Source organism: Rhizobium beringeri (assembly GCF_004306515.1).
GTDB classification, from domain to species: Bacteria; Pseudomonadota; Alphaproteobacteria; order Rhizobiales; family Rhizobiaceae; genus Rhizobium; species Rhizobium beringeri.
Window position 1 is genome coordinate 56596 of record NZ_SILG01000003.1, and the last position, 56643, is coordinate 113238.

General features: G+C 60.3%; 54 protein-coding genes and 3 pseudogenes (2 of these 57 cut by a window edge). 24 read left to right on the top strand and 33 right to left on the bottom strand.

Annotated elements, in window-relative coordinates; translation table 11 throughout:
• Positions 1-17, bottom strand: the start of a protein-coding gene (locus tag ELH03_RS27810; protein WP_130767165.1) for a helix-turn-helix domain-containing protein. It extends 307 nt beyond the left edge of the window; 17 of the gene's 324 nt are visible here — the first part of the coding sequence; the start codon lies at positions 15-17; its stop codon lies beyond the left edge, outside the window.
• A 202-nt stretch (positions 18-219) separates the two neighbouring features.
• Between ELH03_RS27810 and ELH03_RS27815 the strand changes: the two genes are divergently transcribed.
• Positions 220-987 (top strand): SDR family oxidoreductase, encoded by a 768-nt coding sequence (locus ELH03_RS27815; protein WP_024321640.1) that lies wholly within the window; start codon positions 220-222, stop codon positions 985-987.
• Between the two features lie 7 nt (positions 988-994).
• Here ELH03_RS27815 and ELH03_RS27820 read toward each other — a convergent pair whose 3' ends face one another.
• From ELH03_RS27820 to ELH03_RS27850, 7 genes are all read right to left on the bottom strand, one after another.
• Positions 995-1825: a shikimate dehydrogenase family protein gene (locus ELH03_RS27820; protein WP_130766978.1), complete on the bottom strand. Its 831-nt coding sequence runs from the start codon at positions 1823-1825 to the stop codon at positions 995-997.
• A 4-nt stretch (positions 1826-1829) separates the two neighbouring features.
• Entirely contained in the window at positions 1830-2897 is a 1068-nt protein-coding gene (locus ELH03_RS27825) for a Gfo/Idh/MocA family protein (RefSeq protein WP_130766979.1), read from the bottom strand.
• A 44-nt stretch (positions 2898-2941) separates the two neighbouring features.
• Positions 2942-3706 (bottom strand): amino acid ABC transporter ATP-binding protein, encoded by a 765-nt coding sequence (locus ELH03_RS27830; RefSeq protein WP_018071494.1) that lies wholly within the window; start codon positions 3704-3706, stop codon positions 2942-2944.
• A gap of 52 nt (positions 3707-3758) precedes the next feature.
• Complete coding sequence (locus ELH03_RS27835) at positions 3759-4400, bottom strand: amino acid ABC transporter permease (protein ID WP_017968238.1); 642 nt, start codon at positions 4398-4400, stop codon at positions 3759-3761.
• A 10-nt stretch (positions 4401-4410) separates the two neighbouring features.
• Positions 4411-5079 carry an amino acid ABC transporter permease gene (locus tag ELH03_RS27840; RefSeq protein WP_017991876.1) on the bottom strand — a complete coding sequence of 223 codons (669 nt, stop codon included), beginning with the start codon at positions 5077-5079 and terminating at the stop codon, positions 4411-4413.
• A gap of 31 nt (positions 5080-5110) precedes the next feature.
• Positions 5111-5554: a type II 3-dehydroquinate dehydratase gene (locus ELH03_RS27845; protein ID WP_018071496.1), complete on the bottom strand. Its 444-nt coding sequence runs from the start codon at positions 5552-5554 to the stop codon at positions 5111-5113.
• 110 nt (positions 5555-5664) lie between these two features.
• Positions 5665-6495, bottom strand: a complete 831-nt coding sequence (locus ELH03_RS27850; RefSeq protein ID WP_130766980.1) for a transporter substrate-binding domain-containing protein — start codon at positions 6493-6495, stop codon at positions 5665-5667.
• 248 nt (positions 6496-6743) lie between these two features.
• On the opposite strand from ELH03_RS27850, the gene ELH03_RS27855 reads away from it, so the two are divergent.
• The gene (locus tag ELH03_RS27855; RefSeq protein ID WP_130766981.1) at positions 6744-8639 is read left to right on the top strand and encodes a bifunctional sugar phosphate isomerase/epimerase/4-hydroxyphenylpyruvate dioxygenase family protein; all 1896 of its coding nucleotides are present in this window, start codon (positions 6744-6746) and stop codon (positions 8637-8639) included.
• Position 8640: 1 nt separating this feature from the next.
• Here ELH03_RS27855 and ELH03_RS27860 read toward each other — a convergent pair whose 3' ends face one another.
• Positions 8641-9321 carry a GntR family transcriptional regulator gene (locus ELH03_RS27860; protein ID WP_130766982.1) on the bottom strand — a complete coding sequence of 227 codons (681 nt, stop codon included), beginning with the start codon at positions 9319-9321 and terminating at the stop codon, positions 8641-8643.
• Positions 9322-9395: 74 nt separating this feature from the next.
• Positions 9396-10064, bottom strand: a complete 669-nt coding sequence (locus tag ELH03_RS27865) for a GntR family transcriptional regulator (RefSeq protein ID WP_128402467.1) — start codon at positions 10062-10064, stop codon at positions 9396-9398.
• 361 nt (positions 10065-10425) lie between these two features.
• On the opposite strand from ELH03_RS27865, the gene ELH03_RS27870 reads away from it, so the two are divergent.
• Entirely contained in the window at positions 10426-12024 is a 1599-nt protein-coding gene (locus tag ELH03_RS27870) for a Fic family protein (protein WP_130766983.1), read from the top strand.
• Positions 12025-12040: 16 nt separating this feature from the next.
• Here the strand turns inward: ELH03_RS27870 and ELH03_RS37590 are convergent, their stop codons facing one another.
• Positions 12041-12445, bottom strand: a complete 405-nt coding sequence (locus tag ELH03_RS37590) for a hypothetical protein (protein ID WP_165420539.1) — start codon at positions 12443-12445, stop codon at positions 12041-12043.
• Between the two features lie 595 nt (positions 12446-13040).
• Between ELH03_RS37590 and ELH03_RS27880 the strand changes: the two genes are divergently transcribed.
• The 3 genes from ELH03_RS27880 to ELH03_RS27890 all read left to right on the top strand — a co-directional run bounded on the left by ELH03_RS27880 (position 13041) and on the right by ELH03_RS27890 (position 15294).
• A complete protein-coding gene (locus tag ELH03_RS27880; RefSeq protein ID WP_130766985.1) occupies positions 13041-13871 on the top strand; it encodes an MBL fold metallo-hydrolase in 831 nt (276 codons plus the stop codon).
• Between the two features lie 157 nt (positions 13872-14028).
• Entirely contained in the window at positions 14029-14403 is a 375-nt protein-coding gene (locus ELH03_RS27885) for a GFA family protein (RefSeq protein ID WP_130766986.1), read from the top strand.
• A gap of 24 nt (positions 14404-14427) precedes the next feature.
• Positions 14428-15294 (top strand): alpha/beta fold hydrolase, encoded by an 867-nt coding sequence (locus ELH03_RS27890; protein ID WP_130766987.1) that lies wholly within the window; start codon positions 14428-14430, stop codon positions 15292-15294.
• 21 nt (positions 15295-15315) lie between these two features.
• On the opposite strand, the gene ELH03_RS27895 is transcribed toward ELH03_RS27890, so the two are convergent.
• Together ELH03_RS27895 and ELH03_RS27900 are read right to left on the bottom strand one after the other, a co-directional pair.
• Entirely contained in the window at positions 15316-16068 is a 753-nt protein-coding gene (locus ELH03_RS27895; RefSeq protein ID WP_130766988.1) for a polysaccharide deacetylase family protein, read from the bottom strand.
• Positions 16068-17156: a glycosyltransferase family 4 protein gene (locus ELH03_RS27900; RefSeq protein ID WP_130766989.1), complete on the bottom strand. Its 1089-nt coding sequence runs from the start codon at positions 17154-17156 to the stop codon at positions 16068-16070. Before ELH03_RS27900 ends, ELH03_RS27895 begins: the two co-directional genes overlap by 1 nt.
• 183 nt (positions 17157-17339) lie before the next feature.
• Here ELH03_RS27900 and ELH03_RS27905 point away from each other — a divergent pair, with 183 nt between their 5' ends.
• The 3 genes from ELH03_RS27905 (at position 17340) to ELH03_RS27915 (ending at position 21141) form a co-directional block, all read left to right on the top strand.
• Positions 17340-19058 carry an adenylate/guanylate cyclase domain-containing protein gene (locus ELH03_RS27905; protein WP_128412102.1) on the top strand — a complete coding sequence of 573 codons (1719 nt, stop codon included), beginning with the start codon at positions 17340-17342 and terminating at the stop codon, positions 19056-19058.
• Positions 19058-19936 (top strand): FkbM family methyltransferase, encoded by an 879-nt coding sequence (locus tag ELH03_RS27910; RefSeq protein ID WP_130766990.1) that lies wholly within the window; start codon positions 19058-19060, stop codon positions 19934-19936. The genes ELH03_RS27905 and ELH03_RS27910 overlap by 1 nt, the downstream gene beginning before the upstream one ends.
• Before the next feature lie 140 nt (positions 19937-20076).
• On the top strand, positions 20077-21141 hold the full coding sequence (locus tag ELH03_RS27915) for an acyltransferase family protein (RefSeq protein WP_130699006.1): 1065 nt from the start codon (positions 20077-20079) through the stop codon (positions 21139-21141).
• Between the two features lie 358 nt (positions 21142-21499).
• On the opposite strand, the gene ELH03_RS27920 is transcribed toward ELH03_RS27915, so the two are convergent.
• The 8 genes from ELH03_RS27920 to ELH03_RS27955 form a co-directional block, all read right to left on the bottom strand.
• Positions 21500-22399, bottom strand: coding sequence for an RDD family protein (locus tag ELH03_RS27920; RefSeq protein WP_130766991.1), 900 nt, complete (start codon positions 22397-22399; stop codon positions 21500-21502).
• The gene (locus ELH03_RS27925) at positions 22396-23472 is read right to left on the bottom strand and encodes a stage II sporulation protein M (protein ID WP_018071510.1); all 1077 of its coding nucleotides are present in this window, start codon (positions 23470-23472) and stop codon (positions 22396-22398) included. Before ELH03_RS27925 ends, ELH03_RS27920 begins: the two co-directional genes overlap by 4 nt.
• Positions 23472-24791, bottom strand: a complete 1320-nt coding sequence (locus tag ELH03_RS27930) for a DUF58 domain-containing protein (RefSeq protein ID WP_130766992.1) — start codon at positions 24789-24791, stop codon at positions 23472-23474. Before ELH03_RS27930 ends, ELH03_RS27925 begins: the two co-directional genes overlap by 1 nt.
• Positions 24792-25748: an AAA family ATPase gene (locus ELH03_RS27935; protein WP_018071512.1), complete on the bottom strand. Its 957-nt coding sequence runs from the start codon at positions 25746-25748 to the stop codon at positions 24792-24794.
• Positions 25735-27009, bottom strand: coding sequence for a hypothetical protein (locus tag ELH03_RS27940; RefSeq protein ID WP_130766993.1), 1275 nt, complete (start codon positions 27007-27009; stop codon positions 25735-25737). The genes ELH03_RS27935 and ELH03_RS27940 overlap by 14 nt, the downstream gene beginning before the upstream one ends.
• The gene (locus tag ELH03_RS27945) at positions 27002-27757 is read right to left on the bottom strand and encodes a hypothetical protein (RefSeq protein ID WP_130657183.1); all 756 of its coding nucleotides are present in this window, start codon (positions 27755-27757) and stop codon (positions 27002-27004) included. The genes ELH03_RS27940 and ELH03_RS27945 overlap by 8 nt, the downstream gene beginning before the upstream one ends.
• A gap of 3 nt (positions 27758-27760) precedes the next feature.
• Positions 27761-28207 (bottom strand): DUF805 domain-containing protein, encoded by a 447-nt coding sequence (locus ELH03_RS27950; RefSeq protein ID WP_047618252.1) that lies wholly within the window; start codon positions 28205-28207, stop codon positions 27761-27763.
• Positions 28208-28412: 205 nt separating this feature from the next.
• Positions 28413-28859, bottom strand: a complete 447-nt coding sequence (locus ELH03_RS27955) for a DUF805 domain-containing protein (RefSeq protein ID WP_024321659.1) — start codon at positions 28857-28859, stop codon at positions 28413-28415.
• A gap of 291 nt (positions 28860-29150) precedes the next feature.
• Here ELH03_RS27955 and ELH03_RS27960 point away from each other — a divergent pair, with 291 nt between their 5' ends.
• Both ELH03_RS27960 and ELH03_RS27965 read left to right on the top strand, forming a co-directional pair.
• The gene (locus ELH03_RS27960) at positions 29151-29564 is read left to right on the top strand and encodes an MbcA/ParS/Xre antitoxin family protein (RefSeq protein ID WP_130663637.1); all 414 of its coding nucleotides are present in this window, start codon (positions 29151-29153) and stop codon (positions 29562-29564) included.
• Positions 29558-30256: an RES family NAD+ phosphorylase gene (locus tag ELH03_RS27965; RefSeq protein WP_130766994.1), complete on the top strand. Its 699-nt coding sequence runs from the start codon at positions 29558-29560 to the stop codon at positions 30254-30256. The genes ELH03_RS27960 and ELH03_RS27965 overlap by 7 nt, the downstream gene beginning before the upstream one ends.
• A gap of 169 nt (positions 30257-30425) precedes the next feature.
• Here the strand turns inward: ELH03_RS27965 and ELH03_RS27970 are convergent, their stop codons facing one another.
• The gene (locus ELH03_RS27970) at positions 30426-31331 is read right to left on the bottom strand and encodes an NAD(P)/FAD-dependent oxidoreductase (protein ID WP_130766995.1); all 906 of its coding nucleotides are present in this window, start codon (positions 31329-31331) and stop codon (positions 30426-30428) included.
• Positions 31332-31462: 131 nt separating this feature from the next.
• On the opposite strand from ELH03_RS27970, the gene ELH03_RS27975 reads away from it, so the two are divergent.
• Positions 31463-31918, top strand: a complete 456-nt coding sequence (locus ELH03_RS27975; protein WP_128404737.1) for an Rrf2 family transcriptional regulator — start codon at positions 31463-31465, stop codon at positions 31916-31918.
• A 7-nt stretch (positions 31919-31925) separates the two neighbouring features.
• Here the strand turns inward: ELH03_RS27975 and ELH03_RS27980 are convergent, their stop codons facing one another.
• The gene (locus ELH03_RS27980) at positions 31926-32069 is read right to left on the bottom strand and encodes a hypothetical protein (RefSeq protein ID WP_165420540.1); all 144 of its coding nucleotides are present in this window, start codon (positions 32067-32069) and stop codon (positions 31926-31928) included.
• A 325-nt stretch (positions 32070-32394) separates the two neighbouring features.
• Between ELH03_RS27980 and ELH03_RS27985 the strand changes: the two genes are divergently transcribed.
• Positions 32395-34185: an ABC transporter ATP-binding protein gene (locus ELH03_RS27985; RefSeq protein ID WP_130766997.1), complete on the top strand. Its 1791-nt coding sequence runs from the start codon at positions 32395-32397 to the stop codon at positions 34183-34185.
• Positions 34186-34282: 97 nt separating this feature from the next.
• Here the strand turns inward: ELH03_RS27985 and ELH03_RS27990 are convergent, their stop codons facing one another.
• Positions 34283-34762, bottom strand: a complete 480-nt coding sequence (locus tag ELH03_RS27990) for a class I SAM-dependent methyltransferase (protein WP_128412097.1) — start codon at positions 34760-34762, stop codon at positions 34283-34285.
• A gap of 224 nt (positions 34763-34986) precedes the next feature.
• Between ELH03_RS27990 and ELH03_RS27995 the strand changes: the two genes are divergently transcribed.
• Positions 34987-36162, top strand: coding sequence for a DUF3095 domain-containing protein (locus tag ELH03_RS27995; protein ID WP_130766998.1), 1176 nt, complete (start codon positions 34987-34989; stop codon positions 36160-36162).
• A gap of 94 nt (positions 36163-36256) precedes the next feature.
• Here the strand turns inward: ELH03_RS27995 and ELH03_RS28000 are convergent.
• The 6 genes and pseudogenes from ELH03_RS28000 to ELH03_RS28025 all read right to left on the bottom strand — a co-directional run.
• A pseudogene (locus ELH03_RS28000) lies at positions 36257-36523 on the bottom strand (Tn3 family transposase); the annotation flags it as partial.
• Positions 36524-36691: 168 nt separating this feature from the next.
• Entirely contained in the window at positions 36692-37672 is a 981-nt protein-coding gene (speB, locus tag ELH03_RS28005; RefSeq protein ID WP_128412095.1) for an agmatinase, read from the bottom strand.
• Between the two features lie 19 nt (positions 37673-37691).
• A complete protein-coding gene (locus tag ELH03_RS28010) occupies positions 37692-38474 on the bottom strand; it encodes an amino acid ABC transporter ATP-binding protein (protein WP_128412094.1) in 783 nt (260 codons plus the stop codon).
• Between the two features lies 1 nt (position 38475).
• A complete protein-coding gene (locus ELH03_RS28015; protein WP_245504897.1) occupies positions 38476-39123 on the bottom strand; it encodes an amino acid ABC transporter permease in 648 nt (215 codons plus the stop codon).
• Entirely contained in the window at positions 39123-39773 is a 651-nt protein-coding gene (locus ELH03_RS28020; RefSeq protein WP_128412093.1) for an amino acid ABC transporter permease, read from the bottom strand. Before ELH03_RS28020 ends, ELH03_RS28015 begins: the two co-directional genes overlap by 1 nt.
• Before the next feature lie 9 nt (positions 39774-39782).
• Positions 39783-40628 carry a transporter substrate-binding domain-containing protein gene (locus tag ELH03_RS28025; RefSeq protein WP_130766999.1) on the bottom strand — a complete coding sequence of 282 codons (846 nt, stop codon included), beginning with the start codon at positions 40626-40628 and terminating at the stop codon, positions 39783-39785.
• A 127-nt stretch (positions 40629-40755) separates the two neighbouring features.
• On the opposite strand from ELH03_RS28025, the gene ELH03_RS28030 reads away from it, so the two are divergent.
• Positions 40756-41697 carry a LysR family transcriptional regulator gene (locus ELH03_RS28030; protein WP_128412092.1) on the top strand — a complete coding sequence of 314 codons (942 nt, stop codon included), beginning with the start codon at positions 40756-40758 and terminating at the stop codon, positions 41695-41697.
• 72 nt (positions 41698-41769) lie between these two features.
• Here ELH03_RS28030 and ELH03_RS38120 read toward each other — a convergent pair.
• From ELH03_RS38120 to ELH03_RS28045, 3 genes and pseudogenes are all read right to left on the bottom strand, one after another.
• Positions 41770-41982: pseudogene (locus ELH03_RS38120) on the bottom strand (hypothetical protein); the annotation flags it as partial.
• A gap of 7 nt (positions 41983-41989) precedes the next feature.
• Positions 41990-42651: pseudogene (locus ELH03_RS28040) on the bottom strand (GNAT family N-acetyltransferase).
• 209 nt (positions 42652-42860) lie between these two features.
• A complete protein-coding gene (locus ELH03_RS28045; RefSeq protein ID WP_130767000.1) occupies positions 42861-44198 on the bottom strand; it encodes a nucleotide sugar dehydrogenase in 1338 nt (445 codons plus the stop codon).
• A gap of 509 nt (positions 44199-44707) precedes the next feature.
• On the opposite strand from ELH03_RS28045, the gene ELH03_RS28050 reads away from it, so the two are divergent.
• The 9 genes from ELH03_RS28050 to ELH03_RS28090 all read left to right on the top strand — a co-directional run.
• Positions 44708-46051: an adenylate/guanylate cyclase domain-containing protein gene (locus ELH03_RS28050; RefSeq protein ID WP_130767001.1), complete on the top strand. Its 1344-nt coding sequence runs from the start codon at positions 44708-44710 to the stop codon at positions 46049-46051.
• Between the two features lie 155 nt (positions 46052-46206).
• Positions 46207-48096 carry an ABC transporter ATP-binding protein gene (locus tag ELH03_RS28055; RefSeq protein ID WP_018071532.1) on the top strand — a complete coding sequence of 630 codons (1890 nt, stop codon included), beginning with the start codon at positions 46207-46209 and terminating at the stop codon, positions 48094-48096.
• Positions 48096-50003 (top strand): ABC transporter substrate-binding protein, encoded by a 1908-nt coding sequence (locus ELH03_RS28060; RefSeq protein WP_128404731.1) that lies wholly within the window; start codon positions 48096-48098, stop codon positions 50001-50003. Before ELH03_RS28055 ends, ELH03_RS28060 begins: the two co-directional genes overlap by 1 nt.
• 3 nt (positions 50004-50006) lie before the next feature.
• Positions 50007-51005: an ABC transporter permease gene (locus tag ELH03_RS28065; RefSeq protein WP_128404730.1), complete on the top strand. Its 999-nt coding sequence runs from the start codon at positions 50007-50009 to the stop codon at positions 51003-51005.
• Positions 51005-52177, top strand: a complete 1173-nt coding sequence (locus tag ELH03_RS28070; RefSeq protein WP_165420541.1) for an ABC transporter permease — start codon at positions 51005-51007, stop codon at positions 52175-52177. Before ELH03_RS28065 ends, ELH03_RS28070 begins: the two co-directional genes overlap by 1 nt.
• A 96-nt stretch (positions 52178-52273) precedes the next feature.
• Positions 52274-53482: a glycosyltransferase family protein gene (locus ELH03_RS28075; RefSeq protein WP_130767003.1), complete on the top strand. Its 1209-nt coding sequence runs from the start codon at positions 52274-52276 to the stop codon at positions 53480-53482.
• A gap of 9 nt (positions 53483-53491) precedes the next feature.
• Positions 53492-54739, top strand: a complete 1248-nt coding sequence (locus ELH03_RS28080; RefSeq protein ID WP_130767004.1) for a glycosyltransferase — start codon at positions 53492-53494, stop codon at positions 54737-54739.
• Entirely contained in the window at positions 54736-55881 is a 1146-nt protein-coding gene (locus ELH03_RS28085; RefSeq protein ID WP_128412103.1) for a glycosyltransferase family protein, read from the top strand. Before ELH03_RS28080 ends, ELH03_RS28085 begins: the two co-directional genes overlap by 4 nt.
• A 182-nt stretch (positions 55882-56063) precedes the next feature.
• Positions 56064-56643, top strand: partial view of an ABC transporter transmembrane domain-containing protein gene (locus tag ELH03_RS28090; protein WP_024321679.1) — the beginning only. Its footprint extends 2135 nt past the window's final position; only the first 580 of its 2715 coding nucleotides appear in the window; its start codon is at positions 56064-56066; its stop codon lies beyond the right edge, outside the window.

Below are 56643 nucleotides of genomic sequence, written 5' to 3' on the forward strand. Positions count from 1 at the left end.
TTAATGCTTTTTACCATGTTCGATCTCCAGACGCCGACCAGATCACCGGCCTTGCCTTCCGCGACCTGCCTGATAGTTTTCAATAATTCGGAATCCGATATCCGCACTTTGCGAGCTGCCTTGGTAAACCACCCGGTTTTGAAAGCCGTTCCGCCATGCCTCGAAGTAGCACCCGGTGCTATGTTTTTCAAGTTGACCTCCTAAGATGAGAGCAGCCCCGTGACCTTCCCCCTCTTCGATCTCTCCGGCCGCCGTGCCCTTGTCACCGGCTCCAGTCAGGGCATCGGCCGCGCGTTGGCGGTCGGGCTTGCCGAGCATGGCGCTTCGATCATCATCAACGGCCGCAACGCGCAGAAGGCGGAGGCCGCCGCCGAGGATATCCGTCGCAGCCATCGCCATGCCGTCAGCGCCGCCTTCGACGTCACCGATGCGGAGGCCAGCCGCACCGCCATCGCCTATATCGAGGCGGAGATCGGTCCGATCGACATCCTCGTTAACAATGCCGGCATGCAGTTTCGCACACCGCTGGAGAACTTCCCGGTCGACAAATGGGACGAGATCTTCAAAACCAACGTCTCGAGCCTGTTCTATGTCAGCCAGCCAGTCGCCCAGGCGATGATATCGCGTGGCCGCGGCAAGATCATCAACATCGCCTCCGTCCAGGCCGAACTCGCCCGTCCCGGCATCGCGCCCTATACCGCGACCAAGGGCGCGGTGAAGAACCTGACGCGCGGAATGGCGACCGACTGGGCGAAATACGGCCTGCAGATCAATGCGATCGCGCCCGGCTATTTCCGCACGCCGCTCAACCAGGCGCTGGTCGATGATCCGAAGTTTTCCGGCTGGCTTGAAAACCGCACGCCGGCCGGCCGCTGGGGCGAGGTTAAGGAGCTTGTCGGCGCCGCCGTTTTCCTGGCCTCGGATGCCTCCTCCTTCGTCAACGGCCACATGCTGACCGTTGATGGCGGCATCACCGCCTCGCTTTAAATTCGCATCATCCGAACTTGGCGATGGCACGCAGATTGTCGGCCGTCGTCGTCGGGAATTCGAAGAATTCGAGATAGGCTGGGATCTGTTCGAACAACATGTCCGTCCCGACCTGAAATGCACAGCCCCGCGCCCGCACGGCCTCGAGAAAAGGGGTTATCTCCTTGGTCATCACGACTTCGCCGACGAAGGTCGACGGAGAAATGCGGTCGATATCGATCGGCAGCGGGTCGCCCCGTCGCATGCCGAGAGGTGTCGCATTGACGACAATGTCGAAGCCTTCAGGATCGGCGGAGCCGACCGTCACTTCAAGCTGCGGATAATATTTCTTCAGCCTGTCCTGGAGCGCGGTCGCGGTCGTCTCATTGGCGTCGAAGATGGCGAGATGGTCGACGCCCGACTGTGCCAACGACGCCGCGATCGCCGAGCCGACGCCGCCGGCACCCGCAATGAGCGCATGGGCTCCTTCAACCTTTTTACCCTTGCGCAATACGCCGCGAACGAAGCCCTCGCCATCGAACATGTCACCGATCAGCCTGCCGTCCGAACTGAGACGCACTGCATTGCACGAGCCGGCGACTTTCGCGTTGGTCGACGTTTCGTCGAGCAGCGCCATCGTCGAAATCTTGTGCGGCATCGTGATCAGAGCACCGTGGATATTGGACAACCGGAACAGAAGCTTCAGAAATGCCGAATAGTCCTCCGGCCTGCAGCCCATCGGCACGACGACGGCATCAATTCCGTTCTTCTCGAAGTAAGGATTGTAGATCAGCGGCGCCTTGAAGGACTCCGTCGGGTAGCCGAGGTGAGCGATGAGTTTGGTCGTCCCGGTGATCATGTGGTCAGACTTTCTGGGGATCGGAAGAGGCGCTGGCGTTAGAGAGGTGGATCATCTGCCCCCAGTGCGCCGATCTCTTGATCGCTTCGACGACCGTGAGCGTGGCAAGGCCCTCCCGGCCACTCACCAGAGGCGTGGCATCGCCACGAATGACATCGCAAAAATGTCTGAGCTGAACGCAAAGGGGATCGGCTGCTGCGAAAGGCACGCGCTCCTCGGCAAGCGGCTCCAGCCAATCGGGCCTCGAAGGGCTCGTCCAAAGCGTCAGATCAGGAATTCCGAGCGAACCCTTGGTGCCGCCGATCTGGTAGCAGAATTGATCGTAACGGGGAAAAGCAGGGTTTTCGCCGGTGGTCGTCTCCCAGCTCCAGGGCGCGGCCACGGCATCACTGCCGTTGAGAGTGGCAAGCACCCCGCTTTCGAAACGCAGCGTCACGACAGCCGTATCCTCGACGGCATGGTTCCGCACGGCGTGGGATTCCATCGCATGGACAGCTTCGACCTCGCCGAAGAAATATCGGAAGAGATCGACATCGTGGATCAGGTTGACGAAGACCGGGCCGGCGCCCGCCTCACGCCGCCAGGGGATGTCGAAATAGTCGTCGGGCTTGGCGACCCAGAACGTGCCGTGCACCGTGATGATCCGGCCAAGCCTTCCGCCGTCGACGATCTGCTTGACCGCCTGGATCATCGTATTGTGGCGCCTGTGATGGCCGACGAGCAGCGGTATGCCTGCCTTCTCGCCGGCGCCAACCAGTGCCGCCGCAGCATCGACATCGTCGGCGATCGGTTTCTCGATCAGAACAGGAATGCCGGCAGCGACGATTTCCATTCCGTTCTCAACGTGGAGCTGGTTCGGCGTAGCCACGATAATGCCGTCAGGCCTGTCCTCGACGCGGATGTCTGAGAAGCTCCGGTACCATCGGGCGCCGACATTCTCGGCAAAGTCGCGACCGGCGGCAGAAGGATCGATCACCGCCGAGAGAACGGTTCCGGGCTCGGAGATAATTCGCTCGACGTGCCGCCGGCCGATGAGGCCGGCTCCCATGACTGCAATCTCTAGCGGCTTCATTGCCGGCTCCCATAATTTGCCAGAGGCATCGACCTTGAGACGTCTTACTTCCGCAGGATTTCTCCGAGGAATTTCCTGGTTCGCTCATGCTGTGGGTTGGTGAAGAACTCGGCCGGCGGGGCCTCCTCGACGATCGCGCCGCTGGCCATGAAGATCACGCGATCGGCGACCTGGCGGGCAAAGCCCATTTCGTGGGTGACGCAGATCATCGTCATGCCCTCGTCGGCGAGCGCGATCATCGTATCCAGCACCTCCTTGACCATCTCCGGATCAAGCGCCGACGTCGGCTCGTCGAACAGCATCACCTTCGGCCGCATGCAAAGCGCGCGGGCAATGGCCACGCGCTGCTGCTGGCCACCCGAAAGCTGCACCGGATATTTGTCGGCCTGCTCCAGGATCTTGACCCGCTCGAGCAGCCCGCGTGCCCGTTCCTCGGCCTCCGCCTTGCCGACGCCGATAGCCTTCATCGGCGCCAGCATGCAGTTCTGCAGCACGGTCAGATGCGGAAACAGATTAAACTGCTGGAAGACCATGCCGACCTCACGACGGATCGCATCGATGGTCTTGGCTTGATTGCCGAGAAGAATCCCGCCGACGCGGATTTCACCTTTCTCGTAGGTCTCGAGATGGTTGATGCAACGGATGAGCGTCGACTTCCCACTGCCGGAAGGCCCGCATAAGACGATCCTCTCGCCGCTGCGAACCGATATGTTAATGTCGTGCAGGGCTTGAAAAGCGCCATACCACTTCTCCACCCGCTCCATGGTGATCATCGTTTCTGCGCCTTGAGCAGGACTGGGACTGGTCATCAGTAGAACTCCACGTTGGCGGCTGGATCGCATCGAAGACGAGGGATGCGGATCAGCGCGCAGAAGCGGCAAACTTTCGTTCGAGGCGAGCGCCAAGGATCGTCAGTGGGCAGCACATCAGGAAATAGAGAGCGCCGACGATGCCGAAGACCGTCAGCGGTTGGAAGATCTGGTTGGAGATGATGTTGCCGGCCCGCGTCAGCTCGGTGAAGCCGACGATCGATGCCAGCGAGGTGCCTTTGATCAGCTGCACGAGGAAACCGACCGTGGCTGGCAGCGAGATGCGCAGCGCCTGCGGCAGGATGACATCCCTCATACGCGAGACGTATCTAAGGCTGAGAGCCTTTGCCGCTTCCGTCTGGCCGCGCGGAACCGCTTCGATCGATCCGCGCCAGATCTCGCCGAGATACGCGCTCGCATGCAGGGTCAGGCCGATGGCAACGGCCACCCAGGCATCGAGCATCAGCCCGACCAGCGCCAGGCCGTAATAGACGACGAAAAGCTGCATCAGCAGCGGTGTGCCCTGGAAGACGGCGATATAGGCGGCCGTGACGCGTTCCAGCAGCGGTATGCCCGAGGCGCGCGCAAGGGCGACGCCGAGCCCTGCAATGCCGCCGCAGACGAAGCCGACGGCGGACAGGACCACGGTCCACTTCAGGCCGATCAGGAGGAAGACGAATTCGTCGTGACCCATGGAATTCCTCCTACTTGACCGGATATTTGAAGTAGCGCGCTGAAAACAGCGCGAAGATGCGCATCATCAGCCAGGAGATCACGAAATAGAAAACCGTGACCGTGAAGTAGACCTCGAAGCTGCGGAAGCTCTCCGACTCGATGCGCTGCGATACGGAGGTCAGCTCGTAGGCCGAAATCGCCGATGCAATGCTGGTTGTGAGCGTCAGGAGGACGAACTGGCTCGTCAGCGACGGATAAATCGCCCGCAATGCCGGCTTGAGAATGATCAGCCGGAAGACCTGAGCCTTGTGCAGACCAAGGGCGAGCCCCGCTTCCATCTGTCCCTTCGGGATCGACTGAACGCCGCCGCGAATGATCTCGATGGCGTAGGCACCACCGTTGATGCCGAGCGCGATAATCGCCGTCGGCGTCGGATCCAGCCTGATGCCCGTAAGCGGAAGCGCAAAATAGATGAAGAAGATCTGGACCAGAAAAGGCGTGTTGCGGATCAATTCGACGAAGGCGATGACCAGCCATCGCGCCGGTTTGAGCGCAGAGTCGCGCAGCGCAACGCCGCCAATTCCAATGATGATCGCCAGCAGCATCCCACAAATGGCAAGCAAGAATGTCCCGAGGCAGCCAAGCAGAAGGCTCGGCAGGCCATCTATGACCGGGGTGAAATCCAACTTATAATTCATGGCGATCCTTCCGGTTCGTCTTCCTGAAAGTTCAGTCCCGCTTGACCATTCCTGCCATCGCCTGGATAGCAAGTTCGTAGCCGTCGGCTCCAAAGCCGATCATGATGGCGGTGGCAACGCGCGAGATCAGCGAATTGTGGTAGATGCTCTCGCGCGCATGAACATTCGAAATGTGCAGCTCGATCTTCGGCGGGTCGAACATTTTCAACGCATCGAGAAGAGCGATCGATGTGAACGTATAACCGGCAGGATTGATGATGATGCCACAGGCGTCGGTCCTGGCCTGATGCACGCTCTCGACCAGTTCGCCCTCGAAATTGGTCTGCCGAAACTCGACGTCGAAACCCAGGGCCTTTGCCTTGGTCACGCACCGTTTCCTGATATCGGCAAGCGTCGTGGTCCCATAGATCGCCGGCTCGCGCTGACCGAGAAGATTGAGGTTCGGTCCATTGAGCACAAAGATTGGCTTGTTCATGATCGCGCTCCCGGACGCGGGCCGAAGCCGGTCTCGAAACATGATGGTAGCGTTGGCGGGCATCACCAGGGATGCCCACCTCCTCGACTAAATTCTCGATTTATGAGCTTTCAGTTCGCCGCGAACGGAATGCCTTCCAGCTTTTCCGGGAATTCCGGAACCGGAACCTTCATCCACTTGTCGTAGACGGTCTTGAGTTCGCCGTTTGCCTTGATCTTGTCGATAAAGGTGTTGATCGCCGCATTTATTTCCTTTTCGCCGAGACGCGTGCAAGCACCGTTATAGAGCTTCTGGAATTCAAGCTTGTTTTCGAATTCGCCCGGACGGGCCTTCTCTACTCGGTCCATATAGAAAATGTTGCCACCAAGCGTCTCGACCTGGCCGGACACCAGGGCCTGGACGCTCGCGGCGTCTCCATCATAGCGCCGGATGGTCGTGCTCGGCGGTGCGTTCTTGGTGACCTGCGTGTCCTGGGCAGCCCCCTTGGCGACGCCGACCGTGAACTTGGCCATGTCGGCATTCGTCTTGATCTCAGCCTTTTTCGGACCGATCAGGACGATCGCATTGGCAACATAGGGCTTGCTGAACTGCACGGCTTTTGCGCGATCCGGCAGCATCGCCATCGTCGCGAACAGAACGTCGACGCGGCCGGCCGTCAGTGCGGGAATGCGGTTGTTGACTTCAAGCGGCACGAACTCGACGGAAACACCCAGTTCCTTGGCAAACAGCGTTGCGATGTCGGCGTCGAGGCCGTCCTGTTTGCCGCCGCTGGTCACAAAGCCCCAGGGGGGGTTGTCACCCTGAATTCCGACGATGATCTTGCCGCGAGCCTTGATTTCATCAGGCGTGATGGCGGCGGCCGGTTGCGCCAGGGCGACGGCAGCCACCAGGGCCGCGGCTCCGAGCATCGCGTTTCGACGCGTTAGCAAAGACTTGAACATGTAACTCCTCCTCCTTTGGCGGTCATTCGACCGGACAGCCACCTCACCTTTTGACTGTGAGAGGAATGATTGCCAGAGACGCGCGCTCAAATCAACAGAGTTTTTCGAAATCATATGAGAATTTATAATAAGACACGCTATTTGAATTCCTCACGACATTTGCCATAATAGTAGCGAGCGGTTTTCTGGGACGCGTCGTCGTGTTCGGCGCTCGTTTAATCTCGCACGGATATCGGAAGGGCTTTGACATGAGGACCTCGATTGCGACTGTAACGATCAGCGGCGAACTCCCGGAGAAGCTCGAGGCGATCGCCCGGGCGGGCTTCGACGGCGTCGAGATCTTCGAGAATGACTTCCTCGCCTTCGACGGAAGCCCGGCTGATGTCGGGAAACTCGTCCGCGACCATGGTCTGGAGATCACCCTGTTTCAGCCATTTCGTGATTTCGAGGGCATGCCGGAGCCGCTGCGAAGCCGCACATTTGACCGTGCCGAACGGAAGTTCGACGTCATGCAGCAGCTCGGAACGGATCTGGTGCTTGTCTGTTCAAACGTCTCGCCGGCAGCCATCGGCGGCATCGACCGGGCGGCGGCGGACTTTCATGAACTCGGCGAGCGTGCCGCCCGGCGTGGACTGAGGGTGGGCTACGAGGCGCTTGCCTGGGGTCGCCATATCAGCGACCACCGCGACGCCTGGGAGATCGTGCGTCGCGCCGATCATCCGAATGTCGGTCTTATCCTCGACAGCTTCCACACTTTGTCGCGCAAGATCGACGTCAATTCGATCCGCTCGATTCCCAAGGAGAAGATCTTCATCGTCCAGCTTGCCGATGCCCCGCTGATCGACATGGACCTGCTCTATTGGAGCCGTCACTTCCGAAACATGCCGGGTGAAGGCGATCTGCCCGTCACGGCGTTTACCGAAGCCGTCGCTGCGACAGGTTATGACGGGTATTTCTCCCTGGAGATCTTCAACGACCAGTTTCGAGGTGGTCTATCGCGGGCGATTGCGGCCGATGGCCATCGCTCCCTGATCTATCTCGGCGATCAGGTACGCCGCCATCTCGGCATCGGAAGCATGACCGGAGCGGCGATGCCGGAAAGGCCCTCCGTAAAGGGAGTCGGCTTCGTCGAGTTCGCCACGGACGAACAGGATGAAGTCGAGCTGGTTGCATTGCTGCGCACCCTCGGATTCAAAAGGACGGCAATCCACCGCACGAAGAAAGTCTCTCTTTTCGAGCAGGGCGAGATACGGATCCTCGTCAATGTCGATCAGGCAGGATTCGCCAACGCTGCCTACGCCGTTCACGGTACTTTTGCATATGCCATGGCTCTGGTCGTCGACGATGCCGTCAAGGCATATGAGCGGGCGCTCGCCTTGGATGCCGAGCCATTCACCCAGCCTGTCGCGGAGGGTGAGCTCGAGCTGCCTGCCATTCGGGGTGTGGGGGGCGGGATCATCTATCTCATCGACGACAAGAGCGCATTGGGTCGTTTCTCCGAAATCGACTTTCAGCCGGTCACGGACGACAGCGACCCGCCGTCTGCGGGCCTTTTGCGCATTGATCACATCGCCCAGACGGTCGGCTACGATGAAATGCTCACCTGGCTTTTGTTCTACACGTCCATTTTCGAGACGCGGAAGACCCCGATGGTCGACATCATCGATCCAGCCGGGGTGGTCCGCAGCCAAGTTGTCGAGAACGACACCGGGGCGCTGCGCATCACCATGAACGGCGCCGAGAACCGCCGCACCCTGGCTGGACATTTCATTGCCGAGAAATTCGGGGCCGGCATACAGCACCTGGCGTTTTTGACCGACGATATCTTTGCAACCGCCGAAAGCCTTCGTGATTGCGGTTTCAGATCGCTGCACATTTCGCCGAACTACTACGACGACGTCGAAGCGCGCTTCGGCCTCGACCCTGTAATGACCGAGCGGCTGAAAGCGGAGAACATCCTCTATGACCGAGACGAGCATGGCGAATATTTCCAGCTCTATAGCGGAACCTATGGAGAGGGTTTCTTTTTCGAGATCGTCGAGCGCCGCAGCTACCGCGGATACGGCGCGCCGAACGCTATTTTCCGGATCGCCGCCCTGAAGAAACAGATGCGTCCGGAAGGAATTCCGAAAGACGCTTATTGAGCTATGATTTAGGCAATCGGCCGCTCTTGAGCACATGCTCCACGCCGCTTTGAACGTGCCGTCTGACCACGTCGGTCGCACCAGCGACGTCGCGCTGAATGGAAAGCTCAAATAGAAGCCTGTGGTCATCGACGACTGGCTTGCCGCGAAAACTCTCGGCCAGCATATGGTAGCGGAGAAAGCGGTCGAAGACAGACGACAATGTCGCCATCAGCGTCGCTGAATTGCAGGCCGAGACGATCGCCTGATGGAACTCCCAGTCATATCGGACCCAGTCGACGGTCCGCGAGACATCACCGGCAAGGAGCTTGCGTTCAGCGGCAGCCAGCCGGTGATGCGCGGCGACGATACGCCCCTCCCATTCAAGATTTCCCGCAGCGAAGGCAAGGCCGATCGCATGTGTTTCCAGAACAATCCTGAGGTCGGCGAGCTCCAGAAGTTCGCGGCGCGAAGCAGGGCTGACTTCAAAACCGCGCTGCCCCTCGGCAACGACGAGGTTTTCCGTGGTCAGACGGCTCAGGATTTCGCGCAGCGATGAAATGCCGATGGAGTAACGCTCCTTGGCCTGTTCCAGCTTGATCTTGGCCCCCGGCGGCAATGTCCCCGATATGATATCCTCGCGGATCTGCCGGAAGACGACATCGCTTACTGTTTCAGCCGGGTCGTGGACTTGCTTGAGCATGGCTTTTCCTGGTTTCGCCGAAATGCAATTTACGTGGTGGACCTAAAGCTCGAAGAGGAACGTCCGGAGCATTTCTATCTCAGCGTCCCTCTCGCCAGCGCATGTTCGACCCCGCCTTGAATATGCAGGACAAGCACCCGCTTGGCCGTCTCCGCGTCCCGTCGCAATGCCGCATCCAAAAGCTGCTGATGTTCATTGGCTGCGACATCGCCTCGATAGGACAAGGCAACCATCTGATATCTGAGATATCTGTCGAAGATCACCGAATGCGTCTCCATCAGCAGTTTCGACCCGCAGGCCGATATCAGGGCTTGGTGGAACTCCCAGTCGTAGCGCTTCCAGTCCTCAGCCCTGCTGGTGTCGCCGGTTGCCATCACCTGTTCCATCCGCGCCAATTTGTAATGCGCCGATACCAGCGGAGCTTCCCACTCCACGTCGCCATGCACGAACGACTGCTCCAGCGCATGTGTTTCCAAGAGAAGCCTCAGCGCCGCCGTCTCCTTGAGGTCTGAAACCGACACCGGAGACACTTCGAAACCTTTCTGTCCCTCGGCGAGGACAAGCCCCTCGGAGGAGAGCCGGTTCAGCACTTCCCGAAGTGTACTGATGCTGGTCTCGTAGGTCTCCCTCAGGCTTTCCAGTTTCAGCTTTTGTCCGGGAGGCAGCCGGCCAAAAATGATGTCGGCCCGAATGCGCCTGTAGCTGCTCTCGGCGATGGTCTCGTTGATAATCGGCGGCAACATCGCGAGTCTCTTATATTTCTCGTATCGTCGGATATATCGCTTTCTGGCACCCTAAAGCAAGGAAACATTCCCACAATCGGATGCACAATTTTCTCATATGATGGTGGTTTAACCGGAGAACCAGGCGAACGCTCCAAACGTCATTTCGCCCTAAGAATAATCATTCCGCGACATAGGCCTGCCATTCTAATCGTTTGGCGACTTCAATAATAATACCGCGACATTTCACTCAATATCGTCCGAAATAATTATTTGGTGACATAGTGGGTGCATTTTAATCGTATCGCGACATCCGTAATTGAACTATGCAGGATGATGGCGCGTATAACCGTTTCGCGACGGTTACACAGGGAATGATCGAATGACTAGCAATCCGGCCAATCCAAGGGTCTTCAAGGAGTGGATTATTCCAGTCGGCTCGGAGCTGGCCGGATATTCCGCGTTGATCGCCATGTACGGGGTCGAAGCGCCTGTCCGCGCGCCTTCCGTCGTTGCGAACGCTTCGGTGAGGGGAGGAAGGAAGCATCAGGACGGCTGGACGATCTTCGACAAGCGGTTCATGCCGGAAAGTTCCCTGGCAGGCCAGCTCGCGTTTGCGTTCAGGAACGAGCAGACCGATCTCCTTGTCTTGAAGCGGCTGTTCCGGAAGGTCTCCGCTCACGATATAGCGTCCATAGTTGAGGCTGAGCCGACTGGCGCGACCGCACGCAGGATCTGGTTTTTCTACGAGTGGCTCACGAAGGAGAGGGTTCCCCTTCCTGACCTGGATCAAGGCAACTACGTGGAGGCTCTGGATTCAAGAGAGTACTTTACCTCGCAGCCTGTCAATTCGCCACGCCACCGGGTGCGCGACAACCTTCTTGGAACACCGTCGTTCTGTCCAATGCTGCGTCGGAGCAACTTCCTTTCGGAGACCGTCGACCACCGCTGGAACGAGGCTGCGAAGGAACTGATCGGCAAGACAGACAGGCAGGTGATCGCCAGAGCTGCGAGTTTCCTTCTGCTGGCCGACAGCCAAGCCACCTACCAGATCGAAGGGGAACGCCCTCCACGTAACCGACTTGAATTGTGGATGCGCGCGGTCGCTCAAGCAGGGCGTAGACCGCTGTCAATAGACGAACTGGTGCGTCTACAGCACATCGTCATCGAGGAAGACCGGTTCATAAAGCGCGGACTGCGCGACGCCGGCGGGTTCATCGGCGGCCGCGACTGGAATAACGATCCCAGCCCTGAGCACGTGAGCGCCCGGCACGAGGATGTCGCCGATCTTCTCCAAGGGGTGATCGCCTGCGGCGCGCGGATGGCAAAGAGCGACGTCGACGCAGTCTTGCAGGCGTCGGTCATGGCATTCGCCTTCGTCTTCATCCATCCGTTCGAGGATGGCAACGGGCGACTTCACCGGTATATGATCCACCACGTTCTCTCCGAGCGCGGCTACACTCCGACGGGCATGATCTTTCCTGTATCGTCAGTGCTTCTGAAGCGTCAGGCCGAATACGGCGAGGAACTTCGAGCCTTCACTGGACCACTGCTCCAGTTCGTTGAATGGGTGCCCACCGACAAGCAGAACGTCCGCGTGATCAACGACACCGCCGATCTCTACCGCTTCGGAGACTATACCGAGATCACCGAGTTCCTCTACGAATGCGTCGTGACTACGATCGAGCACGACCTGCCAAGGGAGATCGAGTATCTCGCCCGTTTTGATGAAGCAAAGGGGCGGATACAGAGCTTCATCGAGATGCCTGATGGGATGATCTCCTCGCTGATCAATTTCGTCCGGCAGAACGACGGCGTCCTGGCGAAGAAGCGCCGCCGGCGGGAGTTCGAAAAGATGACAGACCTCGAAGTAGAGGCGGCGGAAGCGGTCGTGCGCGACGTGTTCGAGATGAACGTTCCGGAAGACGGCCCCGAACTGCTGGAAGAAGTCGATCCACCGGCGGCACCGGGCCGGCGTTGAGAAGCTGTACTGCCCGTCAGGAAAAAGACGGGGCCGCGCACAGCTCCACCGGTGCATTGTCCCTGCCCTCCTGAAACGGCTGCCGGAGTTCGCTCCACACAGGATTCGGGAACGACCACTTCCCCGCATACGGCCGCCATCCAAAGAGGATTCGAGCCTCCTCAGACATATCCGCCCGTATGGATTCAATCTCTTCGACAACGGCCGCAACCTCACGGAGGAACGGCAGGTTTCGCGACATCCGGTGCAGGTCGTCCTGCGCCATCGACAAGTCTTCGTCCGCGTCGATGTAGTCCTGATCGAGGAACTGGAAAACCTGCGCCGCGGCGATGCCGTTCCGATAGGCGACGTGCCGGAGGTCATCGAGGAATCGGTCGGCGGCTGCCCGGTCGAACTTGGTTCGCCCCCGCGCCCGAAACAAGGCGGTCTCCAACCCGCTGACGGCGTTGCCGACGCCGCCCCGGAGACAGGTCGATCGGATGCGAAGACGCGCATCCCCGCGCCGCAGACGGCAAACCGCGAGTGACGGCGATGTCGAAGATCAGCACCGGCCTAAACGACCGCCCGAAGGATTCCACGATCGCGCAGAGCCGCCCCGGCCTATAGATGAACTTAGACAGACGTTCCAGACAAAGCCGCGAGAGACATGCAAAATGAAAGAAGGCTGATTGCCAGAGCCCAGTCAGCTGTCGTCAGATATAGCGGTCCCCCCAACCTTCGGAACTGGATTTTTCGGCTCGACAGGGCGGCAATTGTTTTTTCAATCGCGCGCAACCATCTAATAGGCATGACTTACGGGAAAATGTCCCCCGCCCTGAGCAGCGCGTATACCGAAAACCAACCATACTGGCTTGCTTTCCGAACCGAAAGCCGATTGCTTAGGAAAATCTACTTCTTCTTCCGCTATCGGTTAGGAGAATACAAAGGGGAACAGACAAACCCGTGGAATTCTGCTGCTTCGCATCGGGACGAACTATGACTACGATGGCGATGCGGGAAGGCCGGTTTGAAGAACGATGACGACAGAACTGTTTCAGGTAAAATTTTGGGGCGTCCGCGGCAGTATTCCCGTGTCTGGCCCCGAGTTCGATCGCTACGGCGGTAACACTTCCTGCATCGAAATGCGCTGCGGAGAACATCGGATGATCTTCGACGCAGGCTCCGGCCTGCGCGAGGCGGGGCTATCGTTGCTCGCCGACAGCGTCACCGACGTCGACCTGTTCTTCAGCCACTGCCACTACGACCACATCATCGGCCTGCCGTTCTTCAAGGCGATCTATTATCCCTCGATCAACGTCAACATCTGGTCCGGCCATCTCGATGGCAAGATGAGCACGCGGGAAATGGTCGAGCAGTTCATCAGCCCGCCCTGGTTTCCCGTCAAGACCGACATCTGTCAGGCGACGATGAATTTCAGCGATTTTCACGCCGGGCAGGTGCTGAACCCGCGCCCGGGCGTCAAGATCAAGACCTTCATGCTGAACCATCCAGGCGGTGCCATTGGTTACCGCATCGAATGGCAGGGCCGTTCGGTCGCTCTCATCTACGATATCGAGCATATTCCCGGCAGCTACGATCCGATCTCGCTCGAGATGATGCACGACGCCGATCTCGTCGTCTACGACTGCACCTACAATGAAGACGAGATGCAGCGTTTCAAGGGCTTCGGCCATTCGACCTGGCAGCACGGCACCGAGCTCGCGAAGATGGCAGGCGCCAAGCGCTTTGCCCTGTTCCACCACGCCCCTTCCCGCACCGACGAACAGCTGGGGCAGATGGAAATGCAGGCGCAGGCAGCCTTCCCCGAATCCTTTGCCGCCCGCGACAATCAGGTCGTGGTGATCTAGCAGGTCCGCTGAAGGCCGCCTTCATCTTGTCCAGTCTGACGCTCTTCGACGGAGAACCTATCCGTCGAGCCGAGCAGACCTGCGACGTCACGACGGAACAGATGCCGGGCCGGACCGTTTTCCCGGCAGCGCAAAATCAACGAAACAGGGATCCGTCATGACCGTGCTTTCCGGAAAATGTCTTTGCGGGCAGGTGCATATTTCTGTCCGGGGCGAACCCTTGCGCGTTGGAATCTGTCATTGCACCGACTGCCGGCAAGAAAGCGGTTCGGCCTTTACCTTCTATGGGATCTGGCCCGCTAATCAGTTCGAACATTCAGGGAAAACCGCTGAGTTCCAGGGCCGGCATTTCTGCACCGGTTGCGGCTCGCGGCTGTTTTCCGCCGATGACCAGGAGGCGGAAATCAAGCTTGGCATCCTCTCCGAGGCGCCGACGCCTCTTGTGCCGCGCTACGAACTCTGGATCAAACGCCGCGAGCCGTGGCTGCGACCGGTGGAAGGCGCAGAGCAGTATGACGAAGACCGAAAGTGAAGAACGGTTCTGAGGAGCTTGTCGATGACCACTCTCGTCCGACATCGCTGGATGACGGTTGCAGGCGTCAAGACTTTTTACCGCGAGGCCGGTCAACAGGATGCGCCGGTCTTGTTGCTGCCGCACGGATATCCCTGCTCATCCTATGAATTTCGCAATCTCATGCCGCGCCTTGCCGACCGTTGGCGCCTGATTGCGCCCGATTTCCCGGGTGCGGGCTACAGCGGCACGCCTGAAGATTTCGACTACAGCTTTAATGGATACGCTGCCTGGCTGGAGGCCTTCGTCGGCGCCCTAGGTGTCGACCGGTTCGTCCTCTACCTCCACGACTTCGGCTCGCCGATCGGTGCCCGGTTGGCGATCAGAGCCCCTCAACGCATCGTGGCGCTGATCATCCAGAATGGCGATATCCCCTATGAAGATGCCCTCGGACCGAAATATGCAGATATCGAGGCGACCTGGACGCTTCCGAGATCGGAGATGAGGAAGGTGCTGGCGGAGGCGGTCAGCGAGGAGACTTTCAAGGAGGAATTCCTCAACGATTTGCCTCCCCCTCTAGCCGATGCGATCCCGCCAGACCTCTGGAAGCTGCATTGGTCGCTGATCACGTCACAGCGCAAGGCCATCGCCATAGACCTGATCGCCGGACTGAAGGAGAACCGGGCCTGGTTCCCGGAACACCGGAAATACCTGCGGGAATACCAGCCTCCGACCTTGATCGTCTGGGGTCCGAACGACCACTACATGCCGGAAAAATCGGCGCGAGCCTACCTGCGGGATCTGCCGGATGCCGAACTGCATCTGCTCGGCGGCGGCCACTGGCTGCTCGAGACACATCTCGAAGAGGTCGTCGCCCTCATGCGCGAGTTCCTCGGGCGAATTCACCCGTGATCGCTGCTTTTCGCGACCTTTTCAATTCTCGAGAAGTGCTGACGCCGATGACCAGCGGACGGCCGGATGCCGGGTCGTCACCGCAAACAAGGCCGACAGGAAGTCCCATGCAGCCGTATCATGCACCAGGTGGTGGGTGAGTACGCCGACAGGCTCGTCGCTGCCGGCAAACCTGTCGGCAAGCTCCGCCACCAGTTCGGCTACCAATTCCGCCTCGCCCCGTCCGCCGCGCGTGCCATGCCAGTCGATGATGTCGACATGGGTGTTGAGGAGCGGCATCGGGCCGTTCTGCTTTGCCCGCCCATAGACCGAAAGGGCTGCAAATCCAAGGGCCGGCAGCGCCGGGATGAGGGCGGCGTCGATCCGGTTCCACGGCGGCACCAGCAGCGGCAGGAAGCGGGCCGGATGCAGCCGTTGCAGCAGCCGGAACCCCTCACCCAACTCCCCGAGCACGGCCTCCGCCGGCCGATCGCCGCCGAGTTCCTGCTTCTTCGCCTCTGGCCCCGCATGGTTGGTATGAGACCAGCCATGCACCGCAACAGTGATGGCTGTTTCCGCTGCCAACCGCGCGGCCAGAGCCTCGCCGGTCAGGCCGGGAATGACTGCGAGCATCAGCGGAACCCCGCTTTCGCCCGTCAGCGCCATCAGCGTCTCCAGCGCCTGCGTCGGCTCGACGGCGTCGTCATCTCGCAGCCAGAACCGCGCCACGCGGCCGGCGGCCTGCCAGCGGTCAAGCTCGCGGCGCAGGGGGTCCCAGGCTATTCCGTCGGTCATCACGTCACTCCTGTTGCTGCGCTGTCGCGCAAAATTCCGTCCAATCGCTGCGCCGCCATCACAAGCGAGCGCTCGCCAAGCACCAAGCGCCGCGCCGCCTGCCCCATGGCGTCACGCCTTTGCCTGTCGTCAAGCAGGGCAGCCACGGCCTCGGCATAGGCGGCAACATCGCCCTCCGGCGTCAACAGGCCGGTCACGCCAGCCTCGACCACCGCTGGCACGCCTGCCGTTTCCTGCGCGACGACAGGCAGGCCGGCGGCCTGGGCCTCCAGGTAGGCAAGGCCATAGGCCTCGCCGCAGCCGGGCCAGACATGGACGCCGCCGCGCCCGAGCAGTTCGGCGATCTCGACGGCATTCCGCTCGCCCAGCCATTCGATGCGGCCGGGAAGGCCGGCAAAGAGCGCCTGCACCTCCTGGCGCATCGGACCATCGCCGATGACGGCAAGCGTCCAGGGCCGGTCTTCAATCAGCCGCAACGCTTTTGCAAGCATCGCATAACTGTCCATCTTGTCGCCGGCCCGCATCATCGCGACCGTCATCAGCCGGCGCGGATCGGGCGCCGGCGACACCTTCTCGAACAGTGCCGTGTCGATGAAGGGGTTCAGCCCGGCAAGCCGCACCTGCGCAAAGGCGGCGGCAAGCCCGGCCTGGTCGCGCTCGGTGAAGCTGATATTGACCGCCGCCTGCATGATCGCCTCGCCCACGCGCTTCTGTGATGCTGCCCAGCCGGTCCAGTCGCGTTTTGCCGCGTAGGAGGCTTCGGCGGTGACATAGGGAATGGCGAATTCGGCTGATATCGCCGGCCCGAAGGGATCGGGCGATTTATAATAGGGATGATAGCAGAACCAGAGTTCCGGTCGCGGCGCGGATTTCCATGTCAGCCGCAGCCGCTCCAGCTCGGCGCCGATGGCGGGTTCGAGCGCGGCTGCCGCCTCCGGTGTCGGGGCATAGGTGCGGAATTCGGACGCGATGTCGACTTTATGCCCGCCAAGTTCCAGCGCCCGGATCAACAGCCGCGCCATCAGCCGGTCGCCCGACGGCACCGGATGGTTCGGCGATTTCATCGGCGCGTAGAAAGCCACCCGCATTGGGACACCTCCGGTAAGACACACTGTTTACAACGGGCTCTCGTGCCTATGACGAAAATTCCGCTATTGTCGCCTTCATTAAAACTTGCGCATAAGCATATGGAATGTGATCGCGATCGAAGCAATTCCGCCTCTTTCTCAATCTCTATGGGCCTGCGGTTACATCGACAAGAACGGGAATGAATGACGACGGTCTCGGCCACAGGGATTTTTTCGGAGCGTACGATCAGAAGGGCGAGGCTCGGTTCCGGCCTCGTCATTTTCATCTTCGTCCTCTTGCATTTGTCGAACCATGCGATTGGCCTGATTTCCGTCGCAGCCGCCGATAAAGCCGCCCATCTCTTCCTGGCGATCTGGCGCAATCCTCTGGGGACCGCCATCTTCTATTCGTCGGTCCTCATCCATATCGCACTGGTCCTGCGCGCCATCTACATGCGTCGCAGCCTCGTCATGCCGAAGGGGGAAATGGCGCAGATCGTGCTCGGCCTGATGATCCCGCTGCTGCTGATGGATCATGTCATCGGCACACGCATCGCTCACGAGTTCTACGGCTACATCGACGACTACGAGACGGTTGTCGGCATGCTCTGGATCAAGAACCCGGCGAACGGCATGCGGCAGGCGCTCGCCGTCGTCGCCGTCTGGATCCACGGCTGCATCGGCATCCATTTCTGGTTGCGCTACCGCTCCTGGTACCCGGACTTCGCTCCGCTGCTGCTGGCGATTGCGATCCTCGTGCCGGTGCTTTCGCTGCTCGGCTTCGTCGAGATGGGCCGGACGCTTGCCGACCCTTCCTACCAGCAGTCAATGACGGTCAGCGCCTACAAGGAGGGCGTCAACACCCGTTACGCCTCGAACCCGCAAGTTCACCGTGAGGTCGCCATGATCCGTGCCGGGCTCTACGGCGCCTTCTCGGCTTCGCTACTCATCGTCGTCGTCGCCCGTGCCCGGCGCAAGCTGAAGGAGCGCCTCGACCAGGTCGCCGTGAATTATCCGGGCGGCGAGGTGATCCGTGTGCCGCGCGGCTTCTCGGTGCTGGAAGCGAGCCGGCTCGGCGGCCTGCCGCATTATGCCGTCTGCGGCGGCAAGGGCCAGTGCTCCACCTGCCGCGTGCAGATCCTTGGCGATTACGACAGCCTGCCTGCCCCCGACAAGATGGAACAGACGACGCTAAGACGCATCAATGCCGGCCCCGATGTCCGGCTCGCCTGCCAGCTTCGTCCGAACCGCGACGTTGCCGTCGCGCCACTTCTCGTGCCGGCGATCGAGGCGGCCCTTCCCGCCAACAGCCAGGAGACGAGCCCCGGCCGCGAGCGCGAGATCGCCGTGCTCTTCGTCGATATCCGCCATTTCACCACACTGACGGAAACCCGCCTGCCCTTCGACGTCGTCTTCCTGCTGAACCGCTATTTCGCCATCATCGGCAAGGCGGTGGAGCAGGCGGGCGGACGGCTCGACAAGTTCATCGGTGACGGCGCCATGGCGCTCTTCGGACTCAATACCACGCCGGAGGAAGCCTGCCGCCAGGCGCTCAATGCAGCAGCAGCAATCGTCGCCGAGATCGAGAAACTCGCCGCAGAACTCGCCGACGAACTGGCGCTGCCGCTGCGCATCGCGATCGGCATTCACACCGGCCCCGCCGTCGTCGGCACGATGGGATACGGCCGGGTGCGCAGCATGACGGCGATCGGCGATACCGTGAATGTCGCGAGCCGGTTGGAAAGCGCTGCCAAGGAGTTCGAGGCGGCGATCGTCATCTCCGAGCCGGTGGCGAGCCTTTCGGGTGCCGATCTCGCCGGCATCGAAAGCCGTGAAATCAGTGTGCGCGGCCGGGCGTTGCCCTTGAAAGTCTACGTCATTCCGAGAGAGAAAGCGGCAGAACCGCTCGAAGGAAAAGACTGATGCCCGGCAAGCCCTGGCTGACCGCCAAATACTGGAGCCGCCGACTGCGCAAGGCGCGCAATAGAGCCGCTTCGCGCTTCTTCGACACCCGCTTCGGCCGCCGCCTGCTGATCGAGAATATCGGCCCTCGCGTCGTCTCGATGACGGTCGACGCCGGTGATCACCTGATGACCTTCTCGCCCGCTGACTATATCGGCCGCAAGGTCTTCCGGAAGGGCCATTTCGAGCGCGACGCCGTCGACCGGCTGATCGTCATCCTGCGCGAGCGCGGCCTGCTCAGAAAGGATGCGACGCTGCTCGAGATCGGCGGCAATATCGGCACCCAGACCGTCTATTTCGCGCTCAGCGACACATACGCCCATATCGTCAGTGTTGAGCCCGACCCGCGCAATTTCCCGCTGCTTGCCCTCAACGTTCGCCAGAACCGGCTGGAGGAGAAGGTCCGGCTCGTCAATTGCGCCGCCGGCGAGAGCGAAGGCGAGATCGACTTTTTTCTCAACCTCAACAATCACGGCAAGAGCAGCGCCATCCGTCAAAGCTCGACAGACCAGAAGATCAGCGTGCCGGTGAAGCCGGTCTCCGAGATTCTTGCCGGACTTTCGATCGACCCGGCCGCAATCGGCCTCGTCTGGATGGATATCGAGGGCTACGAGCCGGTCGCCTGCCGCTCAATGCAGCCGCTGCTTGCCCGCCGCGTGCCGCTCTACATGGAGTTCACGCCACTCTTCTACGGGCGTGAGGGAACGAAAGCCTTCATATCCATGCTGTCCGGCTTCTACGAGGATTGCCTCGTGCTGTTCGAGGACCGCGAAGAGGAAATGAAGGTCCGCGACCTGCCGGGCGAGTTCGATCAGTACAACGTGCTGTTCCTGCCCTAAACTGGGTCGCGATCTTTCAGATTCGCTTGCCGCGCTTTAGGTCGTGCGGTTGAGGACGACCTCGAAGTACGGCTTCGTCCCCTTGCGCCCGGTCGGGGCATGGCGGAATATGACCACCAGGGTGAAGGAACGGGTGGGGAATGGAGGCGGATCGGATAAGGGGCCTTGATGGCATCAGGGCTATTGCCATCCTTGGTGTGTTCTATACGCATTTCGTCGACGGAGATTCCTTGCTCGGCGACCTGGCGGTACGAACGTTCTTCATTTTGAGTGCCTTCCTGATTACCGCCAAACTGGTCGCGTTGCGCGACGCCGAAGGGTTCAGTTTTGCGGCGTTGCGATCTTTCTACACGCGAAGGGCGCTCAGGCTCCTGCCGACATATTACGCCATGGTCCTGGCCCTCGCCGCGATCGGCCTCGTCACGATCCGGGATGGGCTTTTTTATCATCTCGCCTTTCTGTCAAACGTCTGGTTCGCGATGAACATGAATTGGCACCCATGGGTGCTTGCCCATATCTGGACCCTGTCCGTCGAATGGCAGTTCTATCTCATTTGGCCGCTAGTTGTCCTCAGCTGCGCAAACAGATCGGTGGCGCTGGTCGCCGCGGGCGCCATCGCCATTGCGCTGGCATTCTGGCTCGGATGTTATGTCACCGGCTATTACCCCGACAACATGGTCTTGTGGTCTCCCTTCTCGCTTGATGCATTCGGCGTGGGAGCTTTGGTCTTCTTCCATTCGGGCATGCTGGCACGTCCGGTCCGAACACGCCTCCTTGCGGCAATCCTGCCGGCAGCGCTGTGGGGTGCCCTGCAACTCGTTGAGACGGATGGCCGTCCACGGTTGCTGTTGGTCGTCGATTTCCTTCTACAAATTCTTCCGCTTCTGCCGATGGCAATCCTGATTGCCATAACGGCATCGGGGACAAGCCCGATTATCAATCGCGTACTTGGAGCCCGGCCCTTGGCCTATCTCGGCCGCATCAGCTACGGATGTTATCTCTACCACTTTCCGATGCTTTGGCTGATGATGCATCTTATGTGGCGGCTCTTCGATTATCCGCTGAAGCGGGGGATCATCCAACTGGTCGTTGTTGCGATCCCGACAATCGCCTTTTCCGCCCTAAGCTGGGAATTCTTCGAACGGCCGATCCAGAAATGGGGGGCCGGCCGCCAAAAGGCGCCGCAGGCCAAGATCACCGTATGAGCTAGACTAGCCAGTCGCTTGGCTGCAGCAATGATCGTCTCCAACCAAATTGGGTGGAGGGCTCCTCCATGGAGATAGCGCAAGGGATCCTTCGAGATGCCAGCAGATGTGCTTAGACGGATCTGTCTGCGGGGTCTGTATGGAATAGACCTTATCGCTCAGGGGTCATACACCAGCCAACCATGGCGAATGCGAGAAATGCCAGGCGCGGCATGTGCGTCATGGTTGTGGGGTGACGCAGTTAAACGTTTCGCTGCGGGTGAAATCGCTTCTCGCTCAAGCTATTTTTGGTGCCAGCTCCCGATCATCATTTAATGGCGGTGATTTACCACCTTCCAGCCCAACGCACTCTTCCACCTCAAACAAGTTTCTTCGCACTTGTCTGCGTATGCTCATGATACTTATTTTCGCGAAGCGTGCCGAAAAGCTTCAAGCTTTCCAGATGCTCGCGCTGGGCGCGATAGAACTCGTTGAGGAAGCGCAGCTCCCGGCCGGGCATCACGGTATCTTCAAACCGGATCCTTCGGGTAATGGTTCGAACGATCTGTTCGATCTCCTTATAGTTGGACCTCTTTGTGGACTCGCGAAGCACATCCTCCAGCGTCTGCAGCTCATATTTGCCGTAGACATCGAGATGTTCCGGCAGGAATTCGAATTCCGCCTGCGTCGATGCGGCGGCAGGAGCAGAAAGCACGAGATCGGACAAGAGCACGGAGCGCGGAGTGTCGACCACCAGGGTGCCGGCGATGATGTCGCCAAGCCTTTGCCGGCGTCGGTTGGTGAAGGGGACGATGACCACCGCTAAAAGCCAGAGGCTCGTCAGACCGTTTTCCCAGGCCGACTGCGTGCCGACCGAAGCCAAAAGGCCCATGGGAGCGAAAATCTCCACCTGTTTCATCAGGTTGCGTGCGGTCACCTGGTGCGGGGTAAGCCGCCGTCCGTCCATGTTGATGACGCGGATGCCCGTGATTCTTTTCCCGAGCGTGCGTCCGTTCCAGATGAGCTCCGAGAGGATGTAATAGGGGATCTGCACCAGAAAACCGAGCAGCACCATGAGCATCGCCTCGGCGGTCATAGGCAGCACGCCCGTGAAGAGGATGGCCACAGCGCAGACGAACATGATGATCGAGGTGAAGACGATGTCGAGGAATTGCGCGCCGAAACGGGTTCCGATCGAGGCAATGGCGAAGGTGATCGGGACGCCTTCCGGCGGGATGAACTGCTCGATGCGCTTGCCGTCCGTGACTGCCTGGCTCATCGCATGGCCTCGCGCGAAACCTTGCTTTCGCGACCTCCAAGCAGCAGCCAGCCTACCCAGAAGAGGCCTATCCCCCAGCCGATAGCGATGCGCCAGAACGGATCCTGAATCAGCTGACGCAGGAACCCTTCGATGAAGGCTGCCACGATGAGCATCAGCGCCGCCAGGATGGCGAGCTTGACGGCATCATGCGCCTGGTGGCGCAAGGCTTCCTTTCGGGTTCTGGTACCGGGAAGGAGAACGGCAAGTCCGAGCCTTGCCCCACCCGCGCAGGCAATGGCGATGGCCGCAAGCTCGGTCACGCCGTGGATCGAGAGCCAGGCGAAGACGTCGTAGCCGAGCCCTCTGCGATAAAACATCGCGAAGAACGCGCCGAGGATCAGACCATTGTAAAAGGTCAGGATGAAGCTCGGCACCGACACGAACACACCCAGCGTGAAGATCAGGATGACGATGGTGGTGTTGTGGGAAAAGAGAAAGGCGGAAAATGCGGCCAGCCGGTCGCTGTCATGCCCTTCATCGCCATAGATGGTCGAGCGCAGGTAATCGGTCGAGGCATCAGGCGTGCGCTGATCGGCCATCTCGGGCGGCACCAAGGTATAGAACCAGCTCGGGTCGTTGGTGCAGAGCCTGTATCCGGCTAGCGCGCCCAAAATGAGCGCCAGGAAGCCGATGAACAAAGGCAGGGCCGAGCGCCGCACGGCCTGGGGAATGCCGTGCAACAGCAGGCGCGACATCAGGCCACCCAGGCTTTCCTGCGGAGCGTAGACGACGAGATAGGCCCGGGCGCAGAGGCTCTCCAGATAGGCGATCAGGGCGCGATCGAGAGAAATATCGCGCGCCACGCTCAACGAGTTCATCGCCTGCCTGTATCCGGTGGCGAGATTGCGGACTTCATCATAGCCGAGTGTGGCTGCGCCCCCTTTCTCGGCACGCGTCACGAGTTCGTCCAGTTGACGCCAGTGTGCCTCGCGCTCCAGCCGGAAGCGGGCCGAACGAAGCGTATCGTTCTGGACGGCGCCGACATTGACTGTCGCGCCCCTATCCATCCTGCCGTCGATACCGATATCCATCATATCATCTCACGGGATTTGATTTCGATGTAGCGCGCAATGAGATCCGAAGTCAGTGCCTCCGGCGTGCTGTCGAGGCAAAGCACCCCGAGACGCGCCAGCTTTTCCATGACGGCGCGCCTTTCGTGAAGGATCTGGCGCGCCGCAACCGAGCGGGCGACGGCATCGAGCGTCGTTTCCTCAGGCTCGATGAGCTTGGCCAGCATCGGATCGCGCAAGGCGACATAGACGACGAAGTGATGCCGGGCGAGCACCTGCATGTTCTCGATCATCAGCTCCGCCGTGATGGTGTCGACGAAATCGGAGAATATCACAATCAGCGACCGTCGCTTCAGGCGTCCCGACAGGTGGGTCAGTCCCAAAGTATGGTTGGTCTCCTGGGTTTCGTAGCGCAGCCCGGCGCACACCGTCTGCAGCCGCGGAAAGGCCGCTCGTCCGGGCAAGGCCGGCACGAACAGACGCGGGCGGCTGTCGAAGCTGTAAAAACCGACGAGATCGCCGGCAAGGCCTGCGCCCCAGCACATGGCGAGCGCCGCATTGATGGCGCGATCGAGCTTCGTGAAGCCGGCAAGCTGCTCGGCCATCAGCCGTCCGGAATCGACGCAGAGGATGATCTGGTGGTTTCGTTCGGCCCTCATCTCGCGCACGACGAGACTGCGCATGCGCGCCGAGCGCTTCCAATCGATGCTGCGCGGATCCATGCCGCTTACAAATTCACGCAGCTGGTGGAATTCCGATCCCTCGCCGCGCAACCGCAAATCCTTCTGGCCGGCCTCCAGCGGCAGGATCTGGGTCTTGATCGCTCCCGATAGCACCGGCGATATGTCGGGCTGGACAGCGATCTCTTGCCCGACGGGCATCTTCGCGATGATCTCGAGCAGCTTCAATCGCGATGGCCACTTCAGCCATAGCGCGTTGACCGCGTATTGTCCCCGCCGGGTCAGATGAAGGTCCAGAGAGGCCTTGACCTCTCCTTCTCCGGCACCCGATGCAGGGTTGAGCCATCGGATTTCGTCGACGACCAGCTCGGGAGCGAGATCGAGCCGGATTTCGATTTTCCGGGACAGCGCGCCCTTCTGCGACCGGATACCGACCGTAAACGCGGCGGTATGGCCGACAAAGCCCTGCGGCGGCAGATCGAAATCGACCGTCATCCTGCCCGCCAAGTTGGAGATGACCAGATCGGCGACGGTCAGGGCTGCAAGCGCAAGCCACATGAGGAGCAAGAAGTAGCTCATGTCGCGCCACCACACGCTGGTGAAGACCGTCACCGCGGCGGATATCAGAACGAGCGCGATCAGAGTGGAGGATGGCCGCATTTAACGGGGCGCATCCACGCGGTTCATGATGTTCCGCAGCACCTCGTCCGGCGTGCGCCCATCAATTTCCGCGGAGGGCGAAAGCACGATGCGATGGCGCAAGGCAGGCACCAGCAACGCCTGGACATCGTCCGGCAAGCCGTAATCCCTTCCCTCGAACGCCGCGCGCACGCGCACTGCCGATGCTACGGCGTCGGCCGCGCGGGTGGATGCGCCATAGAGAATGTCGGGATCGGAGCGCGTGGCGCGCACCAGGTCGACGATGTAGGTCAGGATCGTGTTGTCCAGACGGATCGCATCGATCAGCGCCCGCCCCTCGGCAAGTGCGGCACTTGTGACAAGCGGACGGATGCCGGCATTGCGCAGGTCTGATTTCAGCGCCTGCGTCGCGTGTTTGGAGAGGATGGCAATTTCCGTATCGCGGCTGGGAAAATCGACGACAAGCTTGAACAGGAAGCGATCGAGCTGTGCTTCGGGCAAAGGATAGGTGCCCTGCTGCTCGATCGGGTTTTGCGTGGCAAGCACGAAGAAATCCGGTCCCAGGGAATAATCGGTTCCATCAAGCGTGACCATCCGCTCGTTCATCGCCTGCAACAGGGCGGATTGCGTCTTCGGGGGGGCGCGATTGATCTCATCGGCGAGAAGAATGTCGGTAAAGACCGGGCCCTTGGTCAGGTGGAACTGATTGGTCTGGAAATTGAAGAGATTGACGCCCAGAACATCGCCGGGCATCAGGTCTGGCGTGAACTGGATGCGACGATATTGCAGCGCCATGGCAGCAGAGACCGACCGGGCAAGCAGGGTTTTGGCCGTGCCGGGCGGACCTTCGACCAGGCAATGCCCGCCGGCAAAGATCGAGATCAGGACGAGATCGATGATCGCGTCCTGCCCCTGCACCGCTTTGCCGATTTCGCCACGAACCGCAGCGATAAGATTGCGAAATTCACCTAGATCCAAGGTCAGTGCTCCCCAGCGATTTTCTAAAAATTTCGAGATTGCGGTGCAGATCCGCCCGCGTCATCCGATGTCCACGATCGATCAGCGCCTGCGCTGACGAATGCAATGCCTTCGCCGCCGCCTGATCGTGGCGCGCCAGGCGTTGAAACAGCCGCTCTATGCCCGCCTCGTTTCCGGCTCCGGGGCCGAAGACCAGTTGCGCCTTGTCCGCAAGCAGATGGAGCACGAACTGTCCGGTCATCCGGCCATCATTGCCCGACAGGCGCAGCAGACGCGCCGTCGCGTCGATCGCGGCGGTCTTCGACAGCTCGATGTTTCCGGATGTCTCCTTCAAGGCAGGCCCGAAGCGATAGGCGCCGCGCCAGAAACAAATCGCGGCGACGACAAACAGCACTCCCCAGATGACGGACAGCGGATAAGCGAAAAACCGCTTGAAATCGGAGGCAGAGCGCTCGTAGGTCCGGCCCTCATCCGCCGGTTTCTTGCTATCCAGGGGCAGGCCGGCCGTATCCAGATAGACCGGCCGCTTCTCGCCCGCGCCGCGTAACAGCGTGACGAGCGACACGGCAAAGGAGGCGTTATCGGCCAGAGCCAGTCCGTGATTGTTCAACAGGTCCGGATCCGACAGCAGATAGACGTTGGGGTCGTCCGCGCCACGCAGGAGCAGCGCGCCCGACGGCGTGCCCGCGAGCTCCTCCCAACCGCTCGGGAGGCTAGACCGTTCGAAGGTTTGGGCCTGATAGAGGGCAATCTTGATTGGCTGGCCCGGTTTCAGCTGTGGTTGCGCCTCTTCAAAATCGGTGCTGCTGCGGGCGAAGCCAAAATCTGAATAACCGATCTTGTCGAGTTCGCCGCCGATATCGGAGAGATCGGCCAGTCCGGATTTGCCGGCAACACCATCCGTTGAGACGCTACCGCGCCATTTCGGCAAAACGATCAGTGTCGGCAGCGCATAGCGGTTTGACTCCCGGATCGGGCTATCCGGTCCTGCGTCATCCGCTTCCTCGTTTGCCTGAGGTGCGACAGCCTCGGCTTGGCGTATCGACAGGGGAATGATGCGCAGCGAGATTTCCGAACGCGCCCGAGCGACATGAGGGTCGGATCGTACGACAGGGATACCCTTGGCTTGCAGCCACGTTTCCAACCCCTTGTTGCCAAGCGGCGAGCGGTCGAAGTCGCTGCCGCGCGAAAGCGCAAAGACTGCCAGAGCCGCCAGCGCAAGCAGCAGCCCCAGCAACAGAAGAGGCCCCGAGTTACGCATTGGCCACTCTGCCTGATGACAGCAAGCCGCGCGCCGTCGTCAGAAGGACGCCGAAATGGCTTTCCGCAAGCGTGCGGCCGCCATAATGAACGAGCTCCACTGCCGTCAGAAAATTTTCAAGCCTATCGCGTTCGGGCATATTGCTCGGTAGACGGGCGAAAACGGCCCGTTCCGTATCCGAGCGGAAAAGCCGTGTTCCCGTCATATCTGCTGCATGAAGCAGGCAATGTCGGAGCAGGAGGACAAGCGCCTGCCTGCGATCCGCCATGGCGGCAATGCGCTGCAGAAAGTCGCTCGGCTTTTCCTCGGCCTCGGCTGCTGACGTGCGCCAGCTTTCCGGCGCCTCCCCCTGCCGCTTGATGTCGCGTGGGGCCGATGAAAGCAAGACGCCACCGTTGCCGAAGCGTATCCACAAGCCGATGACCACGATGAGACCGACAAGCACGATAGCAACCGCCAGAGGACCGTTGACGACCGGCTCCCGCGGGCTCATCAACGGCTTGCGTTGTGGCGACGATTTTGTCGTATTCGATGCCGGTTCCACCTTTGCAGAGGCGTCGCCATAGACGAGCGTGCAGCGCAATCCGTTCTGCTGGCACTGCGCGGCATATTCGGCTCCGACGGCGCTCTTTTGATGATCGCCCCCCCCAACCTGCTGACTGTCGCTGTCTTGCGCCCAAGCAGGCGAAAACTGAGCCGAGGCGGCAAGCAACAGAGCTACCAGCAGGCCGAGATTGCGGATGGTCATTCGCTAAGCAAAGACCTCTGCTCTCGCTTCGGGACGCAGCGGATCCGGCCCGAACCTGTTCGGACCATCCGTGCCCCTCATTACGGAAATAACCGTGATCGCGAGACCGGTAATGGTACCGATATAGGGAACCATGCCCAAGACGATCAGCGCGAGATACCACCAACCGGAAATGTCGCGATCGTGGAAACGGCGAACCTGAAGGGATAATATTGGTAAAAAGATTGCAAGTCCAAACAATCCGCCGATCACCATGATGGCGACCACCGCTGACGAAACTCCACCCTGTTGGTCGGAAAAGGCGCCTACCGCCAAAGCCAAAATTACAAGCGCGAGCCCTACCAAGGTATAGAACAACACGAACCACCAATATTCCGAGCGGGAAGCCCTGCCGGAGAAGGTTGCGTACTTCTGCGTTAAAACTGTCCGAACAGCTTCAGTAAATCCCATTTCAATGCCCCCATTTATGCTGATTCAAGCACGGTGATCGACGGTCTCATCATCGTCTTGCCTGAAAGTCACTTCAGAAAACTGCTACAATTCAAACGTAGAAATTGCAATAAGTCGGTTGCTTCAAACAGACGCTCGCTGATGCGGAAACTGAATCGTGGCCCGGGGACAGACCCAACAGGCCAACGTTGCGGATGGCCATGTGCTAGGCAAAGACCTCCGCTCGCGCTTGGGGACGCAGCGGATCTGGCCCGTATTTGTTCGGACCTTCCGTGCCTGGAAGCAAGCAGATCACGAGGATCGCGATACCGGCAATGACGTTGAAGTAGGGAACGAAGCCGCCGCCGAACAGCGCGAGATACCACCAAGCGGAAATATTTCGATCATGGAAACGGCGAACCTGAAGGGCCACCTGTGGCAAAAACATTGCCAGCCAAGTCAATCCGCCGATGAACACGAGGAGGCCGACTGGTGGCGGAACTCCGTCCCGGAAATCGGAAAAGCTGGAGGTCACAAGACACGCGATTCCGATCGCGAACAGCACCGTGAAATAGAATAAGACAAACCACCAATATTCCGAGCGGGAGGCCCTGCCCGAGAAAGTTGCATATTTCTGTACAAGAGCCGTCCCAACAGCGTCAGTAAACCCCAACTCGATGCCCCCGTCCTGCGTGCTGCGCGTCTGCTACTGTCTCACCACGGTCGTTGAGCCATAGTAGCTGCGGCTGAAAAACAGCTACAATTCAAACGTAGAAATTGCAATAAGTCGGTTGCAACGGCACGTTATTTTAGAAGCAATGATTAACGCCTTGAGATTTTCACCTCGGTGACGAGTCGTTCGGCCACCCTTTTTGCTGTCCATGTGATGCGGTCGTTTGAAGGAGAATTTGGATTTGCCAATTGGCAACAATATGCTATCTTTCTGCCAGAAAGAGAGGATGCCATGCAGCTTCAACCTATTGCTTCGACTCCCTTTAACAGGACATCGGCTGAAATCACCGATGTGGAAGCAGGGGCGCTGGCCCGCACGACGGTAAACCTCTTCAACGCCTGGAAGCTCACGGAGGCCCAGGCTTGCACCTTGCTCGGAGGTTTGTCAGCCCGCACATGGGCACGGTGGAAAGAAGGCAACGTGGGACGTGTCGATCGGGACCTGAAAATGCGGATGGCTCACCTGATGGGTATCCACAAGGGGGTGCGACATCTGTTTAAGGACCCATCAAGGGGATATGAGTGGATCAAAGCACCTAATGCGGCCTTTGGCGGCAAGTCGGCGCTGGACGTGATGCTTGAGGGCGAGCTTTCTGATCTTGCCGTGATGCGTGAATGGCTCGATGCGGAGCGGAGCGCATGGTAAGTGGGCTTGCTGTCCGCTCCCACGTACAGTGGCCTAAAACCTACCGCATCATTAGATCGATCTATCCGCCAATCGATTTGTTCGAGGACATCGCCGACCCCCGCGACTGGGAGGCCCTTGTGGCCGTCGAGGCGAAAACGAATCCGCGCATTCGATATGAGGTGGGCGATCTTGGAAAGGTGCCCGCGAACCGCCGCGTTTCGGGGACCGGCGCTAGTTATGTAATGGCCCCATTCGTCCATTGCTCAACGGGGCGGCCGGGACGCTTCACGGACGGAAGCTATGGTCTCTACTATGCAGGCGACAGCGAAGAAGTCGCTGTCGCCGAAACAATACATCATCATCAGAAGTTCATGAGCTCAACGCCCCAGCGTCCGGGGTGGACATCGGACTTTCGCGTCCTCGTGGGCAGCGTGGACCGAGAACTGGACGACGTGAACGCGGTGCCTGGCGCCCTGCATCCGGACGATTACACCGCTTCCCAGATTGAGGGACGCGAACATCGTGCAGCGGGAAGCGATGGTCTCTTGTGGAACAGCGTTCGAATGCCCGGTCAACGTTGTATCGGCATTTTCTGGCCGGACGCCATAACCATTCCTGTCCGAGGGCGTCATTACTGCTATCACTGGAACGGCATGCGGGTGGATTTCGTACGTCAGTACGACACCGGGGCGGTACTGGCGGTAACTTAACCGTGGCTTGTGGCAATTGCTCCATATTGCCGCGGATTTATGTGTTTCAGCGGTAATCGGCTGATTATATTAAAAGCAATGCTTAAAGCGCTGAGATTTTCAGTTCGACGAAGCGATGTGGACCTGACCTGCTGGGAAACTTTCACCCGTTTGACGTGCTGTTTCCGCCTTATACGACCGACTGCATGACAAGCGATTGATGGCAATGCACGCCGGCGAGCACGCCTGAGGCGGAAGCGAGCGTGGCATTATGCATGGCGCTTGCCGCATCGCCGGCGGCAAAGACACCCTTGATAGTGGTTTCCTTATTCTCACCGGTCCGGATGACCGGTCCAAACGGGCCGTCGTCGAAGGCGCAGCCGAGCTGTTCGGCAACCGGGCTTGCCATCGACGTTTTCGGCGCGACGAAGACGGCATCGAGCGGCACGACGCGGCCATCAGCGAGGCGAACGGCCTCAAGCTTCGGATCGTCGCCCAACAATTCGACGATAGGGCTGCGTTCGATGCGGACACCACGGGCGGTCAGCTTCACCAATTGCTCTTCATCGGGCTCGAACAGCGCCTGGGTGAAAAAGGTCGTTGCTCCCCAGTCCGGGATCATCATGGCCGAATGGGCCGAATGCGGATGGTTTGCGAGAACGCCGAGCTTGCCGCCGCCGACCTCAAAACCGTGGCAATAGGGGCAGTGCAGCGCGGAGCGGCCCCATCGCTGCTTGAGGCCCGGGATTTCGGGCAGCGTGTCGCTGACGCCGATTGCAAGCAGGATGCGCGCGGCTCGTTCTTCGCCGCCGTCTTCGGTGCCGACAATGAACGCATCACCATCGCTCTGCGCCCGGACGACTTTCCCCTGGCGGATGGTGGTGGTCGGATAAAGCGACAGCTGCCGTTTTCCCTCCCGCATGATCGCCGCCGGCGTCTGGCCGTCCTGGCCCAAGAACCCATGCGAGGCTTCAGAAAAACGATTGCGCGGCGCGCCGGCGTCAACGAGCAGCACGCGCCGCCGCGCCCTGGCCAGCTGCATGGCGGCCGAAAGACCGGCAAAATTTCCGCCGATGACGATGACTTCGAACGACATGGGGCTCTCCCTTGATATTGAACTCATGACTCAACATAAGTTACATGAACTGGCGCCGTCAAGCATCATGTTACTTGTCTTGTTACGATCTGCTTGCGATAATGACCCGCCCGATCGACAGGAAGAGACCCATGCGCAATGACAGCCGCCTTTCACGTATGCTGCACGTGCTGATCCACATGGATAAGCACCAGCATTCGGCGACCTCCGACATGATTGCCAAGATGCTGAACACCAATCCCGTCGTCGTCCGCCGCACCATGGCCGGCCTTCGCGAACAGGGCTACGTCCGCTCCGAAAAGGGCCATGGTGGCGGCTGGACACTGGTGCGTCCGCTGTCCGAGATCACCCTGCTCGACGTCTACCGCGCCATCGGCGAACCGCACCTCTTCGCCATCGGCCCGGCCGACGACCAACCGGAATGCCTGGTGGAACAGGCGGTGAATGTCGTTCTCGGCGACGCGATGAAGGAAGCCCAGGCGCTGCTGCTGCGACGATTGGACAGCGTGACGCTGGACAAAATCGCGGCCGACTTCGAGGCAAAACTGACCGCCCGCCCGGCCACATCCTATTCCTGCGCTTCCTGAGCGGGGATTACGTCCTATGGTAGTGGAAATGACGGCCCTCCTTGACGTCGGCAGGCGGAGGCACAAGCTCGGAGTGCTCCAGCGGCAGACCACAGACGGCGATGCCGATACGGGCGAGCACGCCGGTCGAACCGTCACCTCGCAAGCGCACAAGGTGTGTCGTTTCCGCATCACTTTCTGTAAGGTTGCAAATATCCGCTTGGCAATGGCGAATTGCTTCGGTACAAAACGCTCACCGCTTTAGTTCGAACATAGGGAGGCGTTGCATGCCAGCAATCATCGAAACCTTCCCGTGCGGAATGTCCCGACACTAGGTCATTTCCATTCGCGGCCCGCCTCGAGCGCGTCCGACATGCGGTTTTCCCTTAATTCATAGCCCGATTGATCTGACGGGATCATTTCGTCTCTCGCTTGGGCTGTGCCATCCAACTCTCGATTTTGAGGACCGGCCGCCGACACGGCGCCGAGCGATTAAAATGACTCGCAAGAAGCTCGATTTCCGCGCCGATGCCTATCGCCATGTGCTCGGCTTTGTTTTCCATCATTGGCGCCATCGGCCTGTATTGGTGGGCATTATTATTGTGCTGGTCATTGCCAGCACGCTGGCCGAAGTCATGGTACCGGTGTTTTCCGGCCAGATCGTCGATGCCATTGCCGGCAGCAACGCGGCTGACCGGGCGCTGCGCGCCTTCGTCATCGTTGTGGCACTGGGCCTGACCAGCGTGGCACTGCGCTGGTTCATCTTCAACGGCATCATCCGGCTGACGCTGCGCACCATGGCGGATGTGACGAATAACGGCTTCCACAAGGTGCAGCGGTTTTCGACCGACTGGCACGCCAACAGCTTTGCCGGTTCGACGGTGCGCAAGATCACCCGCGGCATGTGGGCGCTCGACCAGCTCAACGACCTGCTGCTGGTCGCCCTTTTGCCGTCCATCGTCATGCTGGTCGGCGCCAGCATCGTGCTCGGCAGCTACTGGCCGATCATGGGCCTGATCGTGGCTGCGGGGTCGCTGATCTATATCGGCGTGACCGTGGCGCTTTCCATGGGCTTCGTGTCGCCGGCGGCACGGCTTGCCAATGCCTGGGACACCAAGCTTGGTGGCGCACTGGCGGATGCCATCAGCTGCAATTCGGTGGTCAAGGCCTTCGGCGCTGAAAGCCGCGAAGAGACGCGCCTGGGCCAGGTGATGGCCAAATGGGACAGCCGCACGCGCCGGACATGGAAGCGCGGCACGTTGAGCGGCACGATCCAGGGCTTCCTGATGGTTTCGATGCAGGCCGGTATTCTGGGAACGGGCCTGGTGATGTGGCGGCAGGGGCTGGCGACGCCTGGCGACATCACCTTCGTGCTGGCCATGTTCTTCGTTCTGCAAGGCTATCTGCGCAATGTCGGCCAGGACATCCGCAATCTGCAGCGTGCCGTCAACGACATGGAAGAACTGGTGCTGCTCGACAAGATGCCGCTCGGCATCGAGGACAAGCCCAACGCCAAGCCGATCAAGATCGGCGAGGGCGAGATCGTCTTCGATCGCATCACCTTCCAGTATGGCGCGCATCCCACCCCGCTTTATGACGACTTTTCGGTCACCATCAAGCCGGGTGAGCGCGTCGGCCTGGTGGGACATTCGGGCTCTGGCAAGACGACCTTCGTCAAGCTCATCCAGCGCCTCTATGACGTCAACTCGGGCGAAATCCGCATCGACGGACAGGATATCGCAGGGGTCAGGCAATCAAGCCTGCGCGGCCAGATCGCCATCGTGCAGCAGGAGCCCATCCTGTTCCACCGTACGCTGGCGGAAAACATCGCCTATTCCAGGCCGAACGCCTCGCGCCGCGAGATCGAACAGGCGGCAAAACAGGCGAGCGCCCACGACTTCATCATGGACCTACCCAAGGGCTATGAGACGATGGTGGGGGAACGCGGCGTCAAGCTGTCGGGCGGCGAGCGGCAGCGTGTCGCCATTGCCCGTGCCTTCCTGGCCGATGCACCGGTGCTGATCCTCGACGAAGCGACGTCGAGCCTCGACAGCGAAAGCGAAGTGCAGATCCAGCAGGCCATGGAACGCTTGATGAACGGCCGCACGACGCTGGTCATCGCCCACCGGCTGTCCACGGTGCGGGCGCTCGACCGGCTGCTGGTCTTCGACAAGGGAAAGATTGTCGAGGAAGGCGACCACCAGGCGCTGATCCGGCTCAATAACGGCATCTATCGCCGGCTGTTCGAACGGCAGGCGCTGGAGCTGACCAAGGGTCTGGTGGCGTGAAGCGAAACACGACAGCGCCGCGCGTCTTTTCGAGAGCCGCGGCGCTGCAGCACTTTGAATGGCTGCAAATTTTATGCAGCAGAGCCGATGGTATCCTCTACGTGCGCCGGTAGAGGAAATAACGGCCTTCCTTGATGCCGTCCGGCAGCGGCAGCGCCACCAGCTCGGGATGCTCAAGCGGCAGGCCGCTGACGGCGACGCCGTTATGGGCGAGCACGCCGGCCATCAGCTGCGGCAGCCAGGTCAGCGTCACCGCATCGATCTCGTCATGACCGGTGCCGATATCGGCATGGGCAAGGGCCGCGCCAATGCCGACGAAGGCCTGACCGGAGTCGCGGATATTGCCGGTCACCATGTCTTCTGCCTCCGGTGTTGAGGCCGAATAGGAGCGGACTTCCCAATCGAAGGCGACGATGCGCCGGCCGGGAAAATTCTCGCGCAGGTGATCATAGGTGCGGCCGTTGCCGAGGCCGAACTCCAGCACCGGGCCTTCAATTTCCCCCACCAGATCGATGATCGAGTTCAGAATGTCGCGTTGAGCCGTCAACCGGCGAATGAAGCTGTCGAGGCGGCTCATCTAATCCGTATCCGTCATGAAATCGTCAGCGGTCCTGGAGCAATTCCAGCAAAAGTGCGAGAGCGGTTTTGCGTCCGGAATTGCATAAAAACAAAAAGATAGAGCATTTCCGTGCGTCCGAAAAAGCAGGAAATGCTCTAACACATGAAACCTTGCCAAGTCGATTGCCGTAAATGGGAATTGGCGTTGCAGTGGCAACATGGATCTGTGCTAAGCTCGATGACATGAAAACCGTGACCGACGAAGATTTCTTTGCCGAAGTGCCGCTCTTCAGCGAATTCGAGGGCGTGACCGACGCCGCCAACTACCGGCCGCTCCCGGACGGATGGGTGCTGGCGCTTGCCGACATCGTCGGCTCGACGCAGGCAATCGGCGCCGGCCGCTACAAGGACGTCAACATGGCGGGCGCCAGCGTCATTTCAGCGGTGCTGAATGCCGTCGGCAAGGGCGACTATCCCTTCGTCTTCGGCGGCGACGGCGCGCTGATCGCGCTTCCGGGTTCGCTGGAGGCGGCCGCACGCGACGCCCTTGCCGCCGCGCAGGTCTGGGTCGAGGAAGATCTGAACCTGATGCTGCGCATCGCCATCGTGCCGGTCGCCGACACCCGCGCCGAGGGCCTCGACGTCCGTGTCGCGCGTTACTCCGCAAGCCCCAATGTCACCTATGCGATGTTCTGGGGCGGCGGCACCAGCTGGGCCGAAAGACAGATGAAGCTCGGCCGTTACGGCATTGACCGCGCGCCGGCTGGAACCCGCCCGGATCTGACCGGTCTCTCCTGCCGCTGGAGCCCGATCGATGCGAGAAACGGCGAGATCGTCTCGATCATCGCCGTGCCCGGCGAAGGTCGGCCAGGCCGGGAATTTCAAGAGCTCGTCGGCGGCATTGTCGCCATCACCACCGAGCAGAACAGGGACAGCCATCCAGTGCCGGCCGATGGTCCGGACCTTGCCTTCTCGCTGCATGGCATCAATCGCGAGGCCAAGGCCACCGCGCCGCCCAGCCGGCGGTTGTGGCAGAAGCTCTTCATCTTCCTGCAACTCGGCATCACGGTTGCGTGCTACAGGTTCGGCATTCCGCTCGGCCGCTTCGATGCCCGCCGCTACAAGCGCGACGTCGCCGACAATTCCGATTTCCGCAAGTTCGACGACGGCCTGAAGATGACGATCGACGTCGACGCCGAACACCTCAAGCGCATCGAGACCCTGCTGCAACAGGCGCAGGCCAAGGGTGTGGCCCGCTACGGCCTGCATCGACAATCCTCAGCGCTGATGACCTGCTTCGTGCCGACGCCGATCGCGCGCGATCACATCCATTTCATCGATGGCGCCGCCGGCGGTTATGCGGTGGCCGCCAGCCAGATCACCGGCAAGTCGCTTTCAACAGCACCGAGCACGATTTAACACTATGACCGGACAATCTTCGGACGTCGCAATCACCTGCACTGCGCAAGAGGGCCCCTGAACATTAAAGGGGCACAGATATACGGTAGCCGGATCAAAGACCGAACGAGATTGCGCGGAAGCCCTTTTCATCGACAGCGGGTTTGTCTTGCCAAAGGTAGTCGCCGGTCAGGCTCACGTGCTCCCATGTGAGCGGGGACAGACTGGAAAGCCGATGCTCGGGGACGGCTTCTCCAGCGTTTCGCACGGCATCGCCGACGCGGCCGGTATAAATCGTATTCCAGTGAATGATGGCGGTGACGACCAGGTTGAGGGCCGATGCCCGGATCGATAGGTTCTCCTGGCTACGATCGCGGAAACGCTCTGCGAGCGTCACATTTGAATGTAATTTTTGGGTGTACCCAAAAGTGACGTGGGCAAAACGTTGTCGTAAGAACCACACGCTTCAGGCGGACTCTTACGACACGAATTTGAGCGCGATTCCAACTCGCGATATTTCAAGTGAAAAGCCAGGCTATCTGCGAAAGCATCATTCAACGCGAGAATTCCTTCCATTTGCTGAGACATTTACCGCGAATATCCGACCTATCGTATTGAGCAGAAGCTGTGCAGCCAGAATAGCTGTTGTTCCGGTGTGGTCGTAATCGGGCGCGACCTCGACAAGATCGACACCGACAATGGTGCCTCGCTTTGCAAGACCGGCAATCAGTTCTAGGACCTCATAATAGATGAAGCCTCCATGGCTGGGTGTGCCGGTGCCAGGTGCAATCGATGGATCGAAGCCGTCGATGTCGATTGAGAGGTAATAGCGTTTGCCTGCTGGAATACGCTCGAGAACCGCATCTACGCCAAGTTTGCGGATCTGGCGCACGGACAGGATGTCCGACCGCTGGGCGCGGGCGTGGTCGTAACCTTCCTTGGCGGTGGATGACACATTGCGGATGCCGAGCTGCGTCATGCCGGTCACCCAAGGCTTTTCCGAAGCACGACGCATCGGGCTGCCATGGCCGAAGCGTACGCCGTGGCGCTCATCGACGAAATCGAGATGCGCATCGAACTGCACGAGATGGACAGGTTCCTGATCGCCGAAGGCGTTGATGCAGGGGATGTTGATGGAATGATCGCCGCCGAGCACGACTGGAAGCGCACCTGCCGAAAGGATCTTGCGAACGCCGATTTCAATATTGGCATGGCTCGATGCGGTGTCGGTGTGAATGATATCGGCATCGCCGATATCGACGATCCTTACACCTTCTAGATACGTCACGTCGTCCTCGTGATCGTAGGCACCGGCGTGGCCGAAGGCAAACAGCGTAGACGCCTCGCGTATGCTCCTTGGCCCGAAACGGGCGCCGGATCGCCACTGCGTACCGAAATCGAACGGTGCGCCGAGGATCGCGACATCGGCGTCGATCTTGTCCCAGTTCTCGACATAAGGGCTCTTGGCAAAGGTGGAAATGCCGACGAAGGGCAGGTTAAGCCGGCCTTTATCGTATCCGTGAGCAGCCATGATCGTTCCTTTCAAGCTATCAAAGTGCGCGTTCGCGCCAGGTCTGGAGAAATTGAGAAAGACGTTCGCTTTTCGGGGTGGCGAAAAGCATTTGCGGCGGGCCCTCCTCGACAATGCGGCCGCTATCCATGAAGACGACGCGGCTGGCCGCATGGGCGGCAAAACCCATCTCGTGGGTGACGATGACCATGGTCATTCCCTCTGTCGCGAGTGTCTTCATGACAGAAAGCACTTCGCCCACCAGTTCCGGGTCGAGCGCCGAGGTGGGTTCGTCGAAAAGCATCGCCTTCGGCCGGACTGCCAGCGCCCGGGCAATGGCCACGCGCTGCTTTTGCCCCCCGGAAAGGCTTTCGGGACGGCGATCCGCGAAGGTGGAAAGCCCGACCTTCTCCAGCATCGCCCGCCCTGTTTCCTCTGCCTGCTTTCGAGGCACACCATGCACCAGCCGAAGTGCCAGGGTCACATTGTTGAGCACGCTCATGTGCGGCCAGAGGTGGAAGTGCTGGAACACCATGCCAAGGGGCCTGCGTGTTTCCGCCAGTTGCCTCACACCGGCCCGTTCCCGTCCGAGTGGCGTTTCCCGCCAGCCGATCAGCTTTCCAAAAACCTGCACATCGCCGCCGTCGTAAGGATCGAGAAAAGCAATAGAGCGCAACAGCGTGCTCTTGCCAGAACCAGATGGGCCGATGATGCAGGTAACATCGCCAGCATGAATATCGAGGTCGATGCCGGTCAGCACCTTCTTGTCGCCGAAATGCTTCTGAAGTCCGCGCACCGAGATTGCAGCTTTACTTGCGGTCATATCAGGAGCCTTTCACCGTAAAGCGTCGCTCTGCATAGAAACCGAGACGCGCGATAGTTTCGACGAGCGCCCAGTAGAGGAGGGCGATGGTAAGATAAGGGGTGACGACAGCGAAGGTGATGGAGCTGATCGTACCTGCGACCTTTGTCAGTTCACCAAGCGTGATGACTGAAAGCACGGCAGATTCCTTGACCAGATTGATTGTCTGCCCGACGCTGGCGGGAAGCGTGACCCGCAATGCCTGGGGCAGTTCGATATTGAGAAAGCGCTGGCCCGGTGTCAGGCCAAGCATTTCGGCGGCCTCCCGTTCACCCTTCGGTATCGCACTGAAGCCGGCACGAAAGATTTCCGCAAACAGTCCGGCTCCATAAAGCCCGAGACCGACGATGCCGGCGACATGGGGGCTCAGCAGCAAACCGAACTGCGGGCCTCCGTAATAGAGGAGGAACAACACCAGCGCGAGAGGTGCGCCACGCGAAAATTCGATGTAACCGCGGGCCGGAATCGCAATGAGCCGAAGGCGACTGCGCAATGCAAGTGCAAGAAAAATGCCGCCGACTACGGAAATGAAGATGCCCAGCAGCGAAACACCGATCGTAGTGGCAAGACCCGCCGCGTATAATGGAATATCGTTGACAAAATCCGACATTATTGTTTCGCCTCCCGTGATAGGTGGCGCTCCAACAAAAGGCCAATACACGCAAGAACTGCGCCGATGATCACGTAAAGTAACAAAGCCGAGGTATAGGCTTCCAGTGGACGAAATGTCGATGCGGCGACCTGCTGCGCCCGACGGGTGATGTCGGTGACGGCGATCACCGATACCAGCGAGGAGTTTTTCACCAGAGCCTGCATTTCCCCGATCAGGGCCGGCAGCATCAGACGTATCGCTTGGGGCGCTTCGATCCTGAAAAACGTCTGGCTTGCGGACAGACCGAGCATGCTGGCAGCCTCGATCTCACCCTTCGGGACTGCCAGCAGTCCGGCGCGGTAGATCTCGGACTGGAAGGCTGCGGTGTTCAATGCGAGCGCCAGTGTTGCGGCTAGCGTTGGTTGCAACTCCAGCCCGAAAAATGGCAGCAGATAGAAGACGATCAACAATTGGACGAGGATGGGCGTCCCCCGCCAAAAGGAGAGATAAAGTCCCGCCAGACGGGTTGTAACCCTGCCGCCGCGTGAAGCTGCGGCAAGGAGAATGGCCAGGGGCGCACCGAGAAGCAGCGCTGAAAAGCTGACTATGACTGTGGTGGCGAAGCCATCGAAAAGAGCTAGCCAGACACCTGCGAGTCCTCTGTCCATGACTGGATCTTACTCGCTAACTGCCAGCTTTTCCGGCAGTTCCATCGGCGCGCCGAACCACTTCTTCTGTAGCTCGCCCAGTTTGCCGGATTTGTTCAGCTTGACCAGTTCGGCGTCCATCAGCGCATTCAGCGAGGCGCTTTGGGCATCGTTACGGCCAGCCCATGAGAAATAGGTTTTTGCACCAAAGGTCGGCAGCACCACCTCGAATACATCGGGACGCTGACGTGCTGCTTCGAGCAGGTTTGGCAGCGAGTTGATGACAGCTTTGATGCGACCGGTCCCAAGGTCTGCATAGGCTTCGGAAAAGTCGGTGTAGGTGGAAATCGTGGCGTCGCCTTTGCCACCTGCCTTCAGTTCGCCCGCGAATTTTTCAAGCGCGGCAAGCTGGGCCGAACCTGCCTGTGAACCGACCGGTTTGCCGGCAATGTCTTCCGGCTTGGCAATGTCGGTATCACCCTTGCGCTTCAGCACAGCCATTGTGGCATCGGCGATCGGTGCGGACAGATGATAAGCCTTCATGCGTTCCGGCGTGACCGTGACGGAGGTCACGACATAATCGAACCGACTGGCGGCTAGACCCGGGAGGATGCCCTGCCAAGGCAGGTCGAGCCGCTTCAGTTCGACACCGGGCAGAGCCTTCATGATCTCTGCCATGATATCTGCGGAATAGCCGACAATCTTGCTGTCCTCGACAAATTCGAACGGCGCGAAGCGCGCTTCGGTAGCGACAGTGAAGACCTTATCCGTTTTGATTTTTTCGAGTAGCTCGGCGGCCGAAGCGACGGGTGCGGCCAACGCGATGGCAAATGCGGCGCAGATCAGAAGGCTTTTCGAATTCCGAATGACTTTCATAGTCCTGTTCCCCTGTTTTTCCGGGACCGTTTCGTGGTCTCCGAAGACAAGGAAGCATGGACAATGCTACAGAAAAATAGGAAATATGTGGAGTTTACATCAAGATTATTAATGTAAGGATGCGCGGATGCTGCTCGCCCAATCCGACCTCAGGTCATTGACCGTGTTTCGGGCGGTCGTTGACCATAAGAGTTTTCTCGGTGCACAGATCGCGCTGGGCCTTAGTCAGTCGGCGGTCAGTTTCCACATCAAGGCGCTGGAAGATCGTCTGGGTTTCAAGCTTTGCCAGCGTGGCCGCTCGGGTTTTGAACTGACGGACCGTGGTGCTATCGTGCATGAGCGTTCAAAAGGGCTTTTTCTGGCACTCAATGCCTTCGAGAGCGACATCGGTGCACTCAAAAACCGCATTACCGGCACTCTAAGGCTCGGCCTCGTTGATAATACCATTACCGACAGCGACCTACCTATCCACCGGGTGATCGCCCGTATCAGCGAACGGGCGCCCGAAGCGCGCGTTGAACTGGCAATAGACACTCCGGACGCGCTTCTTTCGGAAATTGCCAATGGCGGTCTGGACATAGCATTGCTACCGGAAACGAAACCCTATCAGGGTCTGAAGCTCTCGCGGTTCCGGGAAGAAATCCATTCGCTTTACTGTGCCCAAGGGCACCCCCTCTTCCGGCAGGCGGAAGCCGAATTGACGATCGAACACGTCGAGACTTTCGATTTCGTTGTGCGGCCATACGCCAACATGCGTGAATTGCAGTTCTTCCCAAAAGCACGTGCGCGGGCCATTGCCTCCAACATGGAGGCGCAAGCAATGTTCGTGATGTCTGGACACTATCTTGGATACTTGCCGGACCACTATGCCCGCGGCTGGGTGCAGAAAGGGCGTTTCAGGCAGCTTATGCCGGAGGAAACCCGTATTCATTCCACCTTCGTCATCGCGACGCGGTCTACCGAGAAACCGTCGACCATCCTTGACTTCTTCATCCGTGAACTGGCGGGCATTGCTTCGGAGGCGGTACACATGGGACATTCTTTCGCCCCAGGAAATGCGACAAGCTAGCACCGTCGTCTAATAGCGAGATTTGCAAGCGCCTTTTGGGTGCAGGAGGTTGTTTGCCGGGAGCATGGTCGTCTACGCGGTCGACATAGGTCGCCGCATTATGGTGCTTCGCGGGTCAGTCCTTCCAATGTGTGTCTCGCACGCTCCGAGCAAACTCGTGGTGCCGGTAGGCGCGTCGGCCGCATAGGTGAATGTGCCGAATTTCTGCACGTCTTCAGCGGCCCGCATCAGCCCGCCACATGCGGCGCGCGCCATTGAGCCGCCCACGCTGATGCGGCGAACTCCGTGACACTCACAGATCGAACGCCAGCTTGTTCAATTGCTGTCCAGAGCTGTCGAAGTTGTCAGATTGCAACCAGCGCTCATAACCGGCGCGAAGACGCGGCCATTCCCTGTCGGTGATGGAATACCATGCGGTATCGCGATTGAGGCCCTTGACGACCATGTGCTGTCGGAAAATGCCCTCGAAGCAGAATCCGAAGCGCTCGGCTGCTCGCTTGGAAGGAGCGTTGCCGTTGTCTAACTTCCACTCGAAGCGGCGGTATCCAAAGCAGAACACATAGTCAGCGAAAAAAACAGTGCTTCCGTTGCGGTCCGCGTCCGTGTGATCGCCGGTCCCCACAGGATATTGCCGACCTCGATTACGCCGTGGACCGTATCCACGCGCATTAAAGCCTGGCGGCCTTCAGCACGGCCGGTCGCCTTGTCGATGACCGCAAAGAATAGAGGGTCCGCGCTGGCTTCCGCCCTCTCCGCCCAGACCCGCAGATCGCTGAAATCGGAAGGGGCATCGTCAAAAAGATACTTGAATCGATCTTGCGCGCCGGGTGCAGCCGCCGCCTCGAACAAAGTCTGTGCATGCCGATCCGCGCTCAGCGGCTCTAGCCGCGCGTAAGACCCTTCCAGTATTTTTCGCTCCGCTTTGTGAGCACCTTTCCAATTGCTGAGTTCCATGAAGACACCATCCAGAATCTGACGGAACAATGCCGTCGTTGAGTATGTAGCCCTGTAATTGCATATATATGGCTGGTTGTTCCCATCCATTTTGGCAGCTGCGAGCAGGCCAATTGGATGGGAATCGATTGCGAGCTTGGGTGGATAGACCCCTCAGGCAGGAACAGCGAGGCGCTGCCGAATAGCAGACTTATGCAGTGACGTTTCTGTCACGCCTTGATGACGTGTTCGGCCGCAAGCCCGAGCCGGTTGAAGACGTTGCGCGTGTCGATGATCAGCGAGGCGTTTTTTGCGAGCGTCGCATAATCCACCCTGTCATGATCGGTCGCGACCAGCACCGCATCGTAGCCGGCAATGGTATCAGGCGTCAGCGCCACCGATTTGCGGCCCTTCAGCGCCTGGTATTCGCGCGTCGGCGGGATCTCGGCGACGAAGGGATCGTGATAATCCGCCCGTCCGCCACGCTCCTCGATGATCTCGATCAGCCGCAGCGACGGGCTTTCGCGGATATCGGCGACGTTCTTCTTGTAGGCGAGCCCGAGCACCAGCACCTTGCTGCGGCTCAACGCCTTTCCGGCGCGGATGTCGAGCGCTTCGGCGAGCTTACCGACGACATGACGCGGCATGGCCGAATTGATCTCGCCGGCAAGCTCGATGAAGCGGGTCGGCAGCTCGTATTCGCGCGATTTCCAGGTGAGGTAGAAGGGATCGATCGGGATGCAATGGCCGCCGAGGCCGGGGCCCGGATAGAAGGGCATGTAGCCGAAGGGCTTGGTCTTGGCCGCGTCGATCACTTCCCAGACGTCGATGCCCATTGCCGCATAGACGGTCTTCAGCTCGTTGACGAGGGCGATATTGACCGAGCGGAAGATGTTTTCGGTGAGCTTCACGGCCTCCGCCGTCGCATTCGAAGAGACCGGAACGACGGATGATACCGCCGCACCATAAAAGGCCTTCATCAGCGCCAGCGCCTCAGGCCCGTCGCCGGCGACGACCTTCGGGATGGTGGCGGTATGATAGTGCTGGTTGCCGGGATCCTCACGCTCCGGGGAGAAGCCGACGAAGAAGTCCGAGCCGGATTTCAGCCCGGTGCCTTCGAGAATGACCTTCACCACGTCATCGGTCGTGCCGGGATAGGTGGTCGATTCCAGCACGACGAGCTGACCGGGACGCAAATGCGCGGCAATCGAGCGCGACGTCGCCTCGACGAAGGAAAGATCGGGATCGCGATGCTTGGTGAGCGGCGTCGGCACGCAGATGATGATGACGTCACACTCGTCGAGGCCGGCAAAATCGGTCGTCGCCTTGAAACGTCCCGCATCGATCTCGGCGGACAGCGCCTCGTCGCTTACCGCGTCGATATAGGAGCGGCGGGCATCGAGAGCCACCATCTTGCCCGGATCGATGTCGAAGCCGGTCACCGCAAAGCCGCTACGCGCCACCGCCATCGCCAGCGGCAGGCCGACATAGCCGAGGCCGATGATGCCGGCACGGGCCGCGCGGGTTTCGATCTTCTGCAAAAGCGTATCGAAGGTGGAGGTGGCCAAGGCGGGATCTTTCAAAACGGGGAAGAGAAGGCTGATCTAATGCATGATCCCGGCAAATTAAACCCGGGCGCGGATCTTCCTCGTCTTTCAGGGGGCGCGGCCGTCCGGTTGGCACAAATGGCTGCCCTCAGCCTAACCCTCTCGCCGATCTCCTGGGCCGGGATATCGCGTGGCATTGATGCCTAAAATCCTTTAGCCGGGTGTGGCGGAAATGACTCAGACCGCGCCCTTTGCTGCAACTTGAGCGCACAAAAAATTGAAGCTCCCATTGTTTCGCATTTGCAGCATCCCTATTTTGACTTTTGATATTGAACCACTGCGAAAGGACAACCCGTCCGATCCCCCGACATGGGGAGCTGAGGGGCGCCGCTGCCGGGCTTTCGGCAGATCCGTTGACAAATAATACCGCTCGTACATCCTGATTTCCTTGTGACCTGCGCATGAAAATGTGCCGGCCGAGGGACTTTTGGCTCTTGGGGATGGCGTGCATTATGAGGATCATACCGAGAATGAGCACGATCGAATCCAGCGTGTCCTCCATCTTGTTGGACCGGGTCGCTGAATGGCTGACGAACTCTTCGCTGGCCGGAGACGAGCTTGAAAACATCGTGCGCGGTTTCTGCGAAAGGCTGACTGCTGCGGGCCTGCCACTTGCGCGCGTGCATCTTTCCTTCTCGATGCTGCACCCGCTTTACGATGCGCTGAGCTTCACCTGGCGGCGCGCCAGCGGCGTCACCATCGAGGGCTTCCGCATGCCTGCCGGGCAAAAGCCGGACCGCTTCCTGCAGAGCCCTTATTATTACCTGCTCGACAACAATCTGCAGCACATCCGCCGCCGGCTGTTACTGGATGGGCCGAACGAATTTCCGATTTTCGAGGATCTGCGCAAGGACAGCATCACCGACTATCTCGCCTTCGTGCAGCCCTTCGGCGACGGCTCGGTGCAGGGCATGATGGGTTCCTGGTCGACGGACCACAATACCGGCTTTTCCGACGACATGATCGATGCGCTGCTGAGGATGCAGAACCATCTGGCGGTCGCCGCCAAGATGGCGGTGCTCGGCAAGCTCGCCAACAACATGCTGACCACCTATCTCGGCGGCGATGCCGGCAAGCGGGTGCTGAACGGCCAGATCCGCCGTGGCGACGGTGAGACGATCCGGGCGGCGCTGGTGATGGGCGACATGCGTGAATCCACCATGTATGCCGAAAAGGAAGGCCGGCAGGCCTATATCGACACGCTGAACCAGTTCTTCGACGCGATCGCCGCCCCCTTCAACCGCAATGGCGGCGAGATCCTGAGTTTCCTCGGCGATGGCTTCCTCGCCGTCTATCCTTGCGGACGCCACAAGGACCCATCGAAAATTGCCTGCGAGGCGGCACTTTCGGCCGTGCATCAGGCGCAGGCGCGGGTCGCCGAGCTCAACAGGGACCGCGAGCAGAAGGGCCTGACCAGGGTCGGCTACGGCATCGGCCTGCATGTCGGCAACGTGATGTTCGGCAATGTCGGCCTCAAGGACCGCCTGACCTTCTCCGCCTTCGGCTCGGCGGTCAACGAGGTCCAACGTTTGCAGATCCTTACCAAGAAATACGGGCGCGAGGTCGTCGCCAGCCAGGCCTTCGCCGGTTACTGCGGCGGCGAATGGACGACGCTCGGCGAGGAGAAGCTGCGCGGCATCCGCCAGAAGGTGACGGTGCTGCAGCCGCGTGCGCCGGCGCCCGCAATCAACGTCGACGAAAGCTTCCGCGAGGCCGTGCAGAACGGACTTTCAGAAGCCGAGCAGGTCATTCTCCTGCATCGTGACGCCAAGAAACAGGTGAAGCGCACCAGCATGGAGAAATTCATCCAGTAAGAGCTTAGAACCCCTGCCATAATCTGCGTGTCTCGCCCGAGGGAACTTCGGCGGGAGACGGCGGTTTTTCTATGATTGTCATCAGCTAGACACCCCGTTTGCGGTACGATAGTGTGCCTTAACGGGAACATAGAAGACTGGGGAATTTCATTGGTATGGCGTCTGCAGCCGATCTGTTGCGTATTGAAAATCTCGACGTCTCCTTCTCGGTTTTCGGTGACCGGTTACGCGTCGTAAAAGAAGCCAATCTTCGCATTCTTCCGGGCAAGGTCACCGCCCTCGTCGGTGAATCCGGCTCCGGGAAATCGGTAATCAGCCAGTCGGTCATGGGCATCCTGCCCAATCCGGCCAAGGCGTCTGGCCGTATTCTCTTTACCGATCCGCTCGACGGCAGCACGACCGATATCCTGTCCTTTCCGCGCGACAGCGAGGAAATGCGCGACCTGCGCGGCCGGCGCATGGCGACGATCTTCCAGGAGCCGATGACCTCGCTCTCGCCGCTGCATACGATCGGCAATCAGATCAGCGAAGTGCTGCTGATCCATACCGAGGCCGACAAGCAGGAAGCCCGTGAAAGGACCGAGGAGATGCTCGGCCTGGTCGGCTTCTCCAATCCACATCGCACCTACGACATGTATCCGTTCGAACTGTCGGGCGGCATGCGCCAGCGCGCGATGATCGCCATGGCGCTGATCTGCAAGCCGGCGCTGTTAATCGCCGACGAGCCGACGACGGCGCTCGACGTGACGATCCAGGCGCAGATCCTGGAACTGCTGCGCGAGCTGCAGGCCAAGCTCGGCATGGCGATGCTGCTCATCACCCACGATCTCGGCATCGTCGCCAATATGGCCGACGAGGTGGTCGTCATCTATCACGGCGAGATCATGGAAGCAGGACCCGTCGAGGCGATCTTCCGCAATCCGCAACATCCCTATCTCAAGGGCCTGATGGCCGCCGTTCCGCATTTCGACATGAAACCCGGCGAGCGGCTGAAAGCGCTGCGCGAGGTAACGGTCAATCTCGAAGCCCTCGTCGGCAAGAAGAAGCCGCTCCAGGCAGAGACGCCGGGCATCCTGCTTTCCGTCGCCAATCTCTCGAAGACCTACAAGACGCGCAAGCGCAGTTTCTTCGGCAAGCACGAAGCCACCGTCCTGCGCGCCGTCGACGACGTCAGCTTCGACATTTTCCGCGGCGAATGTCTTGGCCTGGTCGGGGAATCCGGCTGCGGCAAGACGACGCTCAGCAAGATCCTGATGCGCGCCATCACGCCGGACAGTGGCGCGGTGGTGTTCAACGACGGCAAGGAGGTCGTCGACGTCCTCTCCGTCAAAGGCGCCGAACTGCAGGATATGCGGACCAAGATCCAGATGGTGTTCCAGGATCCGGTCTCCTCGCTTTCGCCGCGCATGACGGTGCGCAACATCCTGAGTGAACCTCTTGAAATCCATGACCGCGGCGACAGCGACGAGCGCAAGCGCAAGGTCGAAGGATTGATGGCGGCAATCGGCCTCGACAAGCGTTATCTCAGCCGTTACCCGCACAGTTTTTCGGGCGGCCAGCGCCAGCGCATCGGCATTGCGCGCGCTCTCGCGCTCGGGCCGAAGCTTGTCATCCTCGACGAGCCGGTTTCGGCGCTCGACGTCTCCGTGCAGGCACAGATCCTCAACCTGTTGAAGGACCTGCAGAAGGAGCTGGGGCTTACCTATCTCTTCATTTCGCACAATCTCGCCGTCGTCGACTATATGGCTGACCGCATCGCGGTGATGTGCAAGGGCCGCATCGTCGAAATCGCGCCGCGCGAGATCATCCTGCGCGATCCGGTGCATCCCTATACGAAATCGCTGCTTGCCGCCGTCCCCTTCCCCGATCTCGACCGACCGCTCGATTTCAAGGCGCTGAGAGAAAACGGCGCCGCCGACAAGCAAAACTGGGGCGTGACCTTCACCGCCGAACATGACGACGCTTCCGAACTTGCCTATGCCGACCTCGGCGACGGCCATCTGGTGCGGGCCCGCAAGGGCGCCGATGCCAAGGAGTTGCGTTGATGGTGACGCGTCGCGTATTCCTTGGCGGCCTCGTCGGCGCGGCGATCGCGCCCGCAGTGGTGAGGGCGCAACTCGCCGCCGAGCCGGAATTCCTGAAGGAACGGCTGACATCAGGCAGCCTGCCGCCGATGGCCGAGCGCATTCCCGTTCGCCCGCGCATCGTCAACCTGAAGGAGATGGGGCTCGAACCCGGTGCCTATGGCGGCACGGTGCGCACCATCATCGGTAGCCAGCGCGACATCCGCTTCATGACGATCTACGGCTATGCCCGCCTGGTCGGCTACAACAAGCATCTGCAGTTCCAGCCGGATATCCTGGCCGGTTTCCAGTCCGAGGACGACACGGTCTTCACCTTCACGCTGCGCGAGGGCCATAAGTGGTCCGACGGCCAGCCGTTCACGGCCGACGATTTCCGCTACTGGTGGGAAGACGTCATCTTAAACGACAAGCTGACGCCCGGCGGCGGCGCGCTGGAGCTTCGTCCGCACGGCAGCCTGCCGCGCTTCGAGGTGCTCGATGCGCTGACCGTGCGCTACACCTGGGAAAAACCCAACCCGATGTTCCTGCCGACATTGGCAGGCCCCCAGCCGCTCGTCATCTTCGGCCCTGGTCATTATCTCAAGCAGTTTCACAAGAAATTCCAGCCGGACCAGGCGAAGATGGACGAGCTGATGAAGACCTACCGCGTCAAGAAATGGCAGGATCTTCACATCAAGATGGCGCGTTCCTATCGTCCGGAAAATCCGAACCTGCCGACGCTCGATCCCTGGCGCAATACGACGCCGCTGCCGTCCGAGCAGTTCGTCTTCGAGCGCAACCCGTTCTTCCACCGCATCGACGAGACCGGCAGGCAGCTTCCCTATCTCGACCGTTTCATCCTCAACGTCTCCTCCTCGTCGATCATCGCTGCTAAAGCGGGTGCAGGCGAAGCCGACCTGCAGGTGACCGGCATCGATTTCAACGACTACACCTTCCTGAAGGAGGCCGAGAAACGCTTCCCGGTGAAGGTCAATCTCTGGAAGCTCGCGCGCGGCTCGCGCATCACGCTGCTGCCGAACCTCAACTGCGCCGACGAGGTGTGGCGCGGCCTCTTCCGCGACGTGCGCCTGCGCCGGGCGCTGTCGCTGGCGATCGACCGGCACGAGGTCAACATGGTGGCCTTCTACGGCCTTGGCACGCCAAGCGCCGATACGGTCCTGCCCGACAGCCCGCTCTTCAAGCAGGAATATGCCGACGCCTTCGTGAAGTTCGATCCCGACGAGGCCAACCGCCTGCTCGACGAGCTCGGCTTGACCAAACGCGACGACGACGGCATCCGGCTGCTGCCCGACGGGCGGCGCGCCGAGATTACCGTCGAGACCGCCGGCGAGAGCAATCTCGACACCGACGTGCTGGAGCTGGTGCACGACCACTGGGCCAATATCGGCCTTGCGCTCTATACCCGCACCTCGCAGCGCGACGTCTTCCGCAACCGGGCCATGAGCGGTTCGATCATGATGTCGATCTGGTACGGCCTCGACAATGGCGTGCCGACGGCCGACATGTCGCCTGCAGGGCTTGCACCGACACTTGACGATCAGCTGCAATGGCCGCTCTGGGGCATGCACTACCTCTCCGCCGGCCAGGAGGGCGTCGCACCCGACCTGCCGGAGGCCGCCGAACTGGTCGACCTGCTCAGCCAATGGGGCTCGACGGCCAAATTCGAGGAGCGCCAGGTGATCTGGCACAAGATGCTGTCGCTCTATACGCAACAGGTGTTCTCCATCGGCCTCATCAACAGCACGCTGCAGCCGATCCTTCGCGCCGCCAAGCTGCAAAACCTGCCGGAGAAAGCCCTCTACGGCTTCGATCCCACCTCCTATCTCGGCGTCTATATGCCGGATGCATTCTGGTACAAGGAGGCCTGAGGCGTGTTCAGATACATTCTCTGGCGCATCGCCGCCATGGTGCCGACGCTCTTCGTCATTTCAGCGCTGGTCTTCACCATCATCGAGCTGCCGCCGGGCGACTTCTTCGAGAGCCAGATCGCCGAGCTGCGCGCCTCCGGCGAGACCGCCAACCTCCAGGAAATCGAGGAGATGCGCCAGCAATACGGCTTCGACAAGCCGGAGATCGTGCGCTATTTCTACTGGGTCGGCGGCATGCTGCACGGCGATTTCGGCTACTCCTTCGAATACCAGTTGCCGGTCTCCGACGTGGTCGGCGATCGTCTGTGGCTGACGATGCTCGTCTCCTTCACGACGATCCTGCTCACCTGGCTGATCGCCTTTCCGATCGGCATCTATTCGGCCACGCACCAGTATAGCTGGGGTGATTACGGGCTGACCTTCCTCGGCCTGATGGGCATCGCCATTCCGAACTTCATGCTGGCGCTGATCCTGATGTATTTCGCCAATATCTGGTTCGGCATCTCGATCGGCCATCTGATGGACCAGCAATATATCTCGGCGCCGATGAGCTGGGAGAAGGCGCGGTCGATCCTCTCTCACCTGTGGATCCCCGTGATCATCGTCGGCACGGCCGGCACGGCCGGTATGATCCGGCGGCTGCGCGCCAATTTGCTCGACGAGATGCAGAAGCAGTATGTCGTCACCGCCCGCGCCAAGGGCCTGCCGCCGCTCAAAGCGCTGGTCAAATACCCGCTGCGCATGGCGCTCAACTTCTTCGTCGCCGATATCGGCTCGATCCTGCCGTCGATCATCTCGGGCGCCGAGATCGTCGCGATCGTGCTGTCGCTGGAGACGACGGGGCCGATGCTCATCAAGGCGCTGCAGAGCCAGGACATGTATCTCGCAGGCTCCTTCCTGATGTTCCTGGCCTTCCTCAACGTCATCGGGGTGCTGATCTCCGACATCGCGCTCGGCTTCCTTGATCCCCGCATCCGTCTGCAAGGCAGGAGCACCAAATAATGTCGCCCCTTCCCGCACCCGGCGCACCGCTTCCGCATTACGTCTCGACTGCGCCTTTCGATCCGCACGCGACCGAAAGCATGACGGCGGCGCAATCGCGCATCCATCTCGCCTCGCAAAAGCAGCTGATGTGGTGGAAGTTCAAGCAGCACAAGCTGGCCCTGATCTCCGGCATCTTTCTCGCCGCCGTCTACCTGATGATCCTGATCGTCGAGTTCCTGGCGCCCTACGGCCTGCACACGCGCAATGTCGATTTCATCCACGCGCCGCCACAAACCATCCACTTTTTCGACAAGGGCAGCTTCGTCGGTCCCTACGTTTACGGCCGCAGCATGACGCTCGATATCGACACGCTGCACCGCGTCTATACCGACAAGACGAACGACGTGCAGCCGATCCGTTTCTTCTGCCGCGGCGATGCCTATAAATTCTGGGGCGTTGTCGCCTCGAACTATCACCTCGTCTGCCCGGCGATCGGCGGCCAGATGTTCCTGCTCGGCACCGACCGGCTCGGTCGCGACGTGCTGTCGCGCATTCTCTACGGCGCGCGGATATCGCTGACGATCGGTCTGATCGGCATTTCGATCAGCTTCGTGCTCGGCATCGTCATCGGCGGCCTTGCCGGTTATCGCGGCGGCATTTTCGATCTCATCGTCCAGCGCCTGATCGAAGTGCTGCAATCGCTGCCGAGCCTACCGCTGTGGATGGCGCTGGCCGCCATCATGCCGGTGACCTGGAGCCCGATCGTCATCTATTTCGGCATCACCGTCATCCTCGGCATCATCGACTGGACGGGGCTGGCGCGTGCCGTGCGCTCCAAGCTCCTGGCGCTGCGCGAGGAGGATTATGTCCAGGCCGCACAGCTGATGGGCGCCAGCACGCCGCGCATCATCGGCCGGCATCTGGTGCCGGGCTTCATGTCGCATCTGATTGCGTCGGCGACGATTTCAATCCCCGGCATGATCCTTGGAGAGACCGCGCTCTCCTTCCTCGGCCTCGGCCTTCGTCCGCCGATCACCAGCTGGGGCATTCTGCTGACCGAGGCAAAAAGCGTCAGCGTCATCGCCTTCTATCCGTGGCTGCTCTATCCGATCATTCCTGTTGTTCTTGTCATTTTGGCGTTCAACTTTCTGGGAGACGGCTTGCGTGATGCGGCAGATCCCTACAAATAGCAGGAAACGCGGCGGCCCATTGCGGCACCGCTCCCACCCCTTGGCCTCCGGACGGTGGGGGTACTAAGTATGTTGCTCACCCCAGAAGGGATGCCCATGTCCAGACGTCTCGAAGATGCGCGCATCCTCATGTACAGCCACGACACTTTCGGTCTCGGCCATCTGCGCCGCTGTCGCGCCATCGCCCATGCGCTGGTCGAGGATTATCGCGGCCTCAACATTCTGATCATTTCGGGTGCCACGATCGCCGGCGCCTTCGACTACCGCGCCCGCGTCGACTTCGTGAAGATCCCGAGCGTCATCAAGCTCCGCAACGGCGAATATACGTCGCTCGCCAGCCATATCGACCTGCACGAGACGCTGAAGATGCGCGAATCGAGCATTCGCCACACGGCCGAGACCTTCCAGCCCGATATCTTCATCGTCGACAAGGAACCGATGGGGCTGAAGGGCGAAGTCGAGGATACGCTCGCCTATCTCAAGGCTCGCGGCACCGTCCTGGTGCTGGGGCTTCGCGAGATCATGGACGCGCCGCATCTGCTCGAGGCCGAGTGGAAGAAGAACAGCATCATGCAGAAGATCGACCAATATTACGATAGCGTCTGGGTCTATGGTCCGCCGGATTTCTACGATCCCCTGATCGGCCTCGACGTGCCGCCAAGCCTGCGCCGGAAGATGGATTTCGTCGGTTTCCTGCAGCGCAGCGTCTCCAGGGGCAAGACCTCGATCAACGCCCGCAAGGACAATTACATCCTCGTCACGACAGGCGGCGGCGGCGACGGCTCCGATCTCGTCCACGACGTCATGAACGCCTACGAGGCCGATCCGACGCTGACGCAGAAGGCGCTCGTCGTGCTCGGCCCCTATATGCCGGCCGCCGAGCGCGCCAAGCTGGTGCAGAAGGGAGAAGCGATCTCCTATATCGAGGTGATCGAGTTCGACAATCACATGGAAGAGCTGATCGACAGCGCCACCGGCGTCGTCGCCATGGGCGGCTACAACACCTATTGCGAGATCCTCTCCTTCGACAAACCGGCGCTCATCGTGCCGCGTGTCAAGCCACGCGAGGAACAGCTGCTGCGCGCCCAGCGGGCAAGCGAGCTCGGCCTCGTCGACATGCTGCTGCCGGAACAGTCGGTCGATCCGACCATCATGGCCGAAGCGCTGAAGCGTCTGCCCTTCCGCCAGCCGCCGTCGAAAAGCGGCGGCAATATGCGTCTCGAAGGGCTGGACCATATCTCGCAGACCGTCGGCCGGTGGATCGACGGCCGCGGCAGCCACCTTTCCCTCGTCGGCGCGGAATAGAGCAAAGCCTTGCCGCCACGCCGCAAGATCCTCGTTGTGCTGAAGGGCTATCCCCGCCTTTCGGAAACCTTCATCGCCCAGGAGCTGCTCGGCCTCGAAAAGGCCGGCTTCGACCTCACGCTGATTTCGATGCGCCGGCCGACCGACAAGAAGCGCCATCCCGTGCATGAGGAGATCAGGGCGCGCGTCGTCTATCTGCCGGAATATCTGCACGAGGAGCCGATCCGCGTGCTGAAAGGCCTCACCGCCGGTTTCTCCAAACCCGGCTTCAAGGCGCTGATGAAACGCTTCCTCGCCGACCTCAAGCGCGACCTCTCCCGCAACCGTTTCCGCCGTCTCGGCCAGGCACTGGTGCTGGGGCGTGAATGGCCGGACGAGGGCGAATGGCTGCATGCCCATTTCATCCACACGCCGGCCTCGGTGACGGAATATGCGAGCATCCTCACGGACACGCCCTGGACCTGTTCGGCGCATGCCAAGGACATATGGACGTCGCCCGACTGGGAGCTGAACGAAAAGCTCGGCAGCGCCCGCTGGACCGTCACCTGTACCAGGACGGGCTATGAACACATGCGGACGCTGACATCACGCAAAGAGGCCGTGCATTTGAGTTACCACGGTCTCGATCTCGCCCGTTTCGGCCATTTTGCCGGCGAGCGCTCGGACCGCACCGGCAGCGAACCCGACGATCCGGCCTTGATCCTCAGCGTCGGCCGCGCCGTCGAGAAGAAGGGTTACGACGTGCTGCTGCGGGCGCTGGCGCTGCTGCCCGCCGACCTTAACTGGCGCATGGACCATATCGGCGGCGGCGAGGAGCTTGCGAAGCTGAAGGCGTTGGCCAGCGAACTCGGTATCTCCGGCCGCATCGTCTGGAAGGGTGCCATGGCGCAGGAAGACGTGCTCGATCATTACCGCCGCGCCGACCTCTTCGCGCTTGCCTGCCGGATCGCCGCCAACGGCGACCGCGACGGCCTGCCGAACGTGCTGGTCGAAGCCTCCAGCCAGCGGCTCGTCTGCGTCTCGACCGAAGTATCCGGCGTGCCGGAGCTCCTCAAAAACGGTGAAAACGGCCTCGTCGTGCCGCCGGAGGACCCGGCGCTGCTGGCCAGGGCGCTGGAGGCGGCGATCCGCGACCCGGCACTGCGCAAGCGCCTTGGCGACGCCGCCGAAAACCAGGTGCGCGAACATTTCGACTATCACTCCAGCATCCGGCAGCTCACCGGCCTGTTCGAGGCCGAATGGCAGAAGGCGTCATGACGGCACCGCGTATTTTCTTCTATGTCCAGCATCTGCTTGGCATCGGCCACATAGCCCGCGCCAGCCGCATCGCCAATGCATTGGTGAAAGACGGTTTTGACGTGACTGTCGTCACCGGCGGCCTGCCGGTGCCGGGCTTTCCGGGCGAAGGCATAAAGACCGTGGCCTTGCCGCCAGTCGTCGCCAGCAATGCCGGTTTCTCCGGCCTTGCCGATGCCGATGGCCGGCCAGCGGGCGAGGATTTCCTCCATGCCCGCCGCCAGCTGCTGCTCGATGCCTTTCATGCCGCAAGGCCCGATGTCGTCATCATCGAGGCCTTCCCCTTCGGCCGGCGACAGATGCGCTTCGAACTCCTGCCCTTGCTCGAGGCCATCGAAAAGGCCGAACCCCGGCCGAAACTCTTGAGCTCGGTGCGCGACATCCTGCAGGAAAACCGCAAGGTCGGCCGTGACGCGGAGACCGTCACGCTGGTCAAGGACCATTTCGATGCCGTGCTCGTCCACGGCGATCCCGGTTTCGTCAGGCTCGAGGATACCTTCCCGCTGACATCAGAGATCGCCGACAGGCTGCTTTATACCGGCCTCGTCGCACCACCGCCGGCGCCGGAACCGACCGAGACATTCGACATCATCGCATCGGCGGGCGGCGGCGCGGTCGGCGCTGCGCTGATCGGCGCGGCGAAAGAGGCGGCAGCGCTGCTGCCCGCCGATCTTCGCTGGCTGCTGGTCGCCGGCCCGAACCTGCCGGAGGCAGATTTCGCCGCGCTGTCTGAAGACGCGGGCCCGAATGTGACGCTGGTGCGTTTCCGCAAGGATTTTCCCTCGCTGCTGCGCGGCGCCAAGGTCTCGATTTCGCAAGCGGGCTACAACACGGTCGGCGATCTCCTGCGCACCGCGTGCCGGGCGATCCTCATCCCCTTCGTCGCCGGTGGAGAGACCGAGCAGACGGTGCGCGCCGAACGGCTGCAGGCGCTCGGCCTTGCCGATATTCTGCCGGAAAACGGACTGACGTCGGGCCATGTGAAGGAGGCCGTCGAGAAGGCGCTCGCCGCTGAGCCAAGAGGGCCGGTCTCGCTCGATCTCGCCGGAGCGGAGAAAACGGCCGCCATCATTCGCTCCATGATTGCCGAATCCCTCGCCTAATCCAAAATTCCTGTGATATAAGCAATGTTCCGGCGAGAATCGGCACTTTTGCAGCCGGTCGCTTCGCCTTGTTTTCATTGCGATATCGGCGGTCCGGCTGCATGATCCTAATCTCAGAATTCCTCCCCGTCCCGGCGCCCGGCTCGCGCCCCCGGAATGTCCCAGCAAGCTGACGGTTAGCCATGGAAAAAAGCCTCGCCCGCTACATCTGGAAGAACACGCGGCTGCAGCAGCTGTGGATTCTGGCTGTCGTCGCCGCCTCTATGGTGCCCTATTTCCTGTCCTTCGACCTGCCGAAGCAGATCGTCAACGGACCGATCCAGGGAGACGGGTTCGAAGGTCCGGGCGCAAGGCAGACCTTCATGCATATTGCCTACGACATTCCGCTGATCGGACATGTCGAATTCTTTCAAGGGTTGCAGCTCAACCGCTTCCAGATGTTGATGGCCCTCAGCCTGGTGTTTCTGGCACTGGTTGTGCTGAACGGCCTCTTCAAGTTCTATATCAACACCTATAAGGGCCGGCTCGGCGAACGCATGCTGCGCCGTATCCGCTTCGAGCTCATCGACCGGGTGCTGCGGTTTCCGCCCATCCATTTCAAGCGGGTAAAATCGGCCGAAATCGCCACCATGATCAAGGACGAGGTAGAGCCGATGGGCGGCTTCACCGGTGATGCCTTCGTCTCTCCTGCCCTTCTCGGCGGCCAGGCGATCACGGCGCTCGCCTTCATCATCGTGCAGAATTTCTGGCTCGGCATGATCG

What these genes read in the sequence shown, in the direction of transcription:
- ELH03_RS27820 (WP_130766978.1), bottom strand. Translation starts at nt 1,825, where the DNA reads ATGATCACCGGGACGACCAAACTCATCGCTCACCTCGGCTACCCGACG.
- ELH03_RS27825 (WP_130766979.1), bottom strand. Translation starts at nt 2,897, where the DNA reads ATGAAGCCGCTAGAGATTGCAGTCATGGGAGCCGGCCTCATCGGCCGG.
- ELH03_RS27830 (WP_018071494.1), bottom strand. Translation starts at nt 3,706, where the DNA reads ATGACCAGTCCCAGTCCTGCTCAAGGCGCAGAAACGATGATCACCATG.
- ELH03_RS27835 (WP_017968238.1), bottom strand. Translation starts at nt 4,400, where the DNA reads ATGGGTCACGACGAATTCGTCTTCCTCCTGATCGGCCTGAAGTGGACC.
- ELH03_RS27840 (WP_017991876.1), bottom strand. Translation starts at nt 5,079, where the DNA reads ATGAATTATAAGTTGGATTTCACCCCGGTCATAGATGGCCTGCCGAGC.
- ELH03_RS27845 (WP_018071496.1), bottom strand. Translation starts at nt 5,554, where the DNA reads ATGAACAAGCCAATCTTTGTGCTCAATGGACCGAACCTCAATCTTCTC.
- ELH03_RS27850 (WP_130766980.1), bottom strand. Translation starts at nt 6,495, where the DNA reads ATGTTCAAGTCTTTGCTAACGCGTCGAAACGCGATGCTCGGAGCCGCG.
- ELH03_RS27855 (WP_130766981.1), top strand. Translation starts at nt 6,744, where the DNA reads ATGAGGACCTCGATTGCGACTGTAACGATCAGCGGCGAACTCCCGGAG.
- ELH03_RS27860 (WP_130766982.1), bottom strand. Translation starts at nt 9,321, where the DNA reads ATGCTCAAGCAAGTCCACGACCCGGCTGAAACAGTAAGCGATGTCGTC.
- ELH03_RS27865 (WP_128402467.1), bottom strand. Translation starts at nt 10,064, where the DNA reads ATGTTGCCGCCGATTATCAACGAGACCATCGCCGAGAGCAGCTACAGG.
- ELH03_RS27870 (WP_130766983.1), top strand. Translation starts at nt 10,426, where the DNA reads ATGACTAGCAATCCGGCCAATCCAAGGGTCTTCAAGGAGTGGATTATT.
- ELH03_RS27880 (WP_130766985.1), top strand. Translation starts at nt 13,041, where the DNA reads ATGACGACAGAACTGTTTCAGGTAAAATTTTGGGGCGTCCGCGGCAGT.
- ELH03_RS27885 (WP_130766986.1), top strand. Translation starts at nt 14,029, where the DNA reads ATGACCGTGCTTTCCGGAAAATGTCTTTGCGGGCAGGTGCATATTTCT.
- ELH03_RS27890 (WP_130766987.1), top strand. Translation starts at nt 14,428, where the DNA reads ATGACCACTCTCGTCCGACATCGCTGGATGACGGTTGCAGGCGTCAAG.
- ELH03_RS27895 (WP_130766988.1), bottom strand. Translation starts at nt 16,068, where the DNA reads ATGACCGACGGAATAGCCTGGGACCCCCTGCGCCGCGAGCTTGACCGC.
- ELH03_RS27900 (WP_130766989.1), bottom strand. Translation starts at nt 17,156, where the DNA reads ATGCGGGTGGCTTTCTACGCGCCGATGAAATCGCCGAACCATCCGGTG.
- ELH03_RS27905 (WP_128412102.1), top strand. Translation starts at nt 17,340, where the DNA reads ATGACGACGGTCTCGGCCACAGGGATTTTTTCGGAGCGTACGATCAGA.
- ELH03_RS27910 (WP_130766990.1), top strand. Translation starts at nt 19,058, where the DNA reads ATGCCCGGCAAGCCCTGGCTGACCGCCAAATACTGGAGCCGCCGACTG.
- ELH03_RS27915 (WP_130699006.1), top strand. Translation starts at nt 20,077, where the DNA reads ATGGAGGCGGATCGGATAAGGGGCCTTGATGGCATCAGGGCTATTGCC.
- ELH03_RS27920 (WP_130766991.1), bottom strand. Translation starts at nt 22,399, where the DNA reads ATGAGCCAGGCAGTCACGGACGGCAAGCGCATCGAGCAGTTCATCCCG.
- ELH03_RS27925 (WP_018071510.1), bottom strand. Translation starts at nt 23,472, where the DNA reads ATGGATATCGGTATCGACGGCAGGATGGATAGGGGCGCGACAGTCAAT.
- ELH03_RS27930 (WP_130766992.1), bottom strand. Translation starts at nt 24,791, where the DNA reads ATGCGGCCATCCTCCACTCTGATCGCGCTCGTTCTGATATCCGCCGCG.
- ELH03_RS27940 (WP_130766993.1), bottom strand. Translation starts at nt 27,009, where the DNA reads ATGCGTAACTCGGGGCCTCTTCTGTTGCTGGGGCTGCTGCTTGCGCTG.
- ELH03_RS27945 (WP_130657183.1), bottom strand. Translation starts at nt 27,757, where the DNA reads ATGACCATCCGCAATCTCGGCCTGCTGGTAGCTCTGTTGCTTGCCGCC.
- ELH03_RS27950 (WP_047618252.1), bottom strand. Translation starts at nt 28,207, where the DNA reads ATGGGATTTACTGAAGCTGTTCGGACAGTTTTAACGCAGAAGTACGCA.
- ELH03_RS27960 (WP_130663637.1), top strand. Translation starts at nt 29,151, where the DNA reads ATGCAGCTTCAACCTATTGCTTCGACTCCCTTTAACAGGACATCGGCT.
- ELH03_RS27965 (WP_130766994.1), top strand. Translation starts at nt 29,558, where the DNA reads ATGGTAAGTGGGCTTGCTGTCCGCTCCCACGTACAGTGGCCTAAAACC.
- ELH03_RS27970 (WP_130766995.1), bottom strand. Translation starts at nt 31,331, where the DNA reads ATGTCGTTCGAAGTCATCGTCATCGGCGGAAATTTTGCCGGTCTTTCG.
- ELH03_RS27975 (WP_128404737.1), top strand. Translation starts at nt 31,463, where the DNA reads ATGCGCAATGACAGCCGCCTTTCACGTATGCTGCACGTGCTGATCCAC.
- ELH03_RS27985 (WP_130766997.1), top strand. Translation starts at nt 32,395, where the DNA reads ATGACTCGCAAGAAGCTCGATTTCCGCGCCGATGCCTATCGCCATGTG.
- ELH03_RS27990 (WP_128412097.1), bottom strand. Translation starts at nt 34,762, where the DNA reads ATGAGCCGCCTCGACAGCTTCATTCGCCGGTTGACGGCTCAACGCGAC.
- ELH03_RS27995 (WP_130766998.1), top strand. Translation starts at nt 34,987, where the DNA reads ATGAAAACCGTGACCGACGAAGATTTCTTTGCCGAAGTGCCGCTCTTC.
- speB (WP_128412095.1), bottom strand. Translation starts at nt 37,672, where the DNA reads ATGGCTGCTCACGGATACGATAAAGGCCGGCTTAACCTGCCCTTCGTC.
- ELH03_RS28010 (WP_128412094.1), bottom strand. Translation starts at nt 38,474, where the DNA reads ATGACCGCAAGTAAAGCTGCAATCTCGGTGCGCGGACTTCAGAAGCAT.
- ELH03_RS28015 (WP_245504897.1), bottom strand. Translation starts at nt 39,123, where the DNA reads ATGTCGGATTTTGTCAACGATATTCCATTATACGCGGCGGGTCTTGCC.
- ELH03_RS28020 (WP_128412093.1), bottom strand. Translation starts at nt 39,773, where the DNA reads ATGGACAGAGGACTCGCAGGTGTCTGGCTAGCTCTTTTCGATGGCTTC.
- ELH03_RS28025 (WP_130766999.1), bottom strand. Translation starts at nt 40,628, where the DNA reads ATGAAAGTCATTCGGAATTCGAAAAGCCTTCTGATCTGCGCCGCATTT.
- ELH03_RS28030 (WP_128412092.1), top strand. Translation starts at nt 40,756, where the DNA reads ATGCTGCTCGCCCAATCCGACCTCAGGTCATTGACCGTGTTTCGGGCG.
- ELH03_RS28050 (WP_130767001.1), top strand. Translation starts at nt 44,708, where the DNA reads ATGAGCACGATCGAATCCAGCGTGTCCTCCATCTTGTTGGACCGGGTC.
- ELH03_RS28055 (WP_018071532.1), top strand. Translation starts at nt 46,207, where the DNA reads ATGGCGTCTGCAGCCGATCTGTTGCGTATTGAAAATCTCGACGTCTCC.
- ELH03_RS28060 (WP_128404731.1), top strand. Translation starts at nt 48,096, where the DNA reads ATGGTGACGCGTCGCGTATTCCTTGGCGGCCTCGTCGGCGCGGCGATC.
- ELH03_RS28070 (WP_165420541.1), top strand. Translation starts at nt 51,005, where the DNA reads ATGTCGCCCCTTCCCGCACCCGGCGCACCGCTTCCGCATTACGTCTCG.
- ELH03_RS28075 (WP_130767003.1), top strand. Translation starts at nt 52,274, where the DNA reads ATGTCCAGACGTCTCGAAGATGCGCGCATCCTCATGTACAGCCACGAC.
- ELH03_RS28085 (WP_128412103.1), top strand. Translation starts at nt 54,736, where the DNA reads ATGACGGCACCGCGTATTTTCTTCTATGTCCAGCATCTGCTTGGCATC.